At 62.5% G+C, this 56,747-nt stretch carries 46 protein-coding genes and 14 pseudogenes (2 of these 60 running past the window's edge); 31 read left to right on the top strand and 29 right to left on the bottom strand.

Annotation, left to right across the window (positions count from 1 at the left end; genetic code table 11):
* The 6 genes and pseudogenes from MSPGM_RS06030 to MSPGM_RS06055 all read right to left on the bottom strand — a co-directional run.
* A protein-coding gene (locus MSPGM_RS06030) for a MucR family transcriptional regulator (RefSeq protein ID WP_261926200.1) crosses the window boundary here: on the bottom strand, positions 1-446 show its 5' portion. Its footprint begins 19 nt before the window's first position; the window shows 446 of its 465 coding nt (coding positions 1-446); its start codon is at positions 444-446; its stop codon lies off the left edge, out of view.
* A 110-nt stretch (positions 447-556) separates the two neighbouring features.
* Positions 557-703 (bottom strand): hypothetical protein, encoded by a 147-nt coding sequence (locus tag MSPGM_RS06035; RefSeq protein WP_209688671.1) that lies wholly within the window; start codon positions 701-703, stop codon positions 557-559.
* 1,216 nt (positions 704-1,919) lie between these two features.
* Positions 1,920-2,294, bottom strand: coding sequence for a hypothetical protein (locus MSPGM_RS06040; protein WP_082289895.1), 375 nt, complete (start codon positions 2,292-2,294; stop codon positions 1,920-1,922).
* Positions 2,294-2,716 (bottom strand): hypothetical protein, encoded by a 423-nt coding sequence (locus MSPGM_RS06045; RefSeq protein WP_261926201.1) that lies wholly within the window; start codon positions 2,714-2,716, stop codon positions 2,294-2,296. Before MSPGM_RS06045 ends, MSPGM_RS06040 begins: the two co-directional genes overlap by 1 nt.
* A 114-nt stretch (positions 2,717-2,830) precedes the next feature.
* Positions 2,831-3,556, bottom strand: a complete 726-nt coding sequence (locus tag MSPGM_RS06050; protein WP_253389208.1) for a hypothetical protein — start codon at positions 3,554-3,556, stop codon at positions 2,831-2,833.
* 1,087 nt (positions 3,557-4,643) lie between these two features.
* Positions 4,644-6,437: pseudogene (locus MSPGM_RS06055) on the bottom strand (ATP-binding protein); the annotation flags it as partial.
* 70 nt (positions 6,438-6,507) lie between these two features.
* On the opposite strand from MSPGM_RS06055, the gene MSPGM_RS06060 reads away from it, so the two are divergent.
* The 3 genes from MSPGM_RS06060 (at position 6,508) to MSPGM_RS06070 (ending at position 9,041) form a co-directional block, all read left to right on the top strand.
* A protein-coding gene (locus MSPGM_RS06060; RefSeq protein WP_209688052.1) for an IS3-like element ISMex5 family transposase occupies positions 6,508-7,691 on the top strand; the annotation gives its coding sequence in 2 pieces (ribosomal slippage) (positions 6,508-6,772 and positions 6,772-7,691; 1,185 coding nt in all).
* Between the two features lie 425 nt (positions 7,692-8,116).
* Positions 8,117-8,392: a DUF2312 domain-containing protein gene (locus MSPGM_RS06065; RefSeq protein WP_209688665.1), complete on the top strand. Its 276-nt coding sequence runs from the start codon at positions 8,117-8,119 to the stop codon at positions 8,390-8,392.
* Between the two features lie 148 nt (positions 8,393-8,540).
* Positions 8,541-9,041 (top strand): MucR family transcriptional regulator, encoded by a 501-nt coding sequence (locus MSPGM_RS06070; protein WP_082291596.1) that lies wholly within the window; start codon positions 8,541-8,543, stop codon positions 9,039-9,041.
* A gap of 517 nt (positions 9,042-9,558) precedes the next feature.
* Here MSPGM_RS06070 and MSPGM_RS06075 read toward each other — a convergent pair.
* Positions 9,559-10,605 carry a patatin-like phospholipase family protein gene (locus MSPGM_RS06075; RefSeq protein WP_253389205.1) on the bottom strand — a complete coding sequence of 349 codons (1,047 nt, stop codon included), beginning with the start codon at positions 10,603-10,605 and terminating at the stop codon, positions 9,559-9,561.
* 688 nt (positions 10,606-11,293) lie between these two features.
* Here MSPGM_RS06075 and MSPGM_RS06080 point away from each other — a divergent pair.
* Together MSPGM_RS06080 and MSPGM_RS06085 are read left to right on the top strand one after the other, a co-directional pair.
* Positions 11,294-11,483 (top strand): annotated as a pseudogene (locus MSPGM_RS06080) (integrase core domain-containing protein); the annotation flags it as partial.
* A gap of 185 nt (positions 11,484-11,668) precedes the next feature.
* Positions 11,669-12,109 (top strand): annotated as a pseudogene (locus MSPGM_RS06085) (transposase); the annotation flags it as partial.
* Here the strand turns inward: MSPGM_RS06085 and MSPGM_RS06090 are convergent.
* Positions 12,064-13,548, bottom strand: coding sequence for a hypothetical protein (locus tag MSPGM_RS06090; RefSeq protein ID WP_261926202.1), 1,485 nt, complete (start codon positions 13,546-13,548; stop codon positions 12,064-12,066). The pseudogene MSPGM_RS06085 and the gene MSPGM_RS06090 overlap by 46 nt on opposite strands.
* Positions 13,549-13,635: 87 nt before the next feature.
* On the opposite strand from MSPGM_RS06090, the gene MSPGM_RS06095 reads away from it, so the two are divergent.
* Complete coding sequence (locus tag MSPGM_RS06095; RefSeq protein ID WP_245265661.1) at positions 13,636-13,911, top strand: hypothetical protein; 276 nt, start codon at positions 13,636-13,638, stop codon at positions 13,909-13,911.
* A gap of 264 nt (positions 13,912-14,175) precedes the next feature.
* Here MSPGM_RS06095 and MSPGM_RS06100 read toward each other — a convergent pair.
* Positions 14,176-14,361 (bottom strand): annotated as a pseudogene (locus MSPGM_RS06100) (integrase core domain-containing protein); the annotation flags it as partial.
* Positions 14,362-14,608: 247 nt separating this feature from the next.
* On the opposite strand from MSPGM_RS06100, the gene MSPGM_RS06105 reads away from it, so the two are divergent.
* On the top strand, positions 14,609-14,755 hold the full coding sequence (locus MSPGM_RS06105) for a hypothetical protein (RefSeq protein WP_165618071.1): 147 nt from the start codon (positions 14,609-14,611) through the stop codon (positions 14,753-14,755).
* A gap of 170 nt (positions 14,756-14,925) precedes the next feature.
* Positions 14,926-15,141, top strand: a complete 216-nt coding sequence (locus MSPGM_RS25465; RefSeq protein WP_003605606.1) for a hypothetical protein — start codon at positions 14,926-14,928, stop codon at positions 15,139-15,141.
* A 48-nt stretch (positions 15,142-15,189) separates the two neighbouring features.
* Here the strand turns inward: MSPGM_RS25465 and MSPGM_RS06110 are convergent, their stop codons facing one another.
* Entirely contained in the window at positions 15,190-15,702 is a 513-nt protein-coding gene (locus MSPGM_RS06110; protein ID WP_003605604.1) for a DUF3280 domain-containing protein, read from the bottom strand.
* Positions 15,703-15,815: 113 nt separating this feature from the next.
* The gene (locus tag MSPGM_RS06115; protein ID WP_043708039.1) at positions 15,816-16,124 is read right to left on the bottom strand and encodes a hypothetical protein; all 309 of its coding nucleotides are present in this window, start codon (positions 16,122-16,124) and stop codon (positions 15,816-15,818) included.
* A gap of 644 nt (positions 16,125-16,768) precedes the next feature.
* Here MSPGM_RS06115 and MSPGM_RS06120 point away from each other — a divergent pair.
* Complete coding sequence (locus MSPGM_RS06120) at positions 16,769-17,221, top strand: hypothetical protein (protein WP_003605601.1); 453 nt, start codon at positions 16,769-16,771, stop codon at positions 17,219-17,221.
* A 282-nt stretch (positions 17,222-17,503) separates the two neighbouring features.
* Here MSPGM_RS06120 and MSPGM_RS06125 read toward each other — a convergent pair whose 3' ends face one another.
* Both MSPGM_RS06125 and MSPGM_RS25350 read right to left on the bottom strand, forming a co-directional pair.
* Complete coding sequence (locus tag MSPGM_RS06125) at positions 17,504-17,710, bottom strand: hypothetical protein (protein ID WP_245265676.1); 207 nt, start codon at positions 17,708-17,710, stop codon at positions 17,504-17,506.
* 146 nt (positions 17,711-17,856) lie between these two features.
* Positions 17,857-18,105 (bottom strand): WGxxGxxG family protein, encoded by a 249-nt coding sequence (locus tag MSPGM_RS25350; protein ID WP_080577109.1) that lies wholly within the window; start codon positions 18,103-18,105, stop codon positions 17,857-17,859.
* Between the two features lie 161 nt (positions 18,106-18,266).
* Here MSPGM_RS25350 and MSPGM_RS06135 point away from each other — a divergent pair, with 161 nt between their 5' ends.
* Together MSPGM_RS06135 and MSPGM_RS06140 are read left to right on the top strand one after the other, a co-directional pair.
* Positions 18,267-18,503, top strand: coding sequence for a hypothetical protein (locus MSPGM_RS06135; protein ID WP_003605599.1), 237 nt, complete (start codon positions 18,267-18,269; stop codon positions 18,501-18,503).
* Positions 18,504-18,793: 290 nt separating this feature from the next.
* A complete protein-coding gene (locus tag MSPGM_RS06140) occupies positions 18,794-19,246 on the top strand; it encodes a helix-turn-helix domain-containing protein (RefSeq protein WP_003605598.1) in 453 nt (150 codons plus the stop codon).
* Between the two features lie 383 nt (positions 19,247-19,629).
* On the opposite strand, the gene MSPGM_RS06145 is transcribed toward MSPGM_RS06140, so the two are convergent.
* Positions 19,630-20,001, bottom strand: a complete 372-nt coding sequence (locus MSPGM_RS06145; protein ID WP_003605597.1) for an ATP-binding protein — start codon at positions 19,999-20,001, stop codon at positions 19,630-19,632.
* A gap of 156 nt (positions 20,002-20,157) precedes the next feature.
* Between MSPGM_RS06145 and MSPGM_RS06150 the strand changes: the two genes are divergently transcribed.
* The 4 genes from MSPGM_RS06150 to MSPGM_RS06165 all read left to right on the top strand — a co-directional run bounded on the left by MSPGM_RS06150 (position 20,158) and on the right by MSPGM_RS06165 (position 22,980).
* Positions 20,158-20,625, top strand: coding sequence for a phospholipase D-like domain-containing protein (locus MSPGM_RS06150; protein WP_003605596.1), 468 nt, complete (start codon positions 20,158-20,160; stop codon positions 20,623-20,625).
* 95 nt (positions 20,626-20,720) lie between these two features.
* Positions 20,721-21,194, top strand: coding sequence for a hypothetical protein (locus MSPGM_RS06155; RefSeq protein ID WP_003605595.1), 474 nt, complete (start codon positions 20,721-20,723; stop codon positions 21,192-21,194).
* Positions 21,191-21,532 (top strand): hypothetical protein, encoded by a 342-nt coding sequence (locus MSPGM_RS06160; RefSeq protein ID WP_003605594.1) that lies wholly within the window; start codon positions 21,191-21,193, stop codon positions 21,530-21,532. Before MSPGM_RS06155 ends, MSPGM_RS06160 begins: the two co-directional genes overlap by 4 nt.
* 264 nt (positions 21,533-21,796) lie before the next feature.
* Positions 21,797-22,980 (top strand): IS3-like element ISMex5 family transposase gene (locus MSPGM_RS06165; RefSeq protein WP_209688052.1). Its coding sequence is split into 2 segments (ribosomal slippage): positions 21,797-22,061 and positions 22,061-22,980, totalling 1,185 coding nucleotides; the frame shifts between segments, so codons are not numbered across the junction.
* A gap of 226 nt (positions 22,981-23,206) precedes the next feature.
* Here MSPGM_RS06165 and MSPGM_RS06170 read toward each other — a convergent pair.
* A pseudogene (locus MSPGM_RS06170) lies at positions 23,207-23,827 on the bottom strand (IS630-like element ISMex21 family transposase); the annotation flags it as partial.
* 74 nt (positions 23,828-23,901) lie between these two features.
* On the opposite strand from MSPGM_RS06170, the gene MSPGM_RS06175 reads away from it, so the two are divergent.
* On the top strand, positions 23,902-24,930 hold the full coding sequence (locus MSPGM_RS06175; protein WP_261926093.1) for an IS110 family transposase: 1,029 nt from the start codon (positions 23,902-23,904) through the stop codon (positions 24,928-24,930).
* A 251-nt stretch (positions 24,931-25,181) separates the two neighbouring features.
* On the opposite strand, the pseudogene MSPGM_RS06180 reads toward MSPGM_RS06175, so the two are convergent.
* A pseudogene (locus tag MSPGM_RS06180) lies at positions 25,182-25,523 on the bottom strand (helix-turn-helix domain-containing protein); the annotation flags it as partial.
* A gap of 272 nt (positions 25,524-25,795) precedes the next feature.
* On the opposite strand from MSPGM_RS06180, the pseudogene MSPGM_RS06185 reads away from it, so the two are divergent.
* A pseudogene (locus tag MSPGM_RS06185) lies at positions 25,796-26,095 on the top strand (transposase); the annotation flags it as partial.
* Between the two features lie 135 nt (positions 26,096-26,230).
* Here MSPGM_RS06185 and MSPGM_RS06190 read toward each other — a convergent pair.
* The 4 genes from MSPGM_RS06190 to MSPGM_RS06205 form a co-directional block, all read right to left on the bottom strand.
* A complete protein-coding gene (locus MSPGM_RS06190) occupies positions 26,231-26,662 on the bottom strand; it encodes a hypothetical protein (protein ID WP_261926203.1) in 432 nt (143 codons plus the stop codon).
* A gap of 192 nt (positions 26,663-26,854) precedes the next feature.
* Positions 26,855-27,214, bottom strand: coding sequence for a curli-like amyloid fiber formation chaperone CsgH (gene csgH, locus MSPGM_RS06195; protein WP_261926204.1), 360 nt, complete (start codon positions 27,212-27,214; stop codon positions 26,855-26,857).
* A 133-nt stretch (positions 27,215-27,347) separates the two neighbouring features.
* Positions 27,348-27,629, bottom strand: coding sequence for a type-F conjugative transfer system secretin TraK (locus MSPGM_RS06200; protein ID WP_261926205.1), 282 nt, complete (start codon positions 27,627-27,629; stop codon positions 27,348-27,350).
* A 115-nt stretch (positions 27,630-27,744) separates the two neighbouring features.
* On the bottom strand, positions 27,745-28,176 hold the full coding sequence (locus tag MSPGM_RS06205) for a hypothetical protein (RefSeq protein WP_261926206.1): 432 nt from the start codon (positions 28,174-28,176) through the stop codon (positions 27,745-27,747).
* Positions 28,177-28,471: 295 nt separating this feature from the next.
* Between MSPGM_RS06205 and MSPGM_RS06210 the strand changes: the two genes are divergently transcribed.
* The gene (locus MSPGM_RS06210; protein WP_261926207.1) at positions 28,472-33,397 is read left to right on the top strand and encodes a TIR domain-containing protein; all 4,926 of its coding nucleotides are present in this window, start codon (positions 28,472-28,474) and stop codon (positions 33,395-33,397) included.
* Between the two features lie 221 nt (positions 33,398-33,618).
* Here MSPGM_RS06210 and csgH (MSPGM_RS06215) read toward each other — a convergent pair whose 3' ends face one another.
* Complete coding sequence (gene csgH / locus MSPGM_RS06215; protein ID WP_261926204.1) at positions 33,619-33,978, bottom strand: curli-like amyloid fiber formation chaperone CsgH; 360 nt, start codon at positions 33,976-33,978, stop codon at positions 33,619-33,621.
* A gap of 243 nt (positions 33,979-34,221) precedes the next feature.
* A complete protein-coding gene (locus MSPGM_RS06220) occupies positions 34,222-34,653 on the bottom strand; it encodes a hypothetical protein (RefSeq protein WP_261926208.1) in 432 nt (143 codons plus the stop codon).
* A gap of 696 nt (positions 34,654-35,349) precedes the next feature.
* On the opposite strand from MSPGM_RS06220, the gene MSPGM_RS06225 reads away from it, so the two are divergent.
* From MSPGM_RS06225 to MSPGM_RS06245, 5 genes and pseudogenes are all read left to right on the top strand, one after another.
* Positions 35,350-36,063 carry a PDZ domain-containing protein gene (locus MSPGM_RS06225; RefSeq protein WP_261926209.1) on the top strand — a complete coding sequence of 238 codons (714 nt, stop codon included), beginning with the start codon at positions 35,350-35,352 and terminating at the stop codon, positions 36,061-36,063.
* A 123-nt stretch (positions 36,064-36,186) separates the two neighbouring features.
* Positions 36,187-38,925 (top strand): Crp/Fnr family transcriptional regulator, encoded by a 2,739-nt coding sequence (locus MSPGM_RS06230; protein WP_261926210.1) that lies wholly within the window; start codon positions 36,187-36,189, stop codon positions 38,923-38,925.
* Positions 38,926-39,300: 375 nt separating this feature from the next.
* Entirely contained in the window at positions 39,301-39,732 is a 432-nt protein-coding gene (locus MSPGM_RS06235; RefSeq protein ID WP_261926211.1) for a hypothetical protein, read from the top strand.
* Between the two features lie 189 nt (positions 39,733-39,921).
* Entirely contained in the window at positions 39,922-40,341 is a 420-nt protein-coding gene (gene csgH / locus MSPGM_RS06240; RefSeq protein WP_261926212.1) for a curli-like amyloid fiber formation chaperone CsgH, read from the top strand.
* A 548-nt stretch (positions 40,342-40,889) separates the two neighbouring features.
* A pseudogene (locus MSPGM_RS06245) lies at positions 40,890-41,165 on the top strand (IS3 family transposase); the annotation flags it as partial.
* On the opposite strand, the pseudogene MSPGM_RS06250 reads toward MSPGM_RS06245, so the two are convergent.
* A pseudogene (locus MSPGM_RS06250) lies at positions 41,160-41,276 on the bottom strand (IS5/IS1182 family transposase); the annotation flags it as partial. The pseudogenes MSPGM_RS06245 and MSPGM_RS06250 sit on opposite strands and share 6 nt — an antisense overlap.
* Before the next feature lie 521 nt (positions 41,277-41,797).
* On the opposite strand from MSPGM_RS06250, the gene MSPGM_RS06255 reads away from it, so the two are divergent.
* Positions 41,798-42,229, top strand: a complete 432-nt coding sequence (locus tag MSPGM_RS06255) for a hypothetical protein (protein WP_261926213.1) — start codon at positions 41,798-41,800, stop codon at positions 42,227-42,229.
* Between the two features lie 819 nt (positions 42,230-43,048).
* Positions 43,049-43,265: pseudogene (locus MSPGM_RS06260) on the top strand (transposase domain-containing protein); the annotation flags it as partial.
* Between the two features lie 90 nt (positions 43,266-43,355).
* On the opposite strand, the gene MSPGM_RS06265 reads toward MSPGM_RS06260, so the two are convergent.
* From MSPGM_RS06265 to MSPGM_RS25470, 4 genes and pseudogenes are all read right to left on the bottom strand, one after another.
* Positions 43,356-46,865: a hypothetical protein gene (locus MSPGM_RS06265; RefSeq protein WP_261926214.1), complete on the bottom strand. Its 3,510-nt coding sequence runs from the start codon at positions 46,863-46,865 to the stop codon at positions 43,356-43,358.
* Positions 46,866-47,752: 887 nt separating this feature from the next.
* Positions 47,753-48,358: pseudogene (locus MSPGM_RS06270) on the bottom strand (DDE-type integrase/transposase/recombinase); the annotation flags it as partial.
* A gap of 55 nt (positions 48,359-48,413) precedes the next feature.
* A pseudogene (locus tag MSPGM_RS06275) lies at positions 48,414-48,638 on the bottom strand (integrase core domain-containing protein); the annotation flags it as partial.
* Positions 48,639-48,764 (bottom strand): annotated as a pseudogene (locus MSPGM_RS25470) (IS3 family transposase); the annotation flags it as partial. It lies immediately after the preceding pseudogene.
* A gap of 249 nt (positions 48,765-49,013) precedes the next feature.
* Between MSPGM_RS25470 and MSPGM_RS06280 the strand changes: the two are divergent.
* On the top strand, positions 49,014-49,445 hold the full coding sequence (locus MSPGM_RS06280; RefSeq protein ID WP_261926215.1) for a hypothetical protein: 432 nt from the start codon (positions 49,014-49,016) through the stop codon (positions 49,443-49,445).
* Between the two features lie 102 nt (positions 49,446-49,547).
* Positions 49,548-51,422 carry a peptidoglycan D,D-transpeptidase FtsI family protein gene (locus tag MSPGM_RS06285; RefSeq protein ID WP_410007703.1) on the top strand — a complete coding sequence of 625 codons (1,875 nt, stop codon included), beginning with the start codon at positions 49,548-49,550 and terminating at the stop codon, positions 51,420-51,422.
* A 50-nt stretch (positions 51,423-51,472) separates the two neighbouring features.
* Here MSPGM_RS06285 and MSPGM_RS06290 read toward each other — a convergent pair.
* Positions 51,473-51,661 (bottom strand): annotated as a pseudogene (locus MSPGM_RS06290) (transposase); the annotation flags it as partial.
* A 105-nt stretch (positions 51,662-51,766) separates the two neighbouring features.
* Between MSPGM_RS06290 and MSPGM_RS06295 the strand changes: the two are divergent.
* Positions 51,767-52,411, top strand: coding sequence for a hypothetical protein (locus MSPGM_RS06295; protein WP_261926217.1), 645 nt, complete (start codon positions 51,767-51,769; stop codon positions 52,409-52,411).
* Between the two features lie 289 nt (positions 52,412-52,700).
* Here the strand turns inward: MSPGM_RS06295 and MSPGM_RS06300 are convergent.
* A protein-coding gene (locus MSPGM_RS06300; protein WP_209688052.1) for an IS3-like element ISMex5 family transposase occupies positions 52,701-53,884 on the bottom strand; the annotation gives its coding sequence in 2 pieces (ribosomal slippage) (positions 52,701-53,620 and positions 53,620-53,884; 1,185 coding nt in all).
* A 146-nt stretch (positions 53,885-54,030) separates the two neighbouring features.
* Here MSPGM_RS06300 and MSPGM_RS06305 point away from each other — a divergent pair.
* The 3 genes from MSPGM_RS06305 to MSPGM_RS06315 all read left to right on the top strand — a co-directional run.
* Complete coding sequence (locus MSPGM_RS06305; RefSeq protein ID WP_261926218.1) at positions 54,031-55,461, top strand: hypothetical protein; 1,431 nt, start codon at positions 54,031-54,033, stop codon at positions 55,459-55,461.
* An 82-nt stretch (positions 55,462-55,543) separates the two neighbouring features.
* Positions 55,544-56,131, top strand: coding sequence for a hypothetical protein (locus MSPGM_RS06310; RefSeq protein WP_261926219.1), 588 nt, complete (start codon positions 55,544-55,546; stop codon positions 56,129-56,131).
* Positions 56,132-56,397: 266 nt separating this feature from the next.
* Positions 56,398-56,747 carry the 5' portion of a hypothetical protein gene (locus MSPGM_RS06315; RefSeq protein WP_261926220.1) on the top strand. 211 nt of this gene lie beyond the right edge of the window, so only the first 350 of its 561 coding nucleotides appear in the window; its start codon is at positions 56,398-56,400; its stop codon lies beyond the right edge, outside the window.

Below are 56,747 nucleotides of genomic sequence, written 5' to 3' on the forward strand. Positions count from 1 at the left end.
CCCACATCAGCCTTCGCCGGCCATTTCCGGCGCCGATGCGGCAGGCCGGAGGAACAGGCGATTCTCGACCGGCGCTCCGAATAGCTCGGCGCCACCATGGGATAGTCTGCCGGCAAGCCATAGCGGGCGCGGTAGCTGTCTGGATCTAGCCCATGCCGACGAAGGTGCCGCTTCAGCATCATGTACGGCGCGCCGTCGATAAACGAGATCAATCCCTTGGGCGAAATCGATCGCCGGATTTGTCTAGCCGTTGGCCCCTGAACCTTCGGCGCCGCATGAGATTCCGGTTTCGCCTTCAATCCAGCAAGCGCCGAGTATATTCCCTGAATAAGGCCAGGCAAATCTGCCGCATCTAACGTATGGTTTCGTACATAGGTCGAAGCAATCATGATCGTTAGATTGACAGGCTCAGCCGAAGCGATGGACGAATATGAGTTTCTAATCAAAGCTGCACTCCAGCTTTATTGTAATCGCCAAATATAACCTTAAATAAATAGGTCATACATTATCTATCCCCCAAACGGGGTAGGGTGTCCTCCGTCGAAAGGAAGCAGGCTCACTTCTCGAACAGCCAGATCGGCACGCAATCCGGCGGAGTGCCTGCGGGCCGGCGATCAACGACGATGGAGCCGCCGATGCGGTCGAGGTGGATTTCGCGCTCGCACAGGGCGATGCAGCGGCGCGGGTACCGGCGGCGGCTCATGAGGGGCCAAACCGTCAAGCGTGACGCTCTTCGGCGCCAGCCGGCCTTACGGCTTCCGCTCGATCTGGAAGTTCACCACGTTCTGCGCCCGCGTGATCGGCCAGTAGTGCCGTTGGAGCGGGTTGCAGGCGTATTTCGGGGCGGTAGACCGTAACGAAAAACCCCGCCGCGGCTGAGCCGGGCGGGGCAAGTCATTTTCTTCAAGCCCGCTGGTGATCAGCCATCAGGTTGGCCGATGCCCGCAGTCGGGTAGTTCTGCAGATATGACTCCGTATCGAGTCGTGCCTAAGCGTGTTTTCACTATCGGCAGCTGGGTATGAGTTGATAGAGGACTCCTATGTCTAGCTGAGCCAAGAGGCGCATTGCCATGAAAGCGATACCCCTTTCCGTAATTTTTCTGCTGGTTCCTGGATCGGTATTTGCTCAGGAAATTGTCGAGAAAGACATAACGTGGAATAAACCAGAAATATACCTTGGGCATAGAGAGTCTTGCTTGAAGTATGCAGCGAGCAAGAATGCAGCGATGATCTCCGCTGAGCTAATTGAAGACTTGGGCGCATCGGTCAAAGTAAGATGCCGGCTGACGCGGTGAGATCGCGGCGCTGTGAAATCGGGCTTGGCTGATGTGAGGCGTCACGATCATGGCGCAGCTAATGCGGCCCACGCTCCACGCACGGCGCCCGAACTACTTCCTCCGGCGTCTCCCGAGCGAACGTCGTCAGCGGCCCGATGGTGATCTCACGACGCGCATGCTGACGCCGGTCCGGCTCGATCACGACACGGAGTTCCGCCGTCGCAGCTGTCGTAATGCGGCAATCGGGAACAGCGGATGGGCGCCGGTGAATACGTCGAGTATCGCAGCAGCACATGAGTGCCACCATGGACCGCTTCCGCCTCATCGCCTTACTCGCGGTAATTCTGTTCGCTGTGACCGCGGTTGGGGCCCTAGTGATCCACATGACCAGTGACACCAGCAGCACCAGCAGGGATACGGCCGGCATACCTGCCTCACCTCCCTGTGATCCCCCTGAAGGCCGCAAAAGCCCACCTCCGCCCGAGTGTCCTCAGGTAGCCCCGCCTACTGCGCGCACACCTTGAAATCGGCCCACGGCTCATCGGGGCCAGCAGCACCCGATGAAAAAGCAGGCGCAGGTGTCCTTGGCCGGCTTTCCGCTCGCGAGCATGCCGGTCAGGGTGATCGCGATGAAGCAGGGGCTCACGACCGATCCCGCTCGTGATGGGCCCGGTTCTCGATCGCCTGCTCGCGCTCGATCAGCCCCAGGATCTCGGTCTGCCGCTTCGTCTCCTCTCGGATGATGCGGAGGCATTCCGCCATCCGGCCGATATCCTCGGTTTGGCGGCGGGCGAGGTCGCGCAGTTCGCGCATCAGGTCGACTGCCTCGCGGGGCCCCTGCAGGAAGGGCGGCGGCACGTCGGCGATGCCGACCGGAGCCGGCGGTGGTAGGTGGTCGCGATCGCCTTTCGCCCGAGTCACCATCCAGCCGATCAGCATCATGGTGCAGCCGCCGACGAAGATCTGGAGAAACTGCTGGGTCGCGATCACGTCTTTGAGAAAGGTGAGCCAATCCATCAGCCCCGAACCTCCTCAAGTGCCGCCAGTGCCTTGCCGATCCGGCTCTTGCGCGACACGCTGTCCAGTACGGCGATGTAGACGGAAATGGCCTCGAACCCGGCCAGCGTGCCGAACACCGGGATGACGAAGCTCGGTGCGTGTGCCACATTGAAGGCATCATAGATTAAGGCCATGGCGAACTGGCCCATGATGAGGCAGCCGACACCCGCGCCGGCGGCCCGCGCATAGGCGCCTTTCGGCCCGACGCGGACGTTGTTGATGTAGCCATTCAGGAAGAGCGCCATCACCCGCACGCTCCCGGCGCAACCGAAAAGCAGCGCCATGTTGGCCTCGCTGAACCCCATCTCTGCGATCGGCTTCAGCGCGTTTCGCTCCATCGTGTCGCCCGGCATGGCGAGGGTGAAGGCGATCAGCACCATCATCGTCGCCAGCACCATTCGAACAGGCGATAGGTGCTGTACGGGCCGGCGGAGTGCATGGGCAGGAGCGGCCGGCGCGCTCCCCCGTTTGAGCCGGGCATGCGCCCCTCCTGCCTATCGCCGGGTCATCTCGTCCATGCGTCGCAGCTCGTCGGCGTCCGCCGTGCCGTCGGCCACCTGCTCCTGCGCCGGGACGAGCACAGCCGCCTCGCTGGCGTGGTCGTCCAGGTCGAGCTTGCGGAAGATCCGGGCCGCGATGCCGTCCGCGCCGCCGGCCGCCTTGATGACCGCAGGCGGGGCCGTGTCGATGACGTACTGCGTGCCCTTGGCGATCACCGGCACTGCCACGTTGACCGAGAGCGTCTTGCCCTTGGCCGCTCCGTTCACGGCGTCGAGGCCGAAGTCGACGGCCGCCTCGAGCATCATCTCGACCCGCCGCTGCGACAGGAACAGGGCCGCCCACGGGTAGACCTTGCGGATGGCCTGGATGATGTAGGCCGCGATGATCGGCAGGAGGATGGTGAGGATCGGCTCGCGCAGAGACACCGCCAGCGCGACGAGCCAATCGCCCCAGGGCAGGATCACGGCCTTGTCGCCGATGGTCCCGAGTTCGGCGGCGATTGACGCGCCGGTCATGGCGACGAAGACGCCGAACGCCGACACGGCCAAACCGAGCCGCGCCCGACGCATGGAGATAGCGGCATCGAACAGGGAGACGGTGCCGCCGACCAGAGAGATCGTTCCACCACTTCGGGATGGGCCTGGCACCAGTTCGAAGGCCAGGGCGGGAGACGCGACACAGGCGAGCGCCAGCGCCGCGAGCAGAAGCACACGGGTCATGGTGATGGTTCTGATGTGGAGATGCGCGGCGGGCCCGGCTGGCTCGGGCAATACTATCGAAGTACCTCTAAGGAGCAGCTTGAGCGCTCCAGGGGCAATCGGCACGAATGACCGCGCCTGCAGATGCTCGCCGCGTCATTGCAGGCGCAGACAGTGGGCTGGTGTTGAAGGGGCGCTCTGATGGGGCAACACCGGCCCACTGATCTTGGGCCTTGCTCAGGCGTGACCACCTTGGTGCCTGATCGAGGTAAGCCGCACGCTCGGCTTGAACGCCTGCTGGTCGCGTTCCATTAATTTCTGTCGTTGCGCCGTGGTCTCCTCCGACACCCGCGGTACACGGCCGGCGGGTCGGTGCCGCCCCCCCCTCTTCAGTACCGGCCCGCTGTTCTACGCCTCGCTAAGCCGAATCAGGGGCGTGACAGCCAGGCAAGGGCACGACCAGCGCGGGGGGATATTGCTCAACCAGATATTGCGGATTGCGCTTATGTGCCGAGTTGTCCGAGCGCATAAGTTGTTCCTGCTGCGCTGACCCTGTCTGGCCAGCAGTTGGCGGGCTGTCATTCCCCCGATCGGTGGTCCGCCATACTCACGCTTCGCTCACACCTGAGCGCGCCCCGGCGATCGTGCTGTTCGCCGTGCGCGAAATCCGCGACGGCGCGCTCACCGGCTGCCCAGGATACGATGGCGTCATGCACAAGCGGGAGGTTGAATCGCTATGTACAGAGCCCTGACGTAACCGGCACCATTCTAAGAACTTGAGAACATGTGCTCTGCTCGCTGAACGGGGTCGAACATGCTCCAGTGGCCCCGCAAGGGCTTCGAAGCTCATTGGAAGCAGAAGCGGGGGAGTGAACTTTTGACCCCTTGCAGACCCTCAAGCCTGCCGGCCGAGACGTCCGCTTGGTAGGAAGAAGCGGACCTTTGAGCGGCGGTCACGACATCAGCATGTTGTGGCCCATTAATGCGGTCGATGCCGAGTGCCCGGGTGCGTTAAACAGAGCGATCTGCGACACTGAAATCAGTAGAGCTTCGATGCCTCCATGCGAGCGGAGGAAACCCGTAATTTCGCGTATGAAGCAGGAATCTCTCAGGCGCCGCTAACGAGTGTTGCCGGAGGGACCTTCAGCTTACGCCTTGTTGCCCACGAAAGCGCCTTGCTAATTTCTTCGGCTGAGTAGGGCTTCCGCACGAGCTCGAAGCCGTGGCCATCGTCCTGGGCTAGGACGTGGCTGTAGCCAGTGGTGAGGATCACCGGCAGCTCCGGATGGAGCTCCCGCAGCCGCTTGGCCAATTCGATTCCGCCCATACCGGGCATGACAACGTCCGAGAACACCGCATCAAATCGGAAGGGCACCGCCTCGATCTCAGCGAGTGCCGCCTCGCCCGATTGCGCGAGCACCGTGCCGTAGCCTAGGTCATGCAGGATCTGCGCGCAGAAACGACCGACTTCGACGTTATCCTCCACTACCAGGACGCACTTGTCGGCCATCTCAATGGCCGGCCCTTCCGGTTCCGGATCGCCCATCGTTCCGTTCCCCTCAGCGTCGGCCTGGGGGAGGTAGAGCGTGAACGTGGTGCCTCGCCCAACCACGCTCGTCACGTCGACGTCGCCCCCGGACTGCTTGGTGAAGCCGATGACCTGGCTTAGGCCGATCCCGGTGCCCTTGCCGACCTCCTTCGTGGTGAAAAAGGGTTCGAAGACTTGCGTGAGGTGCTCCCGCGCAATGCCAGAGCCGGTATCTGTAACCTCAACCGAGACGAAGGGCGTCGCCGAGCCTGCATGCCCGCGGATCGCCGGCATGGCTCGGCCGCAGGCTAGGCGGATCGTCAGTGCGCCCTCACCCTCCATTGCGTCACGTGCATTTACCGCGAGGTTGACCAGGGCCGTCTCAAACTGGCTCGCGTCCGCCCGTACGTAACAAGGGTCGCTAGGCAGGTGCGTAACGATGCGGACGCGCGCGCCGGTGAGGGAATCGAGCATCTCGGCAATCGCGCGGATACGTGCCCCAGCGTCGAATACCTCTGGCCTGAGCGCCTGTCGCCGCGCGAAGGCCAGCAGTTGCCCGGTCAGCTTCGCGGCCCGCGTCACCGTGTCTGAAACCGCATCCATGTAGCGGCGCCTGCGCTCCTCCGGCAGGTCGGGGCGGCGCAGGAACTCGACAGAAGAGCGGATAATGGTCAACAAATTATTGAAGTCATGCGCGACCCCCCCGGTCAACTGGCCGATGGCCTCCATCTTCTGCGACTGCACCAGCGCGTCTTGGGCAGCCGTGAGTTCGCGCGTCCGCTCCGCAACGCGCCGTTCCAGGGCTTCGTTCATGTCCTGGAGGGTGTCACGCAGCTTCCGTTCAGTTGCCGCACGCCGGTCGATGCTGTGCGCCAGACGTATGGTCAGGCCGGCGAGCCAGAGCACCAGGAGGATGACTAGGACGGCCATCCCGGTCTCGGCCTCGATGTAGCCGGCGCGGAACCCCTGGAGCACCAGCCACCCAAGGATAAGGGGTGCGAGCACTACGGATGGGAGGAGGTGTCGCGTCAGGGTCGCGGCATCGCCACCCCCAAGCACCGCTGCTACCCATGGTCGGCTGGGTCGGCTGAGAATGATGCCGGCGGAGAGAATGCCCAGGGTGATGGCGGTAACGAGCGCCATTCGGGAGAAGGGGCCGCTCTGGTGGAGCACGCCTAGACCGTAGCCATAGCCGAGGAGGCCGACGGCGGCGACGACAAAGCCGAACACGGCTGCGAGCCCCCCGAGGCGTCGCAGCCATCTGTTTTCAAGGTCTTGGAGGAGGAGCCCCATGGCGGAGCCCAGGATACCGGCTGCCGAGGCGAGGGCCATGCCGCTGCTCGGCTTGAGCGGACCAAATAGCAGGCGCTGGGCCTGGTTGATCCGCCCCCACTGAAGTGGTCCGCCCTGAGGTATGGCTTTTGAGCCAGATGAGGACGGACAGATGGGAACGAAGCGGCACAAGCCGGAAGACGTGGTCGCCAAGCTGCGGCAGGTGGATGTTCTGGTCTCGCAGGGCCAGAGCGTGGCGGAGGCGATCCGGGCCATCGGCGTGACGGAAGTGACCTACTACCGCTGGCGCAAGGAGTACGGCGGCCTGAAGAGCGATCAGGTTCGACGGATGAAGGACCTGGAGGTTGAGAACCAGCGGCTGCGCAAGGCGATTGCGGATCTCACCCTCGACAAGCTGATCCTGCAGGAGGCCGCTCGGGGAAACTGACCAGCCCCGCGCGCCGACGCGCCTGCATCGCGCATGTCATGAACGTCCTAGACGTCTCCGAGCGCCGCGCCTGTCGGGCGCTCGGGCAGCATCGCTCGACGCAGCGCAAGGTGCCGCGGGGAAGAGAGGATGAGGCCGCGCTGACAGCCGACCTCGTGGAACTGGCTCGCCAGTACGGGCGCTACGGCTACCGGAAGATCGGTGCATTGCTGAAGGCGGCGGGCTGGTTCGTCAACGACAAGCGGGTCGAACGGATCTGGCGGCGCGAGGGGCTGAAGGTCCCGTCTCGGCAGCCCAAGCGCGGCCGCATCTGGGACGGGGATGGTTCCTGCCTGCGATTGCGGGCGGAGCGTCGCGATCACGTCTGGTCCTACGACTTTGTCGAAGCCCGCACGCACGAGGGCCGCAAGTTCCGGATGCTGAACGTGGTCGATGAGTTCACGCGGGAGTGCCTAGCGATCCGCGTCGCACGCAAGCTGAAGGCGGCGGACGTGATCGACGTGCTGTCCGACCTGTTCATCCTGCGCGGCGTGCCCAGCCATATCCGCTCGGACAACGGTCCGGAGTTCATCGCCAAGTCCGTGCAGGCCTGGATCACCGGTGTCGGCGCCAGAACAGCCTACATCGCACCCGGCTCGCCATGGGAGAACGGTTACGTCGAGAGCTTCAACGCACGACTACGGGACGAGCTTTTGAACGGTGAGATCTTCTACACGCTCAAGGAGGCGCAGATCGTGATCGAGAGTTGGCGTCTACACTACAACAGCGTGCGCCCGCACGCCTCGCTCGGCTACCGACCACCGGCCCCGGAGGTGTTCGTGCCGGCCTTCACCGCTTGGCCGGCTGCGCTCACTCGGTCGGCTCCGCCGGCCAAGCGACCCGTGGAGCAAAGGCCGACCCTGCACTAACTTAGAACTTGGACCACCGCGTGGGGGCCGATCACGGCTCAGCGTCGGCTGGCGTGACGAGAAGCAGAACAGGAAGCCAGAACCAGGAACGCATTCCGTCACTCTATCACGCCGTTGCACGTCACCCCAATCATCTTGATCTGCCAGACACGCCTGCAGGTGTCTGCATAGGAGAGCGCACTTCTACGAACGGCTTGAAGTCCAAAGCGTCGGTTCTGCGATGGGCCTGAGCAGGCCGCTAAGCGCCGCCGCGGCCTGCCGCACGACCGGATTCGTCGGGTGGCGCCCTATGAGATCAACCCGCACGCTGCTTGCTCAGCAAAGCGCGCGGCCTTGATGCTGGACCGTCTGCAGGAATTTCAGCCTTAACGCCCCGCTTACCATCAGCCGCGAGACTGCACGCGGCCAGTGAGCACGAGGAAGGCATGACCGACACCACGGACACGGTAGGCGTCGCAGGCGAGCGAATCCGCTCCATCATCGAACGCGTCGAGCGCATCGAAGAGGAGATCAAGGATTTGATGGAGGCCAAGAAGGAGATTTTCGCCGAGGCCAAGGGCGAAGGCCTCGATGTGAAGGTGCTCAAGGAGATCTTGAAGCTTCGCAAGCAGGACAAGGACGAGCGCGACGAGCAGGAGAGCCTGATGGAGGTTTACCTGCGCGCCATGGATGCTCCTGCGCCGGTGGCCCGAGCAGCCTGACGCTTCCAGGTGGGTGGCAGCCCTTCCGCTGCAGCCCGCCGAAATTCTAGCCAGCAGAAGCGACCGCCTCATACAACTATGTTCGCGTCGTAGTGTTGCGCTACGGCGGGTGCCGTGAAAGTGCTGCCTTTGTAAGGAGCAAATCACTATGGAAGACAGCACATCGCCCGATCTGCTGACGATGACGGCAGATATCGTCGCCGCCTTCGTCAGCAACAACTCCGTTCCAGCAAGCGAACTGCCGAACCTGCTCGTTCAGGTGCATGGTGCGTTTGCGAGCCTGTTGGCGACATCCTCTGCCGAAGCCGGTAGTGAGATCGAGAAGCCGACGCCGGCGCAGATCAAGAAATCGATCACGCCGGACGCGCTGATCTCGTTCGTCGATGGCAAGCCGTATCGCACCCTAAAGCGGCATCTCACCGTGCATGGTCTCTCGGTTGACGAGTACCGCACCCGCTATGGATTGCCGAGTGACTATCCCTCAGTGTCCGCGAACTACTCAGCGACTCGCTCGGCATTGGCTAAACAGCTTGGCCTGGGCAATCAGCGCAAGAAAGTCGAGCCGGCGCCTGCGCCCGAGCCTGAGCCAACGCCGGCCTCTAAGTCGAAGCGTGCTGGTCGGCCTCGCAAAGTCGCCGAACCAGCCTAAGACCTAACGTGAGACAGGGCTCGGCGGCTGATGGAATGCCGAGCCCGAGCAGAACGTCAGGGCGGTTGCTGCTCAGTGTCCTTTACCGCCGGGTCGTCCTCTTCCGGCACGTCAGCTTGCGGCTGCGGGGGGGGGGCGGAGCGGGAGCACGCCGAACTGCCGAGGCGGTGAGATCGCGAATGGGACGAGGAGACGCCCGCGACAGGTGCCCGGTAGAATCGGCTTCCCAAGCTGCGACCCTGACGACGCGCTGAAGGTCGCGCTTCCCCCTCAGCTTCGCGTCAGACGGACCCAGCCCGATCAGGGGCGAGGGGGAAAGCATGTTCGGGGCAAAAGTTTTTGTGGTCCTCGCAGACGTCGTCGGTGCCATCGCATTCATGCTGTCGGGGCGACCAGCTTCGGACCGCTTCCTGCCATGGTGAGGCTGCGGCACGACCCGGAGAATCAACATTAACGGATCGCTAGCCACATCCGAACAGGGCGCTGAAGTTGGTACTCTGATAGGCGTTAGGCTGGTCTAGAGGCTCTCGTAAATGAAGCGTTGGCCATTGGCGGTGTGGGATGCCAGCCAGTCTGCCCCATGCATCATGTCGCAACTGCCGGCCGCCCAACGGTCGCAGATCGAGGAGGGCGAGAAGTCAAAGCTCTTGGCCGAAAGTTGGTCGGCGCCCGCTTGGTAGATGAGGTGCAGCAGTGTGACTGCTGGTCCATCCGGATCGAGTTGTTGGCGCAGAGCGTACTCTCGCCGGAGGCCCGCAATGGCACGCCGGCCTGCGCTGGCAAAAATAAGATCGTTCGCCCGCTCCAGCACTGCATCCAGCGAAGCCGGACGGGGTGCGCGTGGGCTGAACAGGTCCGATGCGATGCAGAGGAGATCGCGCTCTGGCTCGGTCACAAACAGTGGATCGAGGGGCAAGTTGTTCGTGAAGCCCGCGTCGCACAGGAGGCGACCCTCCACCTCGACTGGGGCGAACGCAGGAAGAATGGCAGTGCTCGCCAGGATGTGCTCGGGCCGGATGGTCTCACGGGTGGTGTCGAAATAGATTTCCTCGCCGGTCTCAACATCGATGCAGCCCACTGTCAGGCGTGTGTCACCCCGGTTCAGCCGGTCGAAGTCGACGAGCCGCTTCAGGGTGCCTAGCAGGGGGGGGTGGTCGAACAGAGCGACATCGTTCGGCATCCACGGTAGGGTGGACCACATTCCGGGAAAGCGGTGCTGGAAGATATTCGGCCGCCCCTGAGTCAGCGTTAGGAGAGCGTGCAGGGCGTTGTAGTACTGACGCGGCTTCAGCAAGCCTGTGACGCTGGGACCGGTGTGCTGCGTCGCCTCATCCCAGAACTGCCGGAGCTTCGCGACCCGTTCCTCGGCAGCGTTGCCGACTATGATGGCCGCCGTCACGGCACCGATTGAGGCACCAACGACCCAGTCTGGGCGGATGCCCCGTTCGTGCAGAACCTCGTAGGCTCCCGCATGGTAGGCGCCGAGCGCGTTGCCTCCAGCGAGGACGAGCGCGGTATCGCGTGCCCGAAATGGGCCCAGTGCAGACCAAGGGAGTTTGTTCAAGGAAGATGTCAATTGAGGATGTGACCCGATCGGTAGGGTGCGAGTATCTCTGTAACGTCGAAGTCCCGAGCGTTCGAGGGCAACCCATTGGATTGCGTAAGCTTCTATTTCTGCGCAGCGGGATTGGTAAGAGCATCAAGCTTGGCACCTGCGACACACTCAATCATGAATGTAGGCCGCAGATCCGCTCCGAGATTGTCATAGTTCGCTTTGTCTACGCATTGCTTTTGCCAACGAGCCTCACCGGCGGGTGCGTTAGCGGTGGCAGACTTTTCCTGAGCAACCGCCGTTGATGGTGTGCACGCAGCCAGGGCAACGAGAAAAAGAGCACATTTGATATTCATCGTGTCCTACCAGAGAAGATAGCTTTCTCTTTAGGAAGCCTAAGAATGCGCCTCTAGTTCAATTTTGAAGGATTTTATTTGAATCTAATGATTTTAGCAATTGAAAATTAGGCTCAGAGCTTGACCGGAGCCGCGGCAAATATCGGCATTGCCAATCCGATCAGCGGCCAGATGGTCACGATTCGCGTGCCTGCCCCACAGCCGCGCTGATCCAGTCATATTGTCCCCGCCCGAGCCACGGCGATGATCGTTTTCCCCTTTCTATCGCCTGCTGATTGCGGTCGGGCTCGTGCTGTCGAGCGCGGCGGCCACCTGGCGTGCAAGGAGGCAGAGATCTCCGAGCAGAGCTGCGCGATGAGTGCCTACGGCAGGAAATTCTTCTACTCATTGAGGGAAGCGCAGATCGTGATCGGGCTGTGGCAAAACACCTGCAACCGCGTCCGGCCGCATTCGTCGCTGGGCTATCGGCCGCCGGCGCCCGTCACCTTCCCAGATCTGGCCTTCCGGCTACCCATGGCTGCTGCCTTGCAGTAGCCTCTTGTAACTTGATCCCAACCTCGCCGGGTATGCTCCTCGGCGCGGTGGCGGGTGGGAGACCGTTAGCCTCTGGGGCCACCAAGCCCGCAAGTGAGCCAGGGTCCTCGCCCGCCGTTCCATCGAACCCGAAATGTCGCTTGGGCCGCTCAACGCGAAGCCCGCTTGCGCAAGGATGGGATCAGATGGACGCTCCTGTTGTCGGGATCGACGTGGCCCGTGACCGCCTCGATATTCACGTTCATCCCTCTAGAGCGAACTTCGCCGTTGACCGTACGACCGAGGGCGTGGAGCAGCTGTGCGAACGCCTCCGGCCCCTGAAGCCGAAGCTCGTCGTCCTGGAGGCAACCGGCGGTTTGGAAGCCATGGTGGCACGTGCTCTCACCACCTGGAGGCTGCCAGCCGTGATCGTGAACCCAGCACAGGTCCGTGCTTTCGCTCACGCCTTGGGCCAACGCGCCAAGACCGACCGCATCGACGCCACCGTGATCGCCCCGTTCGCGGCGGCCACCAACCCACCCGTTCGCGCTCGGGCCGATGCCGAAACTCAGGCCTTGGCTGATCTCGTCACAAGACACCGTCAGATCGTAGGACTGATCGCGTCCGAGCGGCAGCGAGCGAGCCAAGTGTCCGCGTCGAAGCCGTTCGGCAGAGCGAGGCCGCGCTGCGAGCGCACGAGGTCGGCGAAGGCCCAGACCGCCTCGCGCTCTGCCTGCTCGACCCATGCAACGCCGTCCCAGACCGGGATGATACGGGTGGCATCGACCCAGATCTCGGAAAAGGCGGTGACGGTCAGGCCTTTGCCCGCCCGCACCCGCATGACGATCTCGGTGGTGTTCGGCCGTATCCGGACGTCGTCTTCGATCGCCGCCATCTCGTCCCACGAGGCGGTGTTCTTCTGCTCGAACCCGACCGCCTCGGGATACATGTTCTGCGGCCGCACCTTAAAGGCGCCGCTCTTCGGCAGGCGGAAGTAGGCCGAGCGGCGCAGCGGCGTGGTGGTCAGCGCGGTCGCGCCCTCGCTGGAGCGCCACAGGTCGAAGATTGGCCCGACCGGCTCGCCCGTGGTCGGGTTGATCTCCTGCCCCTGGAACACGACGCCGGCCACGGTCGGCGCCTGCCGTCCCTGCGAGGTCATCCGGTAGATCGCCGGATAGGTCCACGACATCTGTGCCGCATCGGCGGTGACGCCCTGCGGGGTCAGCCGGAACCACGGCGTCCGCTCGTGATTGCCGCCCGGGCGCGGCATCTCCTGCCCGCCGACCGACGGCGAGGAGATGACGTCGCCCGGCGCGATGGCCGAGGGCTGGCCGTACAGGAATTCGACCTGCGTCCCGAACGTGCCATCCGTCGAGTTGAACGGCGCCTGGATGCCGCCACCCTCAAGCCAGAACGCCGCCTCGCCGACATGCACGGCGTGGATCTGGAACCGGCCGATCCCAAGCGTCATGCGGTTGGTCAGCGCCATCGTGTCGCCGTCGTATGTGATGAAATCCTTTTGGCTGAGCGGTGGGGTGGTCCAGCACCGGCCGTAGAGCAGCGGCTTGCGCGCGCCGGGCTTCGGGATATTGCCGCCGCCGGTGACGCTAAAGAAGCTGCGCTCGGTCTTCTTCTTGGCCGCAGCCGAGGCCTGAGCGGCGTCGCAGAGGGCGACACCGCCGATGACGAGGCCCGCCTGCACGGCGCCCGCCGACACCGCGATGCCGGCTCCACCCATCGCAGGTGCGAGTGCGGGCGCGGCGTAGGGTGCCACGGCAATCAGCGCGATCGACGCGATGGCAAGACCGATGGAGGCGATCCCGCCGCGGCCCGGCACGATGGTGACGAGCACCACGCCGTCCGGCCCGACCAGCGTGCGCCGCCGGTCCGCGCGCAGCCGCACCGCCCCGTCCGTCGGTCGCAGGAAGGTCTCGCCCTTCCGGTGCACCGAAATGATGAACCGGCGGCCGGGCGGCGGCTTATGGCGGGCGACGATCGTGGAGAGCCGACGACGGCGCCGATCAGGCAACTGCACGGGCTCGCCGCGGGTCTGCCCGGCGATGTTCGCGGTGACGACGAGGGTCATTAAGACTCGATGACGAAATTTATGCGGGGCGAGGACACTTGTGCTCGTCACGCGGCCCGTTCACCATCTGAGTAAGAAAACTTACTGATGGAAAAGCCGATGCCGCAGATGACTTTGGATGCGCTGACTTTGGATCTGCTGCGGGACAGCGCCGCGGTTGTGCTCTTTAAAACGAGCGACGATTACGTTGCGGGCAAGTTGCGGCACACCGAAATAAGAATACAGGTGCCAATTGGAGCGCCGGGCGATCAAACCGAAGCTGACCTGAGGCAGGTTGGGATCGGCGCTGCGAAGGCCGCACTTCGCGAGGCACTTGAGACACTCGAAAGCATGACCCCAGAGCAGCAGCAAGGGCAGGATTGATCTGCAAGGCGCCCAACTTGCGGACATGCTGTGAGAAGGATGCGGGCCGGGGAGCCTTGTGCGGCTCACCCGGCCCGTTCACCATCGGAGGTACCAACCAACCCGATGGGAACTCTGATTGTATCCATTCATACAAAACGAGTGGTTACTGCATCTATCGATGCAGAAATCTCGAATTATGCGCATTAAATTAGAGTTAGGAGCGCTATATTTAATTGGGCAAACCTGACCTGACCGGTATTTTTGACCGGGCCAGATGGGAGGCTACTGCACGGTAGTTGCCATGGGTAGCCGGTAGGCCAGATCCGGGAAGCTGACAGGCGCGGGCGGCCGGTAGCCCAGCGACGAATGCGGCCGGACACGGTTGTAGGTGTTCTGCCATAGGCCAATCACGACCTGTGCTTCTCTCAGCGAGTAGAAGATCTCCTGGCGTAGGCGCTCGTCACGGTAGCTTTGCTCGGAGACCTCCGCCTCCTTGCACGCGACGGCGATGCTCTTGCCTTGCGCCGTCTGTACCTCGATCTGGCGCAGCATCAGCACGACCTGCTCCGCGCTCGGCCTCCGTCCTCGCTTCATTCCCAACTCCTCTGATCCAGGCTGATCCTCTCAATCAGCCCAGTCCAAAGCCAGCCGGTCAGGTCATCGGTCCAGTTGCTCGGGAATGCGGCCAGAGGAGCCGTGATAGACGGAGCAGCACATGACGAAGATCATCACGGCAGCACTGGCGCTTGCCGTCATGACCGGTTCTGCGATGGCTCAGCAGAACGGTGGAAACGCCGGCAATCCGAACAACGCCGGCGGCGGCAACACAAGCTCTGCTGGCAGTGGCGGATCGGGCCGCTAACCGGCCGGATCGAAAAAGCCCCGCAGCGGGCCGCCCGCTCGGGGCGGGGCGTCGCCGACCCCCGCGGTGAAGTAATGGCGGCGGTCGGCATCAAACCGACGACCTCTGAGCATGAAACTGCCCGACCGCCTTGGCCGACCAACGGGGGCGCTAGTGGCTGGATGACCTGCATGGCATACGGGGGGCATGACCAATTAAGTGCCTCACCCCCCTATTCTATCACTATCGAACCGCTGAAGAAGCCCGACGGCCAGTTCGGATGGGCCCTCAGGAAGCACGGTAAGCCGACCGAGAGGTCCGACCGTTCGTTCCCCACCGAGGCCAAGGCGTTCGAGAACGCGTTGAGAGCCGTTGAGAAAGATCAGGCTGGGTTCGGGAGCCGATAGGCTTCTGAGAGCTGTATAGCGGCACAGACCGCAAGCCCGCAGCCAGCCTCACTTCTGCGGTGAAACTGCCTCAGTCGCGGGGGGCATGTTGTTCTTCACGAGGTACTTCACACCGCGATCGAACGAGGTGTCGTTGTTGCCGCGAATGTCTACACTATAAGCTTGCTCGGGCGTGTCAGCCTTCAGATCCTTCACGTAGACGTTGATATTGAGGATCAAGTTGGAGACCTTCTGGATCTCGCCAGTGATCGCGACGTCCGCCTTGAGTTTGCGCGCAAAATCTTCGGCGCATCCGCCGCACTTGCGCAGGTCGGAACTCTTCTCGACCTCAGCCCTCACGGGATCCGTGGACACGATCTGATAGCGACCGCTCTCCTGTAGCTGCTGACGTAGCAGATCGGTGAGGGGGCCGAGGCGGGCTTGGTCCTCATCAGTTGGAGTTTGGGCGCCGAGGTTCGCAAGCTGGAAGTCGAAAACGGCAGCTTTGGGTGGCTCGGCATGTGCAGCCGTGGACACGATCAGTACTGCCGAGACTGCCACCAAAAATTGATGTGGGTTCATGTATATTCCTCCTAAGATTTCTTGTCTCATGAAGGAACGCGTGAACAGGAGATAGGTCGCAGCGAGGGTGCCGAGGCGTGGCGCGAGCGTGGTGAGGCGGGGCATGCCGATGCTCAGTCCCCACCCCCTCCGCCGCCACCGCTATCCCCGCCGGAGCAGGATGACCCGCTGTCCGAGTAGGACGAGGAGCCGGAGCAGTGCGACGAGGTCGAGTGATCCGACGCGCCATAGCTTGGCGAGATCGGGCTGAGCGGGCTCAGGATCATGCCGGATGGCGAGGCGGGGTTCATCTGGCTGTCGTTCGCTGCCGACCGGGGCGCGCCAGGCGCGTCGAGAAGACGGGCGCGGCGCAGGCGGTTCTCCCGCTCCTCTCTGCGACGGCGCTCTTCCTCGCGGCGCTTGCGGCCGAAGATGTCGAACAACGGCTGGTCTCCGTAAAACCGATCAGCGCCCTATATCCCCTAGCTCTGCGCCTTCTCATGAACGCGCAGAATAGGAGTACTCCGTTGCGCAAAGCCATTTTCGTCATTGCTGGCCTGTTGCTGGCACCTGCAGCCTCAGCAGCACCGTTTGCCGTCCCATCAGCACCTGAAGCCGTCTCTCCTGTCGAGAACGTCCAATACGGATATGGCGGTGGTTATGGCCGTCCTCACGGCTACCGCGGTGGAGGCTATGGTCGTGGGTTCGGAGGATACGGTCCGCGTCCGAGGTTCTACGGTCGGGGCGGATATGGGGGTCGGCACTTCGGCGGTCCTGGCCGCGGCTTCCGCGGCGGGTATGGACGTCAATTCCGCTGAGGCGGTCGCAGACTGCGTCTTAATACCGGCACGACGAGTCGGGGGCTACGGTCCCCGACCAGCCGTATAGGTTTGGGGGCGCCAGGCCCCCGGGGTTCGAGGTAGGGCCGGCCCTCTTCACCCGAGGCATGAACCGCAGTGTAGCGGCTCCCAGACCACTTGGAGCTCGACGCCCCATCAAAGAGGGGACTGTTCGCCTGCTAGAGGGAACTTGGCAGCCCAGGATCACCTTGCTCCGACACCTACCAACCTCACCAAGGAGATCGCAGATGCTGCGGCATGCCCCGCTTGGGCTCGGTTTGATGACGATCCTGTTCGCCCAGGCAGCGGCTGCTCAGGGCAAGCCCGATACCCCGCCCAAGAGCGCGTCGATGCCGTCTGTGGAATTGAAGATCACCAAGCAGGACGGGAAGGCCGTCTGCTCTCCCACCGAACTCCGCCTTGCAGCGAACTCGAACGTGACGATCAACATCATCAGTCAGTCCGACTCGCCGGTGATGCTCACGTCACTGAACCAGTTCAAGAACGATCAGATCCTGCACCATGATGGCGATCTGGCCCATGCCGCCAGCGGCGACGGATACACGGTCAAGCAGAACGGCAAGGGCGTACTGAAACTGAGGACGCTTGCGGCAGGCGAGCAGGAGTACGGGTGCGCCAGCATCAACAATCAGAAGGAAGTCTTCCGTGGCAAGTTGATCCTGAGCCCGCCGTCCGAGTGAGGTTGATTTCGGTGGCTGCGGTCCGATGATTGAGGGCCGCGGCCCCTTCTCCTGCTCAATGAATAACTCCGCAACGGGGGTCATCCGCTCGGGCACATCTTTCCAATCGTAAGAAGCGGCAGGGCCTATGGCGGCCTCACATCCGTTCTCGCGCTAGACCCGTCCATATTGTTCTGCAGTCAGCGCGAGTTGAATAAAGGTTTTTGAATGTCAGGTGTCAAGCCATCGCACCGGTGCGTCCACGATAAACTTGCTAAATCAGCCAGGATCGCTCGATGATGGTCAGGTCGCGCTGTCGTCACCCGTCGCAACAGTAACGCCATCACGATCCATCACGGTGAACATGACGGTCGAGGGAGGTCGTCCCAACTTGGCGATATGATCAGCAGCGGCTTCCTTGGCGTCTGCACACGTGTCGAAACTCTCGGGCAGCGCATAGATCGGCAGACCATCCTCGGACGATGGTGGATCGGCCAGCGTGATTTCCACTGTGTAAGGCATCGCTCACCATGGCAGGCGCAGTTGCTGGCCCCAAGGCTGGGCCAGCCTGCGAAGACTTCAACATGACCCGCTGCCTCTTGGTAAAGTGGGTGAGGCACACATGCGAATAAGGGGAGCCGAAGCTCCCCCGATCTTTAGCGGTGGATAGTCGAACCGGGCGTCGTAGACGTCGTGTTGACGTGATCATGCCTGCGACGGCCGAGCAAACCAGCAAGGCCCAGAAGTCCAATCAGCCCGAGCCAGCCCATATCGAAGTCGTTATCGCGATCAGCCGCTCGCGGGGTATTCTGCTGCGTGGCTGTAGGATTGGTGTTATTCTGCTGAGCAAGCGCCGGGGTAGCTACGAGAGCAACCGCAAGCAGGGACGCGGAAAGTATTTTCATTGGTGAACTTCCTAAGCCGGGAGAGGTGACGAGGAACGCCTCTGGGTGGAAAAGGGTTCACAGCTCCGTGAATGATCGGAGCTCCCCAAGTGGGTCAGTTAGAAATTTGTCGGGGTTGACCCAACCTTGGTCCCGGCTCGCGGGCCATGTAGGCTAAGGACATGATCGAGCCCAACCAGACCGCCTTTATCGTCAAGGTGACGTGGCCTGATGCCGACACGCCGAACGGCCGGCTGACGATGCTCTATGCTGTCCTAGCAGATGACCCGGAGACGGGCGTTCAGATCGTGAAGAACGCCGTGAAGGCCGACGCCGAGGTTGAGTTGAGCGAGGCCCGCCTCTCTCAGGATACGGCGCAGGCGATCGGCCTGCTGCCCGGTTATGCGAGGGCTCTATGACCACCCCCAAGCGCCCCCGCGATCCCAATCGGCTCGCTAAGTTCATTGTAGCTGCGGCGACGGGGGAAGGAGAGTCGTCGCAGGCCGCCGCGCCAATGCCGTCATAGGCGGGAAGCTGCCACGGTCGGCGCAGGTGATGGCGTCCGCATGGCCGAGGTGTGGAAGCGGATGCTCGCGACGGTCATCTGACAGGTGCTGCTATTCGCGGGAACAGTAATGCTCGCGTTAAAGTTGCTCCTGGCCGATCGGCTGCAATAGCGCTTTAGCTCTCGGACTCAGGGCATGTTCCTATGGACACTCCAAACGCACTACCAAAGCGTGTGACCGAGCAGGACCGTCTTGTTGGACAGCGCATCAAGATGCTGCGCAAGTCCAAGGGAATTTCGCAGTCTGCGCTCGGCAGGGCCCTCAGCGTGACGTTCCAGCAGATCCAGAAGTACGAGAATGGCGTGAACCGTGTCGGCGCCAGCCGCCTGAGCGAGGTTGCGCGGGTACTTGAGGTACCGGTCTCGACCTTCTTCGAGGAAGGGGCCGGCTTGGTCGAGCAGGGCCAGAAAGAAGCGTTCGAGTTCCTACGCGTCCCGGGGGCCGTCGATCTGCTGAACGCCTTCATCACGATCGAGGATGACCGGCTACGCCGTGAGGTGCTGGCCCTCGTTCGCAGCGCGGCTCGCACCGTTGCGTCCGCCGCTCAGTTGGGCTACTCACGAGCCACGGTCAGCACCCGTAGCTCAGCTGGATAGAGCGTTGCCCTCCGAAGGCGGAGGACCCAGCTCTCTGATGAGCATGCTACCTCCAGTCCTTACAACAGGTTAGCAGATCCGTTCGTAGCGTGGGCGATGCGGTCGCGTTTTGCCGGCGCAAAAGGGCCACATCGCCGTGGGTATGCAGACTCAACGGTGTCGATCAGCAGGAGGCCGCCGCGGCAGCAAGTTCGCCCCGGCAGGCGCCGGCCCCCTGATAGCTTGGCCCTGCTGCTTTGCCGGCATCACCTGGCGCGCGAAGCTCCCCCGGCCGTGGATCAAAACCCGATCAAGAGAAAAGCCCATTCCAGCGCCGGTAAAAGGATTGCAACAACAGTGGGGTGGCTTTTCCCACCGGATCCCGATCAAAACCCGATCAAGAACTAGGCCCAGTGCGGGACATAGCCGGCCCGGGGCGCCTCCGGATCCGCAGGACGGATCAGGCCGGCGGCCAAGGCATCCTTGATAATCCGGGATGCTTGCGCGGCATTCTGCTTAGCAATTCCGAGGCGTTCGCACAGGGAGCTGTTCGTCATTCTTGAGTTTGCCAGCACCTTGAGGACCGCATGCTGGTAGGCCGCTCGGACGCGCTCGACCTGTGTCATTTCTCCGAACTGCCGGGGTGCCAGCAGCACGGCTTTCATGTTGTCACCCTCGGTTCGAAAATCTGGAGGGGGAAGCTGGAAAATCTCAGCCGCGTTGACGGCCTTGTCGATGCCGGTGCCCTGCTCCTCGCAGATTTTCATTCGCCGCATCAGGGTGTGTTCAGGCTCGGCCTACATATCAGCCGCGGACGGGGCGGCGAACTGTCGGGCTGCCGGCGTTTTCCTAGCAAATCGCGCATCCAGCACCGGATTGGAACTCGGTAACTTTCCGGAGGCTTCTGTCCTGACCGTAGGGCATCCGAGCGCATGACAGACAGCCCAATTTTGCTGGATGGCGATGACGCTGCAAAGCGGCTCAGGAGCCTCCTGGCTCGCAGGGATGATGCGAGCCTCGGTATCGCATTTTGGGGAGCTGGCGCGCTCAAGGGACTTGGCCTCGATCGGCGACCAGCTGGCGTGGGGACGCGCATCCTCTGCGACCTGTTCAGCGGTGTCTGCAATCCAGGAGAGATCAAGAAGCTGCTCGATGCTGGCTGCGAGATCCGGACCCTAGATGACTTCCACTCCAAGCTGTCGGTTGTTGGCGACGTTGCGATCGTCGGATCGAGCAACGCATCCAGCAATGGGCTCGGCTTTGAGGGTGCGAGAGCAGCCGGCAACGTCGAGGCAAACGCGCTGCTCACGGAGCCGACGTTCGTTGCAGAGGCGCTTCAACGCTTCAACCTGAGCTGGGAGCGTGCCCCCCCGTCACCGCGACTTTGGCCGATGAGGTAAAACCGCTCTGGCAGCAGAACCACGGTCGAGCCCAGCGCCAGTACGTCCGCACGTTGCTGCAGGTGGCGCGGGCAGAGCCGAGACGCATTTCGAAGATGGTGTACGTGCTCGGCTTTGTCGTCGCGGACGTGGATCAAGATGCGATCGATGCGTTCCAGGCAGGGCCAGCCGCGACTTATGCAATCTCAAGGTTGACCGCGCTTGAGGGAGAGTATCCCTTCTACGTGAACGACTCAGACTGGAGGCCGGAGGCAGGAACGATCTTCGTCGAACTCACCGCGTCGAAAAAGCGATCGAAGCTGAGATACGGTGGCATTTGGCGTGTGCGGGAGGACGGGAGCGTCCCGATCAAGCCGGGCGCGGACGGCAAGCCTCGTAATCTCATCCTTTGTGACGAGCTTCTGGATATCGACGGCTGGCGCTTGCCCAAGCAGGAGCAGAGCGAGCTTTCCAGGCTGGCAGGAGCCTACCTGACGAAGCACGGTTTGTGGGACGCGACGAAGGTAGAGGACGACGGCAGCCTCATCGAGATGCCTCTCGTCGAGTTCCTCATAAAGGCCGCGGTGTGATCGCCCGGCTTGTGTGCTCCGGCTACGGTCGAGATACGTGTGTCGCCGTCGGCGTGGACCCGGATCGAGCCCTGAACCAGCAGGGCATCGGCTGCGCCGAGGCTGCGGTGCGGATTGTCTGCGCCGCCCGACAGCAGCGCATCCCGATCGGCGGCGACCCGGCCAACGGCACCTGCCAAGTCGGCGGCTTCGTGCAACTCGCCCAGATCAACCGGGGCGCTGCTTCGAGCGTCATTGCCCATCGGTGGCCCGACGCCGTTGGGGTTCGCCTCGACCCCGCGAATGGGCCGGTGTGCCCGGCACCCACCTCCGAGCAGCGCACCAAAGGTTACATTTAGCATCGTTAAATCGGCCTGATCCTAAGTCTTTGTGTGCAACGACGATGCTACGTCGGCTCCAGAAACAACAAAATCGACGGCTGCACGCACACGACATGGTGAATGGACCGTTAATTTAACGCGACATCAACCATATCTGCGGTTGCTTGTGTCGAACACGAAAACCATAAGCACAGAAGATGTCCAGCATCTCGCTGACTGATCCGCCCCCACTGAAGTGGTCCGCCCTGAGGTATGGCTTTTGAGCCAGATGAGGACGGACAGATGGGAACGAAGCGGCACAAGCCGGAAGACGTGGTCGCCAAGCTGCGGCAGGTGGATGTTCTGGTCTCGCAGGGCCAGAGCGTGGCGGAGGCGATCCGGGCCATCGGCGTGACGGAAGTGACCTACTACCGCTGGCGCAAGGAGTACGGCGGCCTGAAGAGCGATCAGGTTCGACGGATGAAGGACCTGGAGGTTGAGAACCAGCGGCTGCGCAAGGCGATTGCGGATCTCACCCTCGACAAGCTGATCCTGCAGGAGGCCGCTCGGGGAAACTGACCAGCCCCGCGCGCCGACGCGCCTGCATCGCGCATGTCATGAACGTCCTAGACGTCTCCGAGCGCCGCGCCTGTCGGGCGCTCGGGCAGCATCGCTCGACGCAGCGCAAGGTGCCGCGGGGAAGAGAGGATGAGGCCGCGCTGACAGCCGACCTCGTGGAACTGGCTCGCCAGTACGGGCGCTACGGCTACCGGAAGATCGGTGCATTGCTGAAGGCGGCGGGCTGGTTCGTCAACGACAAGCGGGTCGAACGGATCTGGCGGCGCGAGGGGCTGAAGGTCCCGTCTCGGCAGCCCAAGCGCGGCCGCATCTGGGACGGGGATGGTTCCTGCCTGCGATTGCGGGCGGAGCGTCGCGATCACGTCTGGTCCTACGACTTTGTCGAAGCCCGCACGCACGAGGGCCGCAAGTTCCGGATGCTGAACGTGGTCGATGAGTTCACGCGGGAGTGCCTAGCGATCCGCGTCGCACGCAAGCTGAAGGCGGCGGACGTGATCGACGTGCTGTCCGACCTGTTCATCCTGCGCGGCGTGCCCAGCCATATCCGCTCGGACAACGGTCCGGAGTTCATCGCCAAGTCCGTGCAGGCCTGGATCACCGGTGTCGGCGCCAGAACAGCCTACATCGCACCCGGCTCGCCATGGGAGAACGGTTACGTCGAGAGCTTCAACGCACGACTACGGGACGAGCTTTTGAACGGTGAGATCTTCTACACGCTCAAGGAGGCGCAGATCGTGATCGAGAGTTGGCGTCTACACTACAACAGCGTGCGCCCGCACGCCTCGCTCGGCTACCGACCACCGGCCCCGGAGGTGTTCGTGCCGGCCTTCACCGCTTGGCCGGCTGCGCTCACTCGGTCGGCTCCGCCGGCCAAGCGACCCGTGGAGCAAAGGCCGACCCTGCACTAACTTAGAACTTGGACCACCGCGTGGGGGCCGATCAGAACGTCGCTGATCATCAAGCGCTTACGCAGAATGTCCTGGCGACCGGCAAACGCGTTACGTCTGCGCTCGACAATCCAGTCAACTTCTTCACAGCCGCGGGACTTTCAGACCGCCGAGCCGATTTGAGCGGCCTGCTCGATGGGCTGTCGAACGGCATACAAACATTGCAAGCAGCTAGAGCCGTTCCCGCTTACGTAGCGACGGCCAAATCGTTGTCGTAGCCGGCGGCGGCGAGGCAGTTGCAGCATTCGTCTGGGGTGAAGCGGGTGAAGGCGTTCCGGATGGCGTCCCAGAGGTCAGCCACGGTGCGGGCGGCTGCGGTCCGCAACAGCGCTTTCAGCTTGGCGAAGATCTGTTCGATCGGGTTGAACTCGGGGCTGTAGGGCGGAAGGTAGAGCAGCCGCGCGCCGGCCGCTTCGACCCGCTCGCGGATGCCGCTGACCTTGTGAGCTTGCAGGTTGTCGAGGATCACGGTGTCGCCGGGCCGCAGCACCGGGACGAGGCGGTTGGCGACGTAGTCGCGAAAGCGCTGGCCGTTTGTGGCGCCATCCGCGAGGTCGAGGGCGCACAGGCCGGTGGTGCGCAGAGCGGCGGTGACAGTAGTCGTTTTAGAATGGCCCTGCGGTACGAGGAGCCGGCAGCGCTCGCCGCGCGGGGCGCGGCCGTAGCGGCGGGCCATGTTGGTGGCAGCCGCCGTCTCGTCGAGGAAGACGAGCTTGTCGGGGTCGAGGTCGGGCTGAGCCTCGAACCACGCCTCACGCGCCGCCTTCACGTCGGCCCGCTCCTGCTCAGCCGCGTACTGCGCCCCTTTATGGATGGCCCGCCCCTCACCGGACTGCGCTGCTAGGCTTGCAGGGTAGCCGAGATGAGGAAGGGAGCGGGACGATGACGATTGCGGTTCTTGGGATCGACCTGGGCAAGAACAGCTGCAGCCTCGTCGGGCTGGACGCGGCGGGGCGGGTCGTGCTGCGCCGACGCATGCGGCGCGAGGGGGTGATCGCCTTCGGCGCGAAGCTGCCGGGGTGTGTCGTTGCGATGGAGGCCTGCTGCGGCGCCCATCACATGGGCCGCGCCCTGGCCGAGCAAGGCCACACCGTCCGGCTGATGTCGCCGGAGTACGTGCGCCCCTACGTCAAGGCGCAGAAGAACGACGACCGCGACGCCGAGGCCATCGCCGAGGCGGCCACACGCCCGACGATGCGCTTCGTGGCACTCAAGTCCGAGGCGCAGCTCGACGTGCAGACCCTGCACCGGGTCCGCGACCAGCTCGTGGGCGAGCGCACGGCGCTGACCAACCAGATCCGTTCCGTCCTGCTGGAGCGTGGCCACGTCGTGGCGCAGGGGCGCGCCAAGCTCACCGCTTGCCTGGCCGCGTTGCTGGACACAGACGCGGGCGCGTCGCTCACACCGCGCATGCGCACCCTCATGGCCGAGGTGCGCGAACGCTGGCAGGAGCTCGACCAGCGCATCGCCGCGCTCGACGCCGAGTTCGCTGAGCAGGCCCGCATCAACGAGGACGCTCGTCGGCTGACCACGATCCCGGGCATCGGCGCACTTAACGCGACCGCGCTGGTGGCGGCCATCGGCGACGTGGCCAGCTTCGCCCGCGGGCGCGATCTAGCGGCTTGGCTTGGTCTCGTACCGCGGCAGGTGACGACCGGCGGGAAGCCTCGGCTCGTCGGCATCACCAAGCGCGGCAGCAAGTACCTGCGCAAGACGCTGGTCCAGGGTGCCCGCGCCGCGCTGCCCTCGCTGCGCCAGAGCGACACCCATCTCGGGCAGTGGCTGCGCGGGCTGCTGGCGCGGTCGCACGTCAACACGGCGGTGGTCGCCCTGGCGGCCAAGATGGCGCGCATCGTCTGGGCGCTGCTGCGCCACGGGCGGGTCTACGAGCCGGCGGCCGTGGCCGCCTGATCCGAGTTCGGCCGGCGCGGACGCGCCGGCCTTTCGATGTCTGCGGGCGGTGAGAGGAAGATGGCCTGACAGTCGACCGGTGTTTTGGAAGCCTCTCCGCAAAAATGGCGCTCGACGCCGACCCCTTTATGAGGCCCAGGACGCGCGGATCTCCATCTTGGCCAACGGCGCTGCCGGAAGGCCGGATACGTTTATGCAGACTGCACAGACCAGCGGATCCGAGCCACTTGCGGACGGGGCGGGCCATACGTTTTGCGGGTGATGCCGTGGCGAGCGAAGAAGCGTGACAGCCCGCTCGTGCTGGTCTGCACGCCCTGCTCGGCCAGGGCGTCGCGCAATTCGCGCAGGAAGAGTTCGGGCTGCGCCTCATCGAGGGAGAGGATCAGATCCGCATGCGCCTCGATCGCCGGCAGGCTGTCGTCGGCGTGAGTCGGTTTGGGCGCGACGTGACCCTGCTGCGCAAACCGCTGCGACCAGCGGCTGGCGCTCGACACGCTCACCCCGAACCGCGCCGCCGCCCAATGGAAGGAAGCGCCCCCGGCCACGGCCGCTACGACGCGTTCGCGCAGATCGACAGACAACGGTGAAGGCATCGCTGGCTCCTTCACCGGTCAACGCCCCAACCACCGTCCCGTCGCAACATCGCCGGGAACAGCTCTAAGTCATTGAGGAGTTTGGCGCGCCACCTCGAATAAAACTGCGAACACCTACGTTATTGAAATCGATAGATAATCTCACGCGCAGAGCTCGCGGCTTAGAGCCCGTTTCATAACGGGGCGGAAGGCTTGGCGGTTTTGTGGGCGGCGGGTTTCGTGGGCATTGGGAGAGTATCTGACGCTCACCCAGGACAACCTCCACGACAGCCGCGCTGGTACGCGCCTCGCGCGGGCTCTGGCCCTTCCTAGCACACTGCTTCGCCGACCGCGCCTATCAGGGCGAGCGCATTGGCTCGGCCATTGCCATCGCCGTGGATATCATTCGGCCGGAGGAAGGCCAGAAGGGCTTTGCCGTCCAGCCCAGGCGCTGGGTGATCGAGCGCCCCTTCGGGTGGATCGCTCGTTGCCGCCGAATGACCCGCGACTACGAGGCGACACCGTCCTCAGCCCTCGCCTTCTTGGTCCTCGCCGCCATGATCCTCGTCAGGCGCCTCGCCAAAGCAACGTAAAACGGGGTCTTAGAAAGGGGCGAGCTCGCTTTTAGTGGAAGAGCCTTCTTCGACCAATTCGAGGCTTTTAGCTGCCGTTGCGTACCCTTCGTGCCAACAGGTTAGGGCTTGATAGCCTCCTCCCGCTTTTGTCATTCAGAACCTCTGGATGACGCCAGCCTTGTTGTAGGCATCGGGGACGCACTCGGCGACGGCTCTGCGCACGTTCACCGCCTCCTGCTTGCTGGCGTAAGGCCCATAGTAGACGGCGTAGGCCGGGAAGCGGAAGTAGCCCTGACTAGGCTTGGTCAGGCCAAAGCGGGGGCGCACGCCTGTGCAGTTCGCCACGTCCTCGATGGCGCTCACCTCGACCACGCCGTCCGGGAGCGCGCTGGCGATGAACACGTAGTGGCCGAGCCGGTCACGGGAGTACTCCGTGTCATTGCTCACCAGCTTTTCTGTGATGGCAAGCTCCACCCGGATGCGCTCGTTCTCCATCAGGATTTTACCGCCGGCCATGACCTGCGATGAACCGCCTGCCGCGATGACCAGGGACGAGACGATGGTGGAGAGGAGATGGCGGCGCATGGTGGAACTCCGGTGTGTGAGCCTGCAGGAGGCGGTGGCTTCAGTTCAGGGCAGCAGCTCCGGCCGCCCTCACAGACACACCTTCCCTCACCTTGCGCTGGCCGGTTGTGGCGCAGCCCACAGGGGATGAGCTGAACCGGGGTAGCCGCACCATCGGTCCGCCCATCCTCGGCCGAGCCTCCTTGCAGCGTCTCACAGGCTGCACTGTGTGAGGGTGCGCCCCGCTGGATCGCGCAGTTCGAGCCGGCCCTGCAGCTTGGCGCCTCGGCCCAGGCTGAGGCTGGGACCTTCCAGCTCGGCCCGCTGCCCGGCCCGGATCTGGAAGGCGTCGCCGGTCGAGCTCGACACGCTGTTGCGGCCCGCATCCCGGGCCGCAATGCTGAACTCGTATTCGCCCTCGGCGGCAATTGCAGAATGCACGACCGCCACGAGCACCTGCTCGCCGCCACGCCTCGCCTGGTGCAGCTCGCACCGCAGCGGGGCAGACGGGGACGGTGCCGGCTGCACGTGAGCCGGCGCTGGGTTCGTCTGGGTGAGAGAAGTATCGGGCATGGACATGGACACGGCGGGGTTGGCCAGGCACGAGAGCGAGAAGACACAAAGCCAGCTCATCGGAAATCTCCTGTTGGTTTGAGTTGTATGAGGTCGCAGCCCACACGAGGCTGCAGGCTTCCAGAGTCTTGGGTTAGTCGATGAGGCAGGGCGCCACGCGCACCCCGCGCCGACCCGATCCGGTGATGACGGTCTGGCTGGGACGGCCGCCTGGGCAGGGACCGGCAAAGAGATCGAAGTCGTTGCCGTCGCCATCAACCACGAAGCCAGAGAAGGGGCCGTGGCCGTAGCCAGTGGAACGGACGCTGTTGCCGTCGCCGTAGACCGTTGCGCCGATCTGGGCGGCGGAGGCTCCGGTGACGCTCGTCAGGCTAAGGCTGGCAAGCAGGAGGGTGAAGGACAGGACTTTGGGCATAGTTGAGGCTCCTCGGATGAATGATTGCGGTGGGGATCAGAGAAGGTGGATCTGAGACGAGGCAGGTCATGTCTGGCGGGGTGGTTGGTTCACCCCGCCGAGATCGACCGCCAGATCACCACGCCTCGGCGCGAATGACGTTGCCGGTGCCGAAGACCCGGCCGCCGACGTAGCTGCCGTTGGCCGCGCGCAGGGCCATCTCGTTGCGGTGGCCACGCACGAAGGCATCGATCCGGCCGCCCGAGCGAGCCTGGGTGCCGAGCTGGTTGTCGAGGCCGCGCATGTCGACCCGGGTGCGGGTGCGGATGCCGAAGCTGCCGGTCACGGCCCGGCTGCCGGGGCCGGCGACGGTGCCGGTGACCTCATGGCGGTCGCCGCGGCCGTAGGCACCCCAGTAGGCGCAGTCGCGCGCGCCGGTATCGATGTCGCTGTCGTTACCGTAAAACTCGGTGGCCATGACCGAGCGGCAGCCGGCTATGGCGGGGGCGGAAGCAACGAGGGCCAGGGCGATACCGGCGGCGGCGGTCAGGAGGGTGCGGGTGGTCATGGGAGCCTCGGGATGCTGAGCGGAGAGGTCTTGGCCTCTCCGGCTGGCCGGCCGCTGCGGCCGTCCTCACACCCACACCATCGCTCAGCCCCAACTCACCCGTTGTGGGACAAACCACACCGGAGCCACGCAGCCGCGCCTGGGCCACAGCTCGCCAGCCAGATGCGGATCAGGCAGGCGCCGGCACTTGGCTACCGTTCTGGCTGCACAACCACCTGCCGCCCTGACGCACCACCTTGAGCAGTGCCTGACTGCCGTGCTTAGTTACTGAGACGAGCGACACTCACAGTCTGCCATGTCAAAACTTTTCCTCAGCCACTCCAGCCACGACAATGCTGCCGCCGTCGCGCTCCGCGACTGGATGCAACGCGAGGGCTTCGGCGACGTCTTCCTCGACACCGATCCAAAACGCGGCATCGCCGCCGGTGAACGCTGGGAGCGGGCCCTGCACGAGGCCGCCAGCCGTTGCGAGGCTGTGCTTTTCCTGGTCTCGCGCGCCTGGCTCGCCTCAGGCTGGTGCCTTAAGGAGTTCAACCTCGCCCACAGGCTCAACAAGCGCCTGTTCGGCGTGCTCATCGAGGACATCCCCGTCACCGAGCTGCCGGTCAATCTGACAGGCACCTGGCAGCTCGTGAACCTCGCCTCCGGCCGCGACCATCTCGTCCTCACTGCGACCCTGCCGGTCACGCACGCGGAGGAGCACGTCACCTTCTCGGCCGAGGGACTCGTGCGTCTGCGCACGGGCCTGCGCCGGGCCGGGCTCGATCCGAGCATGTTCGTCTGGCCGCCAGCCGATGATCCTAAGCGCACGCCCTATCCGGGCCTGCGCCCGCTGGAGGCGGAAGACGCCGGCATCTACTTTGGGCGCGAAGCGCAGATCATCGAGGCACTCGACCGGATCCGAGCCCTACGCACGGGGGCAGCACCCCGCCTCCTATGCATCCTGGGCTCATCGGGCGCGGGCAAGTCCTCGTTCCTGCGCGCCGGTCTGTGGCCGCGCCTCGCCCGCGACGACGAACACTTCCTGCCGCTGCCAATCCTGCGGCCGGAGCGCGCCGCCCTCACCGGCAAGAGCGGACTGCTGAGCATCCTCGAGGATGCGGCTGAGGCGAATGGGCTCGGGCTGACACGTGCGGCCATTCGCCAAGCTATCATCAAAGGTGCGGCTCCCCTCCGTCCTGTCCTCACTCAGATCCGTGATGCCGCCGCGCATTCGGTAGCCGAAGAAGAGGCCCATGACAGGACTGAGCGCCCGCTTCTCGTCCTGCCGATTGACCAGGGCGAGGAGCTGTTCCTCGGCGAGGGGGCGCACGAGGGCGGCGCCCTGCTGGCGCTGCTGCGCGACCTTGTTCTGGAAGATGCACCGGCTTTGGCCGTGGTGCTGACGATCCGCTCGGATGCCTTCGAGCGGCTGCAGCTTGCGCCCGCGCTGGAGGGGATCGCACTGCAGACGATGACCTTCGGCCCGATGCCGCGGGGGATCTATAGTACGATCATCGAGGGCCCAGCTGATCGCATGCGTGAAGCGGACCGCCGGCTTGTTGTCGAACCGGCGCTGACGCGTGCACTGCTCGACGACTTGGAGGCGGGCGGCGGGCGCGATGCGTTGCCGCTTCTGGCCTTCACCCTGGAAAGGCTGTGGCGTGAATACGGTGGCTCGGGCCGACTGGCTTTGGCAGACTACGAGCAGCTCGGGCGAGTCCGTGGCTCGATCGAGGCTGGCGTCCAGGAGGTGCTGCGGCAGGCTAGCAATGATCCGCGCCTGCCGCGGGATCGAGAGGCGCAACTCGCCCTGCTGCGACGTGGGTTGATCCCGTGGCTGGCGGGCATCGATCCCGACACGGGCTCGCCGCGCCGTCGCGTTGCACGCCGCTCGGAGATCCCGGCCGAAGCTGTCGTGCTCGTTGATCTACTGGTCGAGGCACGCTTGCTCTCGACCGACACCGATGCGGCAGGCGAGGCGACGGTTGAGCCGGCCCACGAGGCGTTGCTGCGGCAGTGGGGGCTGCTGCAGGGATGGTTGGAGGAGGATTTTGCGGCCCTCACGGCTCTGGAAGGTGTGGGGCGGGCCGCACGAGAGTGGGAGGCGAACGCACGCGGTGAGGCTTGGCTGGCGCATGGCGGCGAGCGTCTGGCCGAGGCCGAGCGACTGCTGGACCGGCCCGACCTCGCGGCGCAGCTCGACGAAGCTGCACGAGAATACCTCGCGGCTTGCAAAAGGCGGGTCGAGCGGGAGCTCGCAAAAGAACAGCAACGCGCACGGCAAAGGCGATGGCTCCAATGGGGGGCAAGTGCGGCAGCGCTGATCTTCGCCGTCCTGAGCCTAATCGCGCTTTGGCAAAGCTGGGAAGCGGGAACCTCACGTCAGGATGCAATCGCACAGAAAGAAGAGGCGCAACGTCTTTTCTCTGTCGCCAAACAAGAAAAGATGGAGGCTCAACGACAAGAGCTACTCACCAGAAAGCAGGAGGGGATCGCAAAAAGCAATCAGTCATCCGCACTGAGCGCACTTTCGGCAGCAAGTTTATCTAAAAATCCAACTGTTTCTGCTAAATTGGCAATTGCCGCATGGCCGCGCTCGAATTCAGATCACTCACCAAAAATGAAAATAGCATTGCAGGCTATAAGCAACGCGCTTGTGCATATGAGAGAACGGCGGGCCCTTCCGCTTCATGCTACCTCTCCAGACATCGCGTCGTTCTCGCCGGATGGGACACGTCTCCTATCTGCTTCAGCGGACCACGTCGCTCGACTTTGGGATATTGAAACCGGCAAGCCGGCTGTCGAATTTAAGGGCCATACCAGCGCCCTCAAATCTGCAACTTTCTCACCTGACGCCAAACGTCTCCTCAGTTCGTCAGAGGATCAAACTGCTAGGCTTTGGGACGTTCAGACTGGCCGCACGCTCGCAATTCTTGCTGGACACTCGGGGCCAATATCGCAAGCTGTGTTTTTTCGTGATGGCACTCGCATTATTACAACTGCACTGGACGATAAGACTGTACGAATTTGGGACGGTGTGAATGGTCGCCTTCTTACGGTTATCGATGATTTTCTCGTCGGCAATGAAGATGTGAGTGGCTCTATTGCATTCTCTCCTGACGGCACCCGAGTTGCAGTAAGTTTAGAGGATAACAGAGCGCTTCTTTGGGATGCGGAGGCCTTAAAACCCGTTTCGTTACTAATAGGACATGACAATTGGCTGACCGATATTGCATTTTCTCCAGATAGTAATCGTATTGTCACAACTTCTTTGGACAAGACTGCTCGTATTTGGGAGACAAAGAGTGGTCAGCCTGTGGCTATACTAAAAGGGCATACTGGCACGTTAGAGTGCGCGGCCTTTTCGTCCGACAATAATCGTATCTTTACCATCGCATCTGCGGACGATTCGGCTAAACTTTGGAACGCTAAAACTGGTCAACACATCGCCAATCTCGATAGAGATTCAGCTGGATACCCTGAAGACAAAAGGACACGCTCCGACATTGCATTTTCGCCAAACGGCAAGTTTATCGCCACGCTCTCGAAAAACAACCTCGTTAAGGTTTGGGACTCCGAAAATGGCAGAGTCACTCAAGTTCTTCAGGGGCATTCAGCAGGCGTCACCAGTGTAGCGTTTTCGCCGGAAGGCAGTCGCATTCTTACTACTTCAGAGGATGGCACTGCCCGACTGTGGTTAACACATACCGGTCATAATTTAGCGGTCCTAAATGGACACATCAACACTTCAGAAAGCGCTGTTTTTTCTCCCGATGGCTATTTTGTGCTTACTACTTCTTTTAGTGATGACAAAGCCCAGCTCTGGGACGCAATAACTGGTCAAAATCTCGCTTCATTCCAGGGCTACCAAGGAAATATCCGAATATCAATTTTTTCTCCAAATAGTAAATACGTACTAACCACAGCTTCGAAGGATAAATTTGTTCGGATATGGGATACGGGACTTGTACAGACTTCGGCTTTCTTTGCGGGGCATAAAAAGAGAGTGCGCAGGGCTACGTTCTCATTTGACGGCAAGCGCATTCTATCTATGTCAGACGACGGAACAGCTCGACTGTGGAACGCCACAAATGGACAAGCCCTCGCCGTCATGAATGTGAGTAGCAGATATCCCGTTCGGAGCGCTATATTTTCTCCTGACGGCAGTAAAATTGTTACCGTGCCGGAACGAGGATCGCTTACATTCATACCTCCTATACCAGACGATAATACAGCTCGAGTTTGGGATGCGAAGACGGGTCAATTGCTAACAGTGCTGGAGGGGCATGAAGGGGGAGTAAACAGTGCAGAGTTTTCACCTGACAGTCGGCGGGTAGTGACGGCCTCGGTGGACGGCACCGTTCGCATTTGGGACCCGGCAACCGGGCAGCCTCTTTTTGTTCTGAGGGGACATCAAGGTAATGTATTTAGCGCCTCTTATTCATCAAATGGAAGTCGCATACTTACTGCAAGCGCTGGTGACAGTGCCGCTCGGATCTGGGATGCCGTAACAGGGCAAATTCTTACGGAATTCACGGAGTACGGGCGCGGCGTAGACATCGCCATGTTCTCGGACGACTTAACGAGGCGAATCCTTACGGAATTCAGGGAGTACGGGCGCGGCTTAAACATCGCCGTGTTCTCACCAGATAGCGGAAGAGCTCTGACAGTCGCCAGTGAAAGCAATTTCGCTCGAGTTTGGGATGTATCAACTGGCAAAGTTCTCATCGAGCTCAGGGGACATGAGAATAGCCTAAATAGTGCCACTTTCTCAGCGGACGGTAGGCGTATTTTAACCACTGCTTATGGTGACAATGACGCTAAGATTTGGGATGCTGCGAGCGGCCAAATTCTTGCAGAAATCAAAGGCGGCGAAACCGGATTGAATAGTGCTGCGTTCTCGCCAGATGGTAGTCGTATTATCACTACCGGAAGCGGAAGCAATGTGGCTCGAATTTGGGACGCCACGTCAGGTCAAGCTCTTATCGAGCTTAGTGGGCACAAGTTTGACGTGGAAAGTGCAATGTTCTCGGCCAGTGGCGATAGAGTTGTCACCACCTCAGCGGACACTACTGCTCGGCTCTGGAATGTCGCACCAATTCCGAATGGTAATTTGCTTAAAGTTGCATGTGCTTTGCTTCCTGATTATGACCTATCCGACTTGGCGATTGAATATGGATTCACGGCGCTTGAGCCAATATGCAAAGATGTGGCGCGAGCACCTATGTCACTCAAGTAAATTTCGATGATGCTCGGATGTGCTGCGGCCATAAAACTGGTTTCAACCTAGCGGATATGTAAGATCATATAGGGCTATGGAAGTAGGACGTGCGGTGAAGTCAGATGACGAGCGCGGAGCCGGTGATGCTAAAGCTGTGGCGCAGCCCACAGGGGATGAGCTGAACCGGGGTAGCCGCACCATCGGTCCGCCCATCCTCGGCCGAGCCTCCTTGCAGCGTCTCACAGGCTGCACTGTGTGAGGGTGCGCCCCGCTGGATCGCGCAGTTCGAGCCGGCCCTGCAGCTTGGCGCCTCGGCCCAGGCTGAGGCTGGGACCTTCCAGCTCGGCCCGCTGCCCGGCCCGGATCTGGAAGGCGTCGCCGGTCGAGCTCGACACGCTGTTGCGGCCCGCATCCCGGGCCGCAATGCTGAACTCGTATTCGCCCTCGGCGGCAATTGCAGAATGCACGACCGCCACGAGCACCTGCTCGCCGCCACGCCTCGCCTGGTGCAGCTCGCACCGCAGCGGGGCAGACGGGGACGGTGCCGGCTGCACGTGAGCCGGCGCTGGGTTCGTCTGGGTGAGAGAAGTATCGGGCATGGACATGGACACGGCGGGGTTGGCCAGGCACGAGAGCGAGAAGACACAAAGCCAGCTCATCGGAAATCTCCTGTTGGTTTGAGTTGTATGAGGTCGCAGCCCACACGAGGCTGCAGGTTGCGGGGGCCAGTCGTTCAGGCAAGGGGGCGATCAGAGCACAGCGCTGGCCTGAATCGGCATCGGGAAGAGGTAGACTGCCTCTGGCGGGGTGGTTGGTTCACCCCGCCGAGATCGACCGCCAGATCAGCGGGTCTCAGCGCGGATCACGTTACCGGAGCCGAAGACCCGGCCGCTGACGTAGCTGCCGTTGGCCGCGCGCAGGGCCATCTCGTTGCGGTGGCCACGCACGAAGGCGTCGACCTCGCCGCCCGAGCGAGCCTGGGTGCCGATCTGGTTATCGACGCCATGCACATCGACGTGGGTAGTGGTGCCGCGGTCGAGGCTGCCGGTCACGATCTGGTTGCCATCGACATCGACGCAACCAGTGACTGCATGGTCGTTGCCGAGGCTGTAGACGCCCCAGTAGGCGCCGTTCCGAGCGCAGACGTCGATGTCGTTGTCATCACCGTAGACCTCGGTGGCGATGACCGAGCGGCCGCCGGCTATGGCGGGGGCGGAAGCAACGAGCGCCAGGGCGATACCGGCGGCGGTGGTCAGGAGGGTGCGGGTGGTCATGGGAACCTCGGGATGCTGAGCGGAGAGGTCTCGGCCTCTCCGGCTGGCCGGCCGCTGCGGCCGTCCTCACACCCACACCATTGCTCAGCCCCAACTCACCCGTTGTGGGACAAACCACACCGGAGCCACGCAGCCGAACCAGAGCCGCAGCTCGCCACACAGTCACACCTAGATGATCAGTCCCTTTGTGTGGTGGTACGCCTGAGACCGCCTGGAGGGACGCGCTATGGGACAGATTCTCCACGGCAGCGCCACGGCGACTGAGGCTATCCGTCGGGCAATCCAAGCTCATCATGTGGCGGGCGGGGACGCCGTTCCAGCCGTGGCCGGTAGCCACCGCATGAGGTAAGGGCGGCCAGCGCGCACGCGAGCCGTTCATCGAGATCCGCCGGTGTAAGACGGGCAGAGGCGTCCCCGCCGGGACGCGAGCAGGGTCAGTCCGGGTTGGGTCTTGCGGCCGGTGTCGAATTGGACCGCGCACTCGACATGGTGAGTCCCGCTTCGAGACGCATGGTACGGCGGTCAGAGGGACCGACCGCGGAAACAACCACGATCCGGCGGTGACCGCTCTCGTCCGACTTGACGCCTGCAACGCGATCGAACAACAGCACGGGACCAGTGCGCCTTCTCGCGACGAACCCCTACGCCTCTGCTGACCTTACTTCCATAGAAGTTTCGCCTGATGGGAGACAAATGATGGTCTTTGCACGAGGCGGTTCGACGCGGCTGATCGATCTCGCCACAGGCGCCGAGGCCGCACGCTTCGACGCTATCCACTGCTTCGCGTTTGCGCCCGTCAGCAATCAATTGGCAATCTGCCGCGACAAGGCCGTCGAAATATGGGACCGGGCCGCCGGCAAGTCCCTCGGCGGCCAAAATTTCGACAGCGGCATTAAGCAGACCGACTACCACAAGTCCGCTGATAAGCTCCTTATAGCGACGGCCGATGGCTCGGTGTTCGTCGCTAAAGTGGGTGAAGCTGCTTCAAGCAGGGTGGCCAAGCTGCGTATGGTACCGCCTTGGATCGGGTTCGGCGCAGATCCTGTGCTTGTGCGGCTGCCGCTTGGGCCGGACGCCGCCCGTGCCGCGGCGCAAACACGGAACGGCGTGCGGAAGGAGCGACGGCCGCTTGCGATCCAAGGAACAGCTCGGTTAGGCGTCGCGATTAGCCCCGTCGCTGCGAACGAATCCTCATCCGGGGGCATCTTGTTGCGGGAGGTGCAGCCGGATGGTGCCGGCTTTCAGGCAGGCTTACGCGTCGGCGACATCATCGAGCGATTTGACGGACAAGCGGTTCGCACGAACGATGAGTTGCGTGTAGCAGTGGTCAGGCGTAGCGGCGACACCGCAGTGCTGTCGGTTGTTCGCGAGGGGAAACGCTTGAAACTGACCGTCTTCTTCGACTCCTGATGTCTCCGATGCGTACGTCGCGACGGGCCTCATCGAACGCTATTGCTGCTCTCGATGCCTACTCGAAGGCCTGTCCTCGATAACAAGTGCGGGTACGCCGCCTTCCCGGCTTAGGAGAACGATGTGGCGAGCAATGAATTCGATCTCGATAAGATCATGGTCTTGTTCGGTGCCCTGCCTCCAGAAACGGCGCGAGCACTCCTGAGACGGCAAAGGCTCAGCATGGTGGAGCCTGGCGAGTTCATCTACCGACAGGGGGATCCTGCCGACGGTCTCTACGTCCTGCTGCCAGGCGAGGTCGCAGCCCTTCCTCAGTTCGCCGATGTTTCCTGGACCAACCTGAAGACCGGGCGGATCCTGAGGCTTGAACGGGTCCGAGCACCGGCCCTGTTAGGACAAGCCGAGATTGTTCAATCCGGCCTGCTATTGCGTCACCAGGCAGGTGCGCGGCGCCCTGGTGCAACGCGTGTCTTTTTGACAGGCGCGCGCGCTGCGACAGCACTCAAGGTCATGCGCATCTCGTTTCAGATCTTCGAACTCCTGACGCCGGAGGAGGCGGTGAGCTTGTCGGCGGCCCTGGGGCGGAACGTCGCCGACGCATTTGCCGGCGTTTTGAACGTCCTGGACGATGCCCTAGTTGACGACGGCACCTATCGCCTCGCCGCTTGGTTGCGGGAGGAAACCGCCATCTCGTTCACCGAGGGAGCGGGCGGAACTACAGGCCGGACGGCGCCACTGAGTCAAGAGGAGATCGCGAAGCAGATCGGCCTGCGCCGTGATACCCTCAACCAGAAGCTCAGTGCTCTGAGATCTGCGGGTGTTCTCTCCGTGCTTCCAGGCGGCGAAATTTTGATCCATGACCTTGAACGTCTCGACCAACTCGCCGACCTTGCGGTCCGGTTAGACTTCGAGACCTTCGCGATCGCGCGTGACACCATCGCCGATGCTCTGAAGGCTGGGAACGCGTATCGGGCGCGCAATCTTGCCCTCGACGCTCTGGGCCGCTTCCCCAACCATCCCGAGATCCGGCATCAAGCAGTGCTCGCGATGCTGCGCTGCGGCTCCTTCGATGAGGCGGGCGGTTTGCTCAAGGTATTCGGCTGGAATGGTGCACTTAGCACCATCCTGGCGAGTATCGACGAAGGCTACAGATCGCCTGGTGGGGGCAAGGGACGTGACAACGCAGATGAGGGCGGGACGGAGGACGCCGACGAGCAAGAGCGTTGGGAGAGCGACCGCATCCGGACCTCAGGTCGTCTGCGGGTGGATATTCCGGCTTTGTCGGCCCGCATGGCCAAGGACATTGCGTTTGCGGCGTCAGCAATGAGAAATCAACGTTTCAAGTCGATGGCCGTTGAAGCTGCGGGGCGCTACAGGGCTGTTTCCGATCGATTTCAGAGTGATGCCTACAGTGCTATCAACGCGGCAGCCATGGCACAGGTGTCCGGTGATGGAGTTGGAGCGAAGAACTACGCGCAACGTGCGCTGGATAAAGGGGCACCGCAGACTCGGTACTGGGACCATGCCACCGCTATGGAGAGCCACCTGATCCTGGGTCAGCGTGAGCCGGCGCTGGCCGCCGCACGCGCTGCTGCAAGCGTGGGGATCTCGCAAGCCGGGGATGTGGCCTCGACGCGGCTGCAGCTGCGCCGGCTCGCGCCGTTCTGCGGGCCGCTAACAAATGAGCTGCGCGACTTGTTGCGTCAGAAACGCGTCGTCTACGCCACCGGGCATCTGCCACCACAACCCGATCCTGAGCTCGCGCGCTGGCGCCACGCCGCGGCAGAACTGGAGGCGGCAGTCGATCAAATCTACGCCGAGAACGAGATCGGTGCCGTCTTCTGCGCCTTGGCCGCTGGATCCGATCTCCTACTTGCTGAGCGTGCTCTCAAGGCAAAAGTGTCCGTACATGTCGTGCTGCCTGTTCCGACGGACGAGTTCCTAGATCGCTCCGTCCGAGTAGGGGATGCGGATGCCAACCGCTACTGGCGGCAGTGCTTCGACCGGGTTATCGGTCAAGCGCGCACGGTAACGATTCTGGAGGAGGACAAGCCGGTCAAAGTGCGGCTGCCGTTCGACGAGGCCGTTTACGTTGGGAACCGTCATGCAGTGGGGCTAGCGCTGATCCAGGCGGATGAATGGGAGAGCGAGGCCGTGATGGTCTGCATCCATGACGGCTCGGGTCCGGGCTCGATTGCTGGAACGTCTCGCATTCGGGCTGATTGGCAGGCCCAGGGGCACCGTGCGATCTCAATTGCCGCGCGCTGGCGTGATGGGCGTGTGGCTGCTCCGCAGGAAGCGGTTCCAAACAGCTTTGGCGCAGTTCTGTTCGTATGGCTGGCAGTACCGGGCGACTACGACCGTCATCGCGCTAAACAAGCCTCCCTGGTCAAGGAGTACACTGACCGAGCGGCCAGCATCCTGGAGTTGCTCGCAACACGCCAGCTTCGACCCGAAGAGCAGCTGAAGCCGCGGGTTTTGGCTGACAAGATGGTGGGATTCTATGTCGGCCTGCGCGATGTCGCCCGTGCGCAAGACCTGGCCGCGGTTCTGTGCCAGGCAATCATCCCAGGCCTTGACGGGCTGCGGGTCGTCCTTGACTACGGGAGTGTGTTCACTGGCACTGGTCTTTCGGAGCCACGCGTGGCCGCTCTGCAGGGCGCGCGCGATAACATCGAGCTGCCCCTCGGTACGGTGGTGCTGACCGAAGCGTTTGCCGCAGCTGCGCGTCTGCATATCCGCGAGCCGGCACCGTTCGCGCAGATCGGGCTGCAGACCCGTAAAGCTGACGGAAGCCGGGCGCCAAGGGCGGCCATGCGGTACTTCCGCAGTATGTCTGCCGGTATGGCCAGCGACGCGTAGGAGTTAGCCTTGAGAGCCTCGGTGGCTGCACGGCTTTTACGGCGCTGCCCGAAAAACCTGTCCATGCGGGGCGGTCTCAGTCCTTAGCCGCTTCGTCCACTCCAGGGCTCGACGACGCCCACGCTTACGGCAGCCTCGTCCCGCCGGAGCTCATTGACGAGGCCGCCGAGATCGGTCTTGGCGGCGGTCTCAAGCCATGGCGTCAGCCCTGCTTCTGTGTGGCGAGCTGCGGTTCAGGTTCTGTTGCGAGGCTCGGGTGTTGGTTGTCCCACAACGAGTGAGTTTGGCCTGAGCGATGGTGTGGGTGTGAGGACGGCCGCAGCGGCCGGCCAGCCGGAGGGGCCGAAGCCTCTCAGCCCAACCACCGAGGTTCCTATGACCACTCGTACCCTCCTGACCGCCGCCGCTGGTATTGCCCTAGCGCTGGTCGCTTCCGCCCCCGCCATGGCCGACGGCCGCTCGGTCATGGCCACCGAGTTCCATGGCGACGGCAACGACATCGACGTTTGCGCTCGCGACGGCGCCTACTTGGGTGTCTACGGCCGAGGCAACGACCATGAGGTCACCGGCTGCGTCACTGGTGACGGCAACCGGGCCGTGACCGGCAGCTTCGGCACCCGCACCCGCAGCCACCTCGACGTGCGCGGCGTCGACAACCTGCTCGGGACCGAGACTCGTTCGGGTGGCGAGGTCGACGCCTTCGTGCGCGGCGACGACAACGAGATGGCGCTGCGCTCGGCCGAAGGCAGCTACGTCGGCAGCCGGATTGTCGGTTCCGGCAACGTCATCCGCGCTGAGGCTTGGTGATCTGCCAGCCCAATTCCGCAGGGTGAGGCCAACCACTCCGCCAGAGACAACACGCCTCCGCAAGATACCGGCTTAGGAAAGCGTGGGATGCACGTGGCCTCCTGCCTCATCAACTGACCGCAGACACTGCAAGCCTGCAGCCTCGTGTTGGCTGCGCCTTCACACAACTCAGACCAACAGGAGACCTCTATGAACTGGCTGTGCATCTTCTCGCTCTCGTGCCTGGCAAACCCCGCCGTGCCCATGACTATGCCCGACACCTCTCTCCTTGGGGCGAACTCGGCCCCGGCTCACGTGCAGCCCGCACCGTCCCCGTCTGCCCCGCTGCGGTGCGAGCTGCACCAGGCCAGGCGTGGCGGCGAGCAGGTGCTCGTGGCGGTCGTGTATGCTGCAGCTGCCGCCGAGGGCGAGTACGAGTTCAGCGTCGCGGCGCGGGACGCGGGCCGCAACAGCGTGTCGAGCTCGACGGGTGACGCCTTCCAGATCCGGGCCGGGCAGCGGGCCGAGCTGGAAGGCCCCAGCCTCAACCTGGGTCGAGGCGCCAAGCTGCAGGGCCGGCTCGAACTGCGTGATCCTGAAGGCCGCACCGTCACCCAGTGCAGCCTGTGAGATACGGCAGTGACGCTCAGCCGAGGGTGTGCGGACCGATGGTCCGCCTCATCCGGCTCGACTCTCCTCCTGTGGCCTAGACCACAACGGCCGGCCAGTCGGAAAGGCTGAGGCTTCTCCGCCTCGCGCCCGAGTTTCCCTCGACCACCGTCACCCCACCCTGACCGCCGCCGCTGGCTCAGCCTCCGAGACGAGGTGTTGTTCCATCCACAAGAGGTCGAGCACATTAGCGTGAAAGCCTCTCTGTTGCGGCGGCAGTAAAAACCTATCTTTATAGAGTGAACGCGTCATGTCTAAGGATTCAATGTGCGAGATAGCAGCCTGTATTCTGTTGGGAATAGCGGCTGCAAAGTTAATAGAAATAATAATTAGTGTAATTTTTTTCGTAGTTGTTGTCATTGTGTATTTTAGCGTCGAACTGTTTATTTGGGTATCTAAATTATTTGCAACCTGACGGGTTGGCTTGGGGTCGGGCTGATTAAGAGGATCAGCCAGGACTAGAGGAGCCGAGAACGAAGCGAGGTAAGACGACGAGCGCGGAGCAGGTGATGCTCAAGCTGCGCCAAATTGAGGTGCAGACGGCGCAGGGCAAAAGCTTGGCTCTGGCCAGCAGGGAGGCGGAGATCTCCGAGCAGAGCGACTCACGCTGCGGCAAGAAATATGGCGGCCTGTAGGTCGATCAGGCGGTTCGGATGAAGGACTTGAAGCGCGAGAACGCTCGGTTGCGCCGCCTCGGGGCCGATCTGTCGCTGATGGGGCAGGTACTGGCGGTTGTCGTGGCGGTCAGCGCGTCGCTCGTAGCGGATGGTAAGCCGTCAGAAGCGAGCCAGCCACGTCAAGGTGCGCTCCGCGATCCAGCGGTAGCGTCTCAGATGTCCGCGGCTCTCGATGCCGCGTCGGGCGATGCGCGGTGCGATGCTGCGCGCCCGACGCTCGCGCTGCCGGTCGGCCGCGCCTGTCACCATCCCGGATCTAGCCTATCGGGGCTACCCATGGCCGCTACCATGCAGTAGCCTTTTGTCACTTGATCCCGCCCGCATCGAGTATGCTGCTCGGCGCGGCGGCGGGTGAGAGACCGTTAGCCTCTGGGGACATCAAGCTCGCAATTGAGCCGGGTCCTCACCTGCCGTTCCATCGAACCCGAACAGTCGCTTGGGCCGCTCATCGCGAAGCCCGCTTGCGCAAAGATGGGATCAGATGGACGCTCCTGTTGTCGGGATCGACGTGGCCCCAGGGCGGCAGGTGGCTGTGCAGCTAGAACCGTGACTTCATGCCGGAGCCTACCTGATCCGCATCCACGCGGCGAGCTGCGGCTCTGGTTCTGCTGGGTGGCTCGGGTGTTGGTTGTCCCACAACGGGTGAGTTTGGGCTGAGCAATGGTCTGGGTGTGAGGACGGCCGCAGCGGCCGGCCAGCCGGAGGGGCCGAAGCCTCTCAGCCCAACCATCGAGGTTCCCATGACCACCCGCACCCTCCTGACCGCCGCCACCGGCATCGCCCTGGCGCTCGCGGCCTCCGCCCCCGCCATGGCCAGCTGCCGCTCGATCATGGCCACTGAGTTCTACGGCAACGACAGCAGCATCGACACCCGCGCGCGCGACTGCGCCTACTGGGGCGTCTACGGCCGCGGCGATCGTCACGGTGTCTTTGGCACCGTCACCGGCCCGGGCAGCCGGGTCGTGACCGGCAGCTTCGGCAGCCGCACTCGCACCCACCTCGACTCGCGCGGCTTCGGCAACCAGCTCGGAACCCAGGCTCGCTCGGGTGGGCGGATCGACGCCTTCGTTCGCGGCCACCACAACGAGATGGCCCTGCGTGCGACCAACGGCAGCTACGTCGGCGGCCGGGTTGTTGGCTCCGGCAACCGCGTCCGCGCGGAGGCGTGGTGATCTGCCAGTTCAGCTCGGCGGGGCGAGCCAAACCACCCCGCCAGACACAACACGCACCTTCCTAGATCCACCTGCTTCAATCCCCACCGCAATCCCTCATCTGAGGAGCCCTCAGCCATGTCCCGAGCTCTGCCACAGGAGGTAGGTTGGGACAGGGTGATAAGAGGGGGCGATGGTGGCTGCGGTAGGCGAACCGCCGGAGGGCATTGGTACTCGATTTTTTGGTGCAGCTCCATGCAACATCTCATGCACGCCCGGGAAGACCATGCGCGCTATCTTCGGCTTGCCGCTTCATATCGGGTCCGGCTGTCCCGAGGCGAGCGCGGCATGCGCGAACTTCATAATTGGGCAATAGGCCACGCCCGCGGGCTGCGTTTACGCTTTCCCGGCCAGTTCTCCGCCCTCGAATTACAGGTCGCAACACAACTTAAGAGTCCTGCGGTCAATGCGACTTCGAAACAACTGATTGGCGAGGAAAAGACCACTCCGACAATCTGCCGCATTAAATCGTGCGCTGCTTGACGATTGATGCTATCACCGTGCAGCAGCTAATTGTCTGCAGCGCGACAATCAGGATGAGACCACGTATTGCCTCATTCAGGACTGCTCCCGAAGGCGAAGGCGGTTGCCGCACGCAAAGATTACGGAAGCGGTTGCCCCCAGCCGTTGACCCGGCTGGCCGAAATCTACACCCCTGACAGGGTAGACTTGGCCACCTCGACGCTCTCCGGCTGGCTGGGTGCGACTGCGGCCCCCCTGACGCTATTAGACGATTTCCTGCGCCGGGAGGTGATGGCAGGCTCGGATGCCTTCGACGACGGGCGCAAAAACTACCTGTTCGCCGGCTCCGCCTCCCTGGGTTGAGCGCGCGGCCGCGCTCTACATGCCGATCGAGACGGCCAAGCTGAACCGGCACGATCTCGAATCCTACCAGCGTGATGTCCTTACGCGCATCGCCGATCACCCCGCCAACCGGCTGGCCGACCTGCTACCCTGGAACTATACGCCCGCCCAGCCGGCTGCGCACGCCGCCTAATCAATCGCCCCCCCTTACCGAGCGCTTACCACCATGCAAGTGGTCTCGAAAAAGCAAACGTTTTGTGCGCTGATATTCAAAAATCGAATACTATTTGGCCATATTGTATTTCTGAAAATCAACGATAGCGGCAGAAAGCTCTGTCTGCAGGTTTCTATCATTTGGATTTGCTTGAGTAAGTTTTTTTCGTATTTCAACTATCTCTCGATAGGCCTCCGATGATTTTTCTAGATAATTTAGCTTGTGTTCTATTTGAGCGCGTCTTTTTAAGTAGAGGCATTTCAATTCCATCATCCGAAAATTGCTACTATTAGATTGTAGATGACTCGATACGGTTTCTATCGCCCTATAGATGCTCCCTAATGCTTCTTGCTCAAGCCCTGAATCCAATTCTGCCGCCGACTTTATGTAGTAGGCACTTGAGAGGGCTGATATAATATCCGGGTTTTCTTTGTTCGTTATCATTAGGTCTGACGCAATGCCAATCTGCTTATTGATCGCGAAAATAGCGCTCGCATAATCATGTCTAGCACTTTCAATTCTTGCTAGCATTCCAAAGGATTCGGCATATGATGATAAAAAAGTTAAATTATCGGGCTCTATCTCTGTCAAATGCTTGAGAATATTGCTTTGTTCCTGAGCTACTTGGTAAGCTTCGTTATAATTGCGGTTTAGCAGCCTTCCCCATGCCGCCCTCCCTAATACTAACGAAAAATTGTATTTCTCTGTCGGATTGAGCTGCTTCTCTACTGATGCATCCCGCTGAATTTTGAGTATTTCTTCGTAATCAGATGCTGCGCCCTTGTAGTCGCCTTTCTCTCTTCTTATATTTGCAGATCTACTTAGAACCTCAGCAAAAAGCATTTTGTCAGCATCAATGTCTTTAAATTCTTTCTCAAGATCTAGCAGATTTTTCTTGGAGCGTTCTATCAGGTCTGATGCCTCGTCTAAACTTCCTGACATCTCCTTACACCATCCAAGTTGCACCAGAGATTCAACGTAATCACGCTGAGGGGCACTGACCTGCGTATATCGCTTGCGAAGCAATTCCGCGATATTAGAATATCTGCTAAAATAGTCGCATGCTAATTCGAATTTTCCTAAGTCTGCATATAATTCACCGAACGATCTTAGCATTTTTCCTTTGCTGATTTTTACGTTAAGGTCTTCTGGAGAGGATTTCTCAAGGTCGCTAGCTGAATGCTCAACGCTTTCTAATATATTTCTAAGAGTATTTAAATTTATATCTCTTTTGCCTTTCATATTAAACACGACGTTATCGATCACGTTTTCTATGACTTTTCTAGATGATTGCAATCTATATTCTGCTTCATCCTTGCGAATTTTTGCCTGTAATTCAGCTTCTTGCGCGCGAATTTTCTGCTTATTGGCCAGATCTGTTTGCTGCTCTGCCTCAGCCTTCGCCTCACTAGCATTTTTCCATTGTATTGCGGAAAATACTGTCACGATCGCAAATACAGCGGCGAGGCTGGCGAATAGTGTCACGGCCCGGTTGGCGCGACGTCTTGAGGCGCGCACGAAGGCTATGTCTTCTCCCAGGCACTCGTCGGGATGAGCCTCCGTGAGCTGTTCAGCCTCCGCCAATGACACACCTCGCGGGATCAGCAGCTCACCGCGCCGCTTGCCGCTCTCCCAACGGCTGCGCTGAGCTGTAATATCGCCTTGCACGCGATAGAAGCCGGCGCTAGCCGCAATGATCGTACGGGCCTGCTCCCAGGCCTCGATCACTCGCTGATGCGCTAAGCTAATCAGCGGTTCACCCTGCTCGTTGACGTTCGTCACCAGGATGCGGGCGTCTACCAGCGCGCCAGCCAAGCGCCGGCTCTCCTCATCGGGGGCAGCTCGCGCGAGAGGAACGGATTGCAGCGCAAGAGTCGTCGCGCCGCCGGTCGCTGCTGGCGTAACCAGCGCTCGCAGCAGACGTGGCAAACGGGCCTGCTCGTCCACGCTTAGCGTATCCAAGGCTTGCCGGCCGACCGTGTCGAGGGCCCCGTCGAGGGTGTCGAGGGCGCGGTAGGCTGCGAAGGTTAGGCGCAGCGGCTGACCTTCGAACCCGCCTTCGCGCTTCTCGTACAACCGGTCGAGCACGAATTGTAGTAGCGGCAGCAGGTCTGGGCGGTCGACATCGATCAAGAGTCGCTCGTCGAGCCGCTCGCCCGTCTGCGGGTCACTTTCCCAGGTAAGATGTGCCACCCGCGCCGGCTCGCGCACGATCTCGGCTATCTCTGCCAAGCCCGGCGGCTTCAGGGTGAAGGTGCGCTCGTCGCCCGCTAGCACCGCCAGCGAACTCTTGAGGAACGTCTCGTAAAACTCTGCCCGCAGCGTAGCTACAACCCACACCGCGCCCGTGCGTTCGAGCACCTCCAGAAGCCGACCGAACTGTACCCGCTGCGCGTCTGTGATCGCCGTGGCAAAGATCTCGTCGAGTTGGTCGACTACAAGGAGCAGGCGTGCCGGCAGCGACCGCTCTGCACCCCATTTTTTTTGCTCGGCTCCGGCGATCTTGGCGAGGGAAGTGAGGATTGGTGCCGAGCTGGTCTCGTCAGCATGGGCGAGAAGGAGGGCGAGCGCCTCTGGTGTGGCGAAGGCGCCCATACTTAGTTCGGGTAAGGCCGCTGGACGGCCAGCCTCAGCCGGATGAATCTCAGCGGAGCTCTCGAACAATCGCCGGGCCAGGGCTGCTATCGGCCCATCTGGGCTCTCGCCCGGACGCATCAGAGCCACCCGCCAGACACTGACACCCTCTACCTCACCCGGTGCGATCAGCTTAGGCACCAGCCCGGCGCGGACGAATGAGGACTTACCTGCCCCACTTGGGCCGACCACGAGCTGGAACGGTGTCCCTTGCCCGGCGACCAGTTTCAGCTTGTCCACCGCGCGGGAAACCTCTCGCGTCCGACCGAAGAACACCTCGGAGTGGCGCATTCCGAAGGGTTCGAGACCGCGGAACGGGCTGCCCCTTTCTGCTGGCCACAGCACCGTGTGCTCGCCGAGGACATGGGCCTTCAGCCAGTCGCGCAGCAGCGCCTCGACCTGTGCCTCGAAATCGTCCAGGCTTCTATAGCTCTGGTAGGCGCCCTTGAATTGGCCCTCGGGCGTGAGGAACACCGCCTCGGCAAAGCGCTTCAGCGCCTGCCACTGTGCCTCGATCTCGGCCCGTTCAGGTGCGTCTAGGCTGATTTGGGGCGGTTCCGGCCAGCGAAACACGTAGATGTCGGGCAACTCGCCGCCATGCTGACGCTGTCTGATCGCCGAGAGGATCTCGTAGGCGGTGCCGCTCGGGTAGGATGCGCCGTCGGGTAGCCGCTCCTGGGGCGGCAGAGCTGTGTGAAAGGCTTCCGACAATGGGCTGCCGAGGCGTCCACGCAGGATCGCCACGACGAGGTCGCATTCGATGGAGCGCAGGATCTGCGGCTGGAAGCTGTCATGAGCGGAGTAGAACCGCTCCTCCCAGCGCACTGCCTCCAAATGCACGTTGTCTCGGAAAGTGCCGTTCAGTCGCTCGACGACGCGGCTGACGCGACGGCGCTCGTCTAGAGCATCGTTTGGAGACGAAATGAAGACACGAACAACGCGCATTCAACCACTTCGGAAACCGCTTTTTGTTTCGGCACCATATCACATTGGAATTTGAGTGCAAAATTCGGCGAATGTAAAATATTAGGAGATATAAATTATGATATTTACTTGACATCAGCAGTTCCATCATAGTAGTGTAGCGCCAACCATTGTCGCTCCTGCTCGGCTCACAGGGAGCGTCTGTGAGTGAGGCACCTGGATCACCGCTCCGGCGATAGACGAGGAGATCAGGCGTGTGCCAGGCCTGGAGGGCGGCCAGCGCGTTCTCGAATTCTTACTCAGTGCTGGTAACTGGCGGGTGCCCGTCTATGCCGCAGTACGTGCGGAGCGCAGTCTGCACGGGCAAGGGCGTGCCCAGCCGAGACCATAGGACGAGCACAACAATGTCGTGCTGCAGCGGCGAATCAATCTCGTCCTGGAAGTGCCCGCCGGCTCGCCATGGCTCGCTCTCCCAAAAGTACGGGGTGAGCTCAACTAAGCTCGCGTAGTTGCCGAACAACTTGGCGATTATCGACTGCGCGCGCAGCCGCTCCTCGCGCCGTCGCTGGGGGAAGAAACAAAGACGCGGAGGGGGAGCATACTGGCTGACGGCGAGGCGGCTGTGGCATGTCTCCATCAAAGGCCATCGACATTTGACTGTCGAAGCGCTGCCCGGTCCTGATAGACGCGATCTGGCCGCCGTAATCCGTCCCGCTGTGAGCGGTCTGCCCTAAGGTATGGCCTGCGATCCAGGTCGGGGATGGCTCGTGCCTGCGACCACGTTTGATCTTACGACTTCGTTGAGGCCCGCACCTACGATGGGCGCATGCTTCAGATACTCACATGGAAATCTAGGCGATTATGCACTTCCCATAATATGCACAGGTAGGGCTGAGCCGTGAAGCCCTTTAAGTGTATGGTCCCGGGATGTGGTGTGACGGATCGAGCCTGAAGCGTTCGAACGCTTTCGTCCAGACCTAGATGACGTGTTCGTAGGGTGTGAGGCCTCGCAGGGTCTTCAGACGACGGGTGTGGTTGTAGGCATCGACGAACAGCTGGAGGTATGCCTGGAGTTGGTCGTGGGTCTCGTAATGGTCGCGTTTGACCGTCGCGTCCTTGATGGTGCGGTTCACCCGCTCGACTTGACTATTGGTCCACGGATGGTTGGGCTTTGTAAGGCGATGCTTGATGCCGTGCTCGTGGCAAACGCGATCGAACATGTGACGGCTGTAGAAGCCTGTCGGGCCTGAGCTGTTGCGCGGCGCATAGCAGAACTGCACACCGTTGTCGGTCAGCACGGTGTGAGTCTTGTACGGAACGAACGCGATCAGCGCGCGGAGGAAGTCCGATGGTGTGTAGCGATTGGCTTCTGCTTCCAGCTTGGCAAAGGCCAGCTTCGAGGTTCGGTCGATGGTCACAGACAGGTAGAACTTGCCATGTTCTGTCCTGACCTCGGCAATATCGATGTGCATGTAGACGATGGGGTGATCGGCAGAGCGCTTCTTCTTGGTCTTGTGCCTTTCGTCTCGGGCTGGTGATCTGCCCCCACCGGGTGGTCCAGGCATAGAGTTAGTGCACGGTTGGCCTTTGCTCCACGGGTCGCTTGGCCGGCGGAGCCGGTGGGGTGAGCGCAGCCGGCCAAGCGGTGAAGGCGGGTAAGAAGACCTCTGGCGCGGGCGGCCGATAGCCAAGTGCGCCATGCGGGCGGACTGTGTTGTAGTGCCGCCGCCAGCTCTCGATCAGGATCTGCGCCTCCCGCAAGCTATAGAAGATCTCTCCGTCCAGCAGTTCGTCGTAGGTCACCTCGCTCACGCCGATCGCCCGGATTGCCTCCGCCACGCTCATACCTTGACCGATCAGCACGTCGGCTTGGCGCAGCTTCGCGACAATCTCCTCAGGCTTGGGTCGCTTCCTCGACATCGATCCGTCCTCCTGGCTCGAAAGCCATACTAAAGGGCGGACCACTCCGCTGGGGGCGGATCACTGACGGCTGATGCCATGCCGCTCCGGGCAACGGTGCAGCGACGAGCGGGGCAGGTACGTGGCTCGGGTGTTGGTTGTCCCACAACGGGTGAGTTTGGGCTGAGCAATGGTCTGGGTGTGAGGACGGCCGCAGCGGCCGGCCAGCCGGAGGGGCCGAAGCCTCTCAGCCCAACCATCGAGGTTCCCATGACCACCCGCACCCTCCTGACCGCCGCCACCGGCATCGCCCTGGCGCTCGCGGCCTCCGCCCCCGCCATGGCCAGCTGCCGCTCGGTCATGGCCACTGAGTTCTACGGCAACGACAGCAGCATCGACACCCGCGCGCGCGACTGCGCCTACTGGGGCGTCTACGGCCGCGGCGATCGTCACGGTGTCTTTGGCACCGTCACCGGCCCGGGCAGCCGGGTCGTGACCGGCAGCTTCGGCAGCCGCACTCGCACCCACCTCGACTCGCGCGGCTTCGGCAACCAGCTCGGAACCCAGGCTCGCTCGGGCGGGCGGATCGACGCCTTCGTTCGCGGCCACCACAACGAGATGGCCCTGCGTGCGACCAACGGCAGCTACGTCGGCGGCCGGGTTGTCGGCTCCGGCAACCGCGTCCGCGCGGAGGCGTGGTGATCTGCCAGTTCAGCTCGGCGGGGCGAGCCAAACCACCCCGCCAGACACAACACGCACCTTCCCAGATCCACCTGCTTCAACTCGTACCGCAGGGCAGCTCCTATGCCGAAAAGAAAGACACGTGATCTAGCCGAGTTGGTTAGCTCAGCGTCCGAAATGATTCGCGCCGCAAAGCACGCACGCGAGGGTGACAGCCCCTTATCGGGCGGTACTACGACGCACGGCATGTTCCGCCTTGACAGCAAAAAATCTCATCATCGCGTAGCCCTACTAAGCTTTCTGTTTCTTCTTACGTTTGGCATTATTGGGATTGCTTCGATCTATCTCAAGGCATTTACGAGCCGGGCCTCTGTCGCGCTTCGAGAAGCAATGCGTACTGCGAGCGTCGCTCGCCCGGATATTGTAGATAGGAATGGAGAGATCCTCGCGACCGACATTCCGACCGTTTCAGTCTTTGCTGAGCCTGGCAATATCTCCGACATCGACGAGGCGGCCGAATTGCTAACCGCGGCACTACCGGAACTGAATGCCGCGGAGCTGCGCAAGACCCTCGCGGATAAGAAAGGAGCTCTCAGGCAGGAGGCACTTAGGAGACGAGCTAAGAGGAGTGACCCAGGCTTCATCTGGGTCAAGCGCGAGCTGACGCCCAAGCAGCAGGCCGAGGTCCATAGGCGCGGCATCCCGGGCATCGGCTTCCTGCCCGACCACAAGCGGGTCTACCCGAACGGCACCGCCGCCGCCCACATCCTGGGCGCGACCAACCTCGACGGCGTCGGCATCGCCGGGATGGAGAAGTACATCGACTCCACCGGCCTGCAGGCCCTCAACAGCTTCGGGCTGATCAACAAGCAGACCGATCTGAAGCCGGTGCAGCTCTCAATCGATCTGCGCGCGCAGTTCGCCGTGCGCGACGAGCTGGCCTGGGGCATCGACCACTTCAAGGCCAAGGCCGGCGCCTCGATGATCCTCGACGTGAAGACCGGGGAAGTCATCGCCCTCGTCTCCATGCCGGACTTCGACCCGAACGACCCGAAGGACGCGCTCTTGGACGACCGCATCAACCGGATGAATGTCGGCGTCTACGAGATGGGCTCGACCTTCAAGGCGATGACGCTCGCCATGGCGCTCGATTCCGGCAAGTACAACGTCAATTCCACCTTCGACACCCGCGGCGGCGTGCTGAACTGGGGCCGCCAGAAGATCCACGAGTATCACGGCACCAACCGCGTCATCACCATGCCCGAGGTGTTCACGCACTCCTCCAACATCGGCTCGGCCAAGATGGCGCTCGGCGTCGGCGTGCCCGGCCACAAGGCCTTCCTGGAGAAGATGGGTCTGCTCGACCGGATGCGCACCGAGCTGCCCGAGAGCGCGGCACCGATCGTCCCGGCCCGCTGGACCGAGATCAACACCATCACCATCGCGTTCGGCCACGGCCTCGCGGTAGCGCCGATCCAGGCGGCGGCGGCGGTGGCGGCCATCGCCAATGGCGGCTTCCTGATGACGCCCACCTTCCTCATGACGACGCCGGAGGACGCCATGGCTCGGGCCACCCGCGTGCTCAAGCCCGAGACCAGCGAGGCGATGCGCTTCATCATGCGCCTCAACGCGGTCGAAGGCTCGGCCAAGAAGGCGTCGGTCCCGCTCTACTACGTCGGCGGCAAGACCGGCACGGCCGAGAAAGTCATCAACGGGCGCTACGCCAAGAACCGCCTGTTCACGACCTTCATGGCGGCGGCGCCCATGAACAATCCGAAATACCTCTTCGTCACCCTGATGGACGAGCCCCAGGGCCTGCCGGAATCCGGCGGCTACGCCACCGCCGCTTGGAACTCGGGCATCGTCACCGGGCGCCTCATCGAGCGGGTCGCCCCCGTTCTGGGCCTGCCGCCGCAATTCGACCCGCCGGCCAAGCCCTTCCCGCTGATGGAGAAGCTCGGTGCCTACCATGTGGATAGGCTCAATGACCCTAAATGATCTGAGGCGCTGGCTGTGACGGCCGCCATCCACGTTCAAAACCCGCGCCGATCCGCAATCTTCCTGGCTTGATCGACCTGCAGGCCGCCGAACTCCTTGCGCCAGCGGTAATAGCTCTGCTCGGAGATCTCCGCCTCCTTGCACGCCAACGCCAAACTCTTGCCCTGAGCTGTCTGCACCTCGATCTGGCGCAGCTTCAAAACGACCTGCTCCGCGCTCGTCTTCTGTCCTCGCCGCATGTCCAACTCCTTCGGTCCTGGCTGATCCTCTCAATCAGCCCGGTCCAAAGCCAGCCAGTCAGGTCAGTGCGATCACGCTCGAAGAAGGAGACTTCCAAGTCGACAATGAATTCGGGTGCAGAAACGGGAACGGTACAGGTCCGGAAGCTGAAGGATCCTGCCACGCTAAAGCCCTCCGGCGGCGTTATCGTGAACCTCGGCGCATCACCGACCGGCAACCCAGTCGTCAACAAGCGTCGGGCGAAGCAGAAGCAGCGCACCTTCACAACCGGCCGAAACGGCGGCGGTAGCTCCGGATCTCCCCGGACCGTTCTACCGCCATCGAGCGACCGCGAGAAGGTGGCGCTAGACGCGGTGCGCAGCGCCTTGGCGCTCGACGTCGAACAGTTCAACGACCTTCGCTCCACGCGAGGGGTGGGAGTCGACGCGATCGACGAGCTCCGGCAGTGCTACGAGATCAAGATGTGCTCCGGGGAAGCGATCCCGACCGATGTGACGCTCACCGCCTCCGAAATCGAGGCGGCACGTGACGACCCGGACTTTTTTCTCGCCATCGTAACGGGTCTTGAGGAGGGCGCAGGCAAGCTGATGGTCCGCTTCATCTTCGATCCGCTCGGCCAGCTCGACGTACGCGTCCGGAGCGACCTCACGCTCACCGGAGTCGACAAAGCCGAAGCCCTTGCGTTCGAGTTTGATACCGTCGCCGAAGATCAGGCCAATTCGGGCGATGCAGACTCAGAGATTGAATAGCCTGCTTCGCTTGCGCCTCAGCTAGGTCAAGCCTCTTTGCCTCACCGATCGTCAACCCGGTGCAACCAGAAACTTACCGACCGCCATGGTCTTACCCCCGTTTTAACGGACAGGTGGTTGCGGATTGGACTTGTTGGAACTAGCGGGGCGAGTACCATTTCAGCCCGGAATGAGGATGGTTGTCGTTGCAGTCCTCAAACTATTCGGTGATGTCTTTTTGGCCGCCCCAGCATCCGAAATTGTTGATCGGCAATGTGATCGGCCCCCACGCGGTGGTCCAAGTTCTAAGTTAGTGCAGGGTCGGCCTTTGCTCCACGGGTCGCTTGGCCGGCGGAGCCGACCGAGTGAGCGCAGCCGGCCAAGCGGTGAAGGCCGGCACGAACACCTCCGGGGCCGGTGGTCGGTAGCCGAGCGAGGCGTGCGGGCGCACGCTGTTGTAGTGTAGACGCCAACTCTCGATCACGATCTGCGCCTCCTTGAGCGTGTAGAAGATCTCACCGTTCAAAAGCTCGTCCCGTAGTCGTGCGTTGAAGCTCTCGACGTAACCGTTCTCCCATGGCGAGCCGGGTGCGATGTAGGCTGTTCTGGCGCCGACACCGGTGATCCAGGCCTGCACGGACTTGGCGATGAACTCCGGACCGTTGTCCGAGCGGATATGGCTGGGCACGCCGCGCAGGATGAACAGGTCGGACAGCACGTCGATCACGTCCGCCGCCTTCAGCTTGCGTGCGACGCGGATCGCTAGGCACTCCCGCGTGAACTCATCGACCACGTTCAGCATCCGGAACTTGCGGCCCTCGTGCGTGCGGGCTTCGACAAAGTCGTAGGACCAGACGTGATCGCGACGCTCCGCCCGCAATCGCAGGCAGGAACCATCCCCGTCCCAGATGCGGCCGCGCTTGGGCTGCCGAGACGGGACCTTCAGCCCCTCGCGCCGCCAGATCCGTTCGACCCGCTTGTCGTTGACGAACCAGCCCGCCGCCTTCAGCAATGCACCGATCTTCCGGTAGCCGTAGCGCCCGTACTGGCGAGCCAGTTCCACGAGGTCGGCTGTCAGCGCGGCCTCATCCTCTCTTCCCCGCGGCACCTTGCGCTGCGTCGAGCGATGCTGCCCGAGCGCCCGACAGGCGCGGCGCTCGGAGACGTCTAGGACGTTCATGACATGCGCGATGCAGGCGCGTCGGCGCGCGGGGCTGGTCAGTTTCCCCGAGCGGCCTCCTGCAGGATCAGCTTGTCGAGGGTGAGATCCGCAATCGCCTTGCGCAGCCGCTGGTTCTCAACCTCCAGGTCCTTCATCCGTCGAACCTGATCGCTCTTCAGGCCGCCGTACTCCTTGCGCCAGCGGTAGTAGGTCACTTCCGTCACGCCGATGGCCCGGATCGCCTCCGCCACGCTCTGGCCCTGCGAGACCAGAACATCCACCTGCCGCAGCTTGGCGACCACGTCTTCCGGCTTGTGCCGCTTCGTTCCCATCTGTCCGTCCTCATCTGGCTCAAAAGCCATACCTCAGGGCGGACCACTTCAGTGGGGGCGGATCACTGCAACCCATCGACCGGCCGTTTGCAGTCGGTACTGAGGATGTCGTCTACCTCAACGCCGACTGCCACTACGGGGAGGATGTGCTCGCCGCGATCTGGCGGGAGGCTGCGCGCGATGACCTCAGCATCCGCTTCGTCCAGGCTCTTCCGGATCAGCTCGACGGACTGGACCTCGGATTGAGCGGTGTACAGCGGAAGGGTTTCCGGTTCGGTCACCCGATCTGGCAGCGAGGTGCACGCTCATCCTCGGCGAGCAAGGGGCAGAGGGCGTACTCGCCGGCGACCCTCGCGTTGCGCGACGCGATCCAGGCCTGGACAGTGATCGGCGAACAGATCATTCGCTTCGCCTTCGAACGCGCCCAACGTGATGGCCTCGCCTTCCAGAACCGCCATCGCAATGTCTCGGCCTCTGCGAAGGGACTGATCGGTGTTGCTCTGGGCTACTACCCATCCGGCGGCCAGTCTTGGGTAAAGGTTCCCGACAGGAGCGACCTACGTTTGGTGCTCGAGCGCTATGAATTCCAGAGCACGCATCGTGACGGCCGCAAGACGCAGTTCGTCCGTCCTGGGGCTGGACGGATCGGACGCCTTGGTCCCTCAGCCCCGAGCCAGGCGCCGCGCTATGCCGCGATGCCTGGCCAGGTTGCCAATCAGATCTCTCACGACATCGCAGCCTTCACTGATCGCCATCCAGGCTGCGACTTCGATCCGCTGGCGATAGCCGAGTGGGCCGCCAAAATCCTGATCCAACTGCGCATTGCCCATTCCGCCGCGCTGTCGGTGGACCGCACGCGTTCGAACGCGGGCAAGGCACTGCGCGCGGCCCGGACTCCGGAGGATATGCGGCGCGTCGCTAACGGATTCAGCTTATTGCCATCGGTCGCTATTAGAGTCTTGCCACCGTTTCAAACGTGCAGCGGTGAGCGCATTCCCCGCAGCGTCGGATTGGATGATCTGTTCGGCCTGCGAGAGGCCGTCATGCTGGCGCTGCTTGCAGACATCGAACCGCGGGTCATCAATCCCAAACTCATAGCACTTGAGCGTCGGTATGCCGACGCCTTGCTGGAGACAGCACGCTGGCTCGGGCGGCTTTACCGTGAAAGGCACGGTGTCATGAGTTTGCCGCAGGCCGTGCGACTTTGCTCTCTGGCTGGACCAAACCAGCTTGAGGAGGATCAAGTGACTGAGTTGGACGAGGAGATTAAGACAATGATGTCCTTCCTCGCCCCAGAAGGCCGTGTGCGCCTGTGGGAGTGCGCCGCGGCAGTGGTACGCGACGGCTTGGCACGATCGGTGTTTGTGGTCAGCCCTGAGCCTACAGCGCCGACCGCCCGCACGTCCACGTTGGCCCGCTTTGCCAGCAAACTCCCCGATGCGACGTTGTCGCCCCTGCCAGATCCGATCTTTCTGCCGGGCGGCTACCTGCTCGTGCCGGGCGATTTCGCCCAAGCCTGGCAGGGGTGCTGCGGGGACCTGATGACCTCCCTTGAGGAGCCTGACGAGCCTTTCTAGACGGGCACGATTTGCCCCCCGGCCACGGTACATGCCGTTCGAGCATGGTCTGCCTCGTGCAATCAGCATGAGGACAGACCACGTGAGCATCCGACAGCTTCTCTCTTCCGTCAGCGGCGCGGCGATCACCGCCGAATTGCAAGCCTACGGTTTTGACGTCATCCAGGACGACCCGATGCGCGACGGGACCGTCCGCATCAAGGCGGTCCAAGCCTTCGTCGACCAGCACCGGATCGTAGAGGGGACGCCAATCGTACGAACCGCTCCCGGTACCTTAACGCCTCATCCTGCTCGTGAGGACTACACCGACGTCCAGTTTAACAGCTTCGCTCCAACTGGCTGGGCGTTCGCGCCCCGTGAAGCCGTGACCGCCGAGATGGCGGTCACACGCCTTGCCGAGCGCCTGCGCGGCGGCCATGCGGTGACGGTGACACCGGAGAGCGCGACGCTGCTCGACCGTGCCATCGCCTCGACCGAGCTGGCGACACTGAGCGGGGGGCAGCGGCTCGTGCTGGGTGTCCTGGCGTGGTTCACGACCCGCACGGGCAGGCCCGTCCTCGTGGCGATCCGGCCGCGGCGCGGAGTTCGCACGACGATCGGCTGGCGCTTGGCCGGGCACCTGTTCGCGCGGTTCCCGCGCCAGCGCGTGCGGTGGTCTTCGCACCGGTAAGCCCGCGCAGATCGGTATGACGATGAGACGGGCGGCGTCGCAGGACGCCGCCCGTTTTTGCATCGGTGATCATGCCACCACCCGCGCGGCTCGTTCACGCGCCACCTCGACCGCTCCCTCGTACTGAACGTCGGTTGACGGCGCTGTCGATTTGCACCCCGGCAACCGCGGCGATGCCGTCGATAGGGTCCGAACCGTCGCCATAAGGACAGGGGACGGACCGCTATATGCCCGCACGAATTCATCAAATCCACCGCGGACCGGCCGTGGCGAATGAGCTGACCTGCCTCGGCTTCACGACGGTCAGCGTCGATCCCGCGGTGACTGGGTACGGGGCGCCGTGGCTCTCCCACCAGTGGCTCGTGCGCGAGCACGCCCTGCCGGTCGCGATGCCGTTCGTGGCAATTCTGCCCGGAAGCCTGCGTTTCCGGGTCGAGGCCAAGCTCTCGCCGATTAACCGGCTCAGCCGAATTCGGGAGACGGGGTGGGGCATGTATCGCGGCTCGGCCACACTGCCGTCAGTGATGGGCAAGCTCCTGCTCACGCGGTTCCGCGCGGGTCGGCCGGTCACGCTGATCCGGGGCCTGACGGCCGAAGCCGTTCTCGCCTGGGGTGA

It is taken from the genome of Methylorubrum sp. GM97, assembly GCF_024347855.1.
GTDB classification, from domain to species: Bacteria; Pseudomonadota; Alphaproteobacteria; order Rhizobiales; family Beijerinckiaceae; genus Methylobacterium; species Methylobacterium extorquens.

Coding starts and splice junctions, on each gene's coding strand:
- csgH (WP_261926204.1), bottom strand. CDS start 27,214: ATGCCCGATACTTCTCTCACCCAGACGAACCCAGCGCCGGCTCACGTG.
- MSPGM_RS06110 (WP_003605604.1), bottom strand. CDS start 15,702: ATGAACCCACATCAATTTTTGGTGGCAGTCTCGGCAGTACTGATCGTG.
- MSPGM_RS06070 (WP_082291596.1), top strand. CDS start 8,541: ATGGAAGACAGCACATCGCCCGATCTGCTGACGATGACGGCAGATATC.
- MSPGM_RS06225 (WP_261926209.1), top strand. CDS start 35,350: ATGGTCTTTGCACGAGGCGGTTCGACGCGGCTGATCGATCTCGCCACA.
- MSPGM_RS06140 (WP_003605598.1), top strand. CDS start 18,794: ATGGACACTCCAAACGCACTACCAAAGCGTGTGACCGAGCAGGACCGT.
- MSPGM_RS06295 (WP_261926217.1), top strand. CDS start 51,767: ATGAATTCGGGTGCAGAAACGGGAACGGTACAGGTCCGGAAGCTGAAG.
- MSPGM_RS06050 (WP_253389208.1), bottom strand. CDS start 3,556: ATGACCCGTGTGCTTCTGCTCGCGGCGCTGGCGCTCGCCTGTGTCGCG.
- MSPGM_RS06265 (WP_261926214.1), bottom strand. CDS start 46,865: ATGCGCGTTGTTCGTGTCTTCATTTCGTCTCCAAACGATGCTCTAGAC.
- MSPGM_RS06220 (WP_261926208.1), bottom strand. CDS start 34,653: ATGACCACCCGCACCCTCCTGACCACCGCCGCCGGTATCGCCCTGGCG.
- MSPGM_RS06105 (WP_165618071.1), top strand. CDS start 14,609: ATGACGAAGATCATCACGGCAGCACTGGCGCTTGCCGTCATGACCGGT.
- MSPGM_RS06175 (WP_261926093.1), top strand. CDS start 23,902: ATGACGATTGCGGTTCTTGGGATCGACCTGGGCAAGAACAGCTGCAGC.
- MSPGM_RS06255 (WP_261926213.1), top strand. CDS start 41,798: ATGACCACCCGCACCCTCCTGACCGCCGCCACCGGCATCGCCCTGGCG.
- MSPGM_RS25350 (WP_080577109.1), bottom strand. CDS start 18,105: ATGAAAATACTTTCCGCGTCCCTGCTTGCGGTTGCTCTCGTAGCTACC.
- MSPGM_RS06200 (WP_261926205.1), bottom strand. CDS start 27,629: ATGCCCAAAGTCCTGTCCTTCACCCTCCTGCTTGCCAGCCTTAGCCTG.
- MSPGM_RS06035 (WP_209688671.1), bottom strand. CDS start 703: ATGAGCCGCCGCCGGTACCCGCGCCGCTGCATCGCCCTGTGCGAGCGC.
- MSPGM_RS06145 (WP_003605597.1), bottom strand. CDS start 20,001: ATGCGGCGAATGAAAATCTGCGAGGAGCAGGGCACCGGCATCGACAAG.
- MSPGM_RS06155 (WP_003605595.1), top strand. CDS start 20,721: ATGGTGTACGTGCTCGGCTTTGTCGTCGCGGACGTGGATCAAGATGCG.
- csgH (WP_261926204.1), bottom strand. CDS start 33,978: ATGCCCGATACTTCTCTCACCCAGACGAACCCAGCGCCGGCTCACGTG.
- MSPGM_RS06285 (WP_410007703.1), top strand. CDS start 49,548: ATGCCGAAAAGAAAGACACGTGATCTAGCCGAGTTGGTTAGCTCAGCG.
- MSPGM_RS06280 (WP_261926215.1), top strand. CDS start 49,014: ATGACCACCCGCACCCTCCTGACCGCCGCCACCGGCATCGCCCTGGCG.
- MSPGM_RS06135 (WP_003605599.1), top strand. CDS start 18,267: ATGATCGAGCCCAACCAGACCGCCTTTATCGTCAAGGTGACGTGGCCT.
- MSPGM_RS06190 (WP_261926203.1), bottom strand. CDS start 26,662: ATGCGCCGCCATCTCCTCTCCACCATCGTCTCGTCCCTGGTCATCGCG.
- MSPGM_RS06095 (WP_245265661.1), top strand. CDS start 13,636: ATGGAAAAGCCGATGCCGCAGATGACTTTGGATGCGCTGACTTTGGAT.
- MSPGM_RS06235 (WP_261926211.1), top strand. CDS start 39,301: ATGACCACTCGTACCCTCCTGACCGCCGCCGCTGGTATTGCCCTAGCG.
- MSPGM_RS06210 (WP_261926207.1), top strand. CDS start 28,472: ATGTCAAAACTTTTCCTCAGCCACTCCAGCCACGACAATGCTGCCGCC.
- csgH (WP_261926212.1), top strand. CDS start 39,922: ATGAACTGGCTGTGCATCTTCTCGCTCTCGTGCCTGGCAAACCCCGCC.
- MSPGM_RS06045 (WP_261926201.1), bottom strand. CDS start 2,716: ATGGTGCTGATCGCCTTCACCCTCGCCATGCCGGGCGACACGATGGAG.
- MSPGM_RS06120 (WP_003605601.1), top strand. CDS start 16,769: ATGCTGCGGCATGCCCCGCTTGGGCTCGGTTTGATGACGATCCTGTTC.
- MSPGM_RS06150 (WP_003605596.1), top strand. CDS start 20,158: ATGACAGACAGCCCAATTTTGCTGGATGGCGATGACGCTGCAAAGCGG.
- MSPGM_RS06040 (WP_082289895.1), bottom strand. CDS start 2,294: ATGGATTGGCTCACCTTTCTCAAAGACGTGATCGCGACCCAGCAGTTT.
- MSPGM_RS06065 (WP_209688665.1), top strand. CDS start 8,117: ATGACCGACACCACGGACACGGTAGGCGTCGCAGGCGAGCGAATCCGC.
- MSPGM_RS25465 (WP_003605606.1), top strand. CDS start 14,926: ATGGCATACGGGGGGCATGACCAATTAAGTGCCTCACCCCCCTATTCT.
- MSPGM_RS06205 (WP_261926206.1), bottom strand. CDS start 28,176: ATGACCACCCGCACCCTCCTGACCGCCGCCGCCGGTATCGCCCTGGCC.
- MSPGM_RS06090 (WP_261926202.1), bottom strand. CDS start 13,548: ATGACCCTCGTCGTCACCGCGAACATCGCCGGGCAGACCCGCGGCGAG.